Source organism: Herbaspirillum sp. RV1423, assembly GCF_000577615.1.
Lineage (GTDB): Bacteria > Pseudomonadota > Gammaproteobacteria > Burkholderiales > Burkholderiaceae_D > Herbaspirillum.
Window position 1 is genome coordinate 1 of sequence record NZ_CBXX010000028.1, and the last position, 57,671, is coordinate 57,671.

The following is a 57,671-nucleotide window of genomic DNA, read 5'->3' on the forward strand; positions in this document are numbered from 1 at the left end:
GACAGTAACAGGAATGAAGGGTGCCTGCGTCTCGCCGGTGCGGAAAGCCGGCTGCGCGCCTGACGTCGTTCAGTCCTTCATTGCAAATTCCACATCACCGTCGTCCTGACGCAAGTCAGGACCCAGCGCCGTGTGGCCGTTTTCACGACGCTGGGTCCCGGCGTTCGCCGGGACGACTGCAACAGGAATGAATGGCACCTGTGTCTCGCCGGTGCGGAAAGCCGGCTGCGCGCCTGACGTCGTTCAGTCCTTCATTGCAAATTCCACATCGCCGTCGTTCTGACGCAAGTCAGGATCCAGCGTCGCATCGTCGTTTTGACGACGCTGGGTCCCGGCGTTCGCCGGGACGACTGCAACAGGAATGAATGGCACCTGTGTCTCGCCGGTGCGGAAAGCCGGCTGCGCGCCTGACGTCGTTCAGTCCTTCATTGCAAATTCCACATCACCGTCGTCCTGACGCAAGTCAGGACCCAGCGTCGCATCGTCGTTTTGACGACGCTGGGTCCCGGCGTTCGCCGGGACGACTGCAACAGGAATGAATGGTGCCTGTGTCTCGCCGGTGCGGAAAGCCGGCTGCGCGCCGGATACCGTTGAGTCCTTCATTGCACATTCCACATCACCGTCGTCCTGACGCAAGTCAGGACCCAGCGTCGCATCGTCGTTTTGACGACGCTGGGTCCCGGCGTTCGCCGGGACGACTGCAACAGGAATGAATGGTGCCTGTGTCTCGCCGGTGCGGAAAGCCGGCTGCGCGCCGGATACCGTTGAGTCCTTCATTGCACATTCCACATCACCGTCGTCCTGACGCAAGTCAGGACCCAGCGTCGTATGGTCGTTTTATCGTACGGTCGTTTTCACGACGCCGGGACGACTGCAACAGGAATGAACGGCGTCAGAGATCGAGCACCAGCAATCCCGAGCGGGCGCGCGAGACGCAGGTGCAGATCTGGTCGTTGGCGGCCTTTTCCTTTTTCGACAGGCAGTTGTCCCGGTGATCCGGTTCGCCTTCCAGGAGCGGTACCACGCAGGTGCCGCAGATGCCTTCGCGGCACGAGGTGTCGATGCAGATGCCGGCCTGGCTCAGCACGTCGACGATGGAGACGCCGGGCGGCACCTGCATGACCTTGCCGGAGCTGGCCAGCCGGATGTCGAAGGCAGCATCGCCATCGCCCCCCGGCGCGGAAGACGCCGTTTCCACCGCCTTGAAGTGTTCCAGGTGGATGGCTTCTTCCGGCCTGCTGCGCGCGGCGCAGGCTACCACCGCATCCATGAAGGGCGCGGGACCGCAGGTATAGACATGGGCCTGCGGATCGGCCGCGTCCAGGCAGGCTTGCAGATAATGCGCCATGTCGGCGCCGCGCACGCCGTAGTGGAAGCGCACCTTGCCGGCAAACGGCGGCGCATCCAGCAGATCGGCGAACGCGGCGTATTCGCGCGCGCGGGCGAAGTAATGCAACGTGAAATTCCCGCCTTGCGCAAGCAGCCGGTAGGCCATGCTGAGCAGGGGCGTCACGCCGATGCCGGCGCCGAACAGCACATGTTCCCGGGCGCCGGCGTCGAGCGCGAACAGATTGCGCGGTACGCCGACTTCCAGCACGCTGCCTATGCGCACCGCATCGTGCAACGCCGCCGAACCGCCGCGCGACGCGGTTTCTTTTTTCACCGCGATGGTATACGCATGCACATCGTCGAGCGGACCGCACAGCGAATACTGGCGCATGACGCCGGTCGGTCCGGTGACGTCGATATGCGCGCCCGGTTCGTATTGCGGCAGCGCCGCGCCGTCCGGGCTGACCAGGCGAAACGAGCGGATGTCGCCGGTTTCGTCGGTGATGTTGTCTACGATGAGTTTCATGATGCGCCCAGGCCTTGCCGATTTACAAAAGAAACCCGAGTGCGTTCAGCGGATCGGCCGAGTTGATCAGGCGCACCACTTTCTGTTCCAGCTTGGCGCCGTCCGCGCCGAAGCGGATGCGATGCGTCATGTTGGCCACGAACAAGGTGTGGGACTGGCGCTTGTAGCCGACCAGGATCTGCGCCGAATTGACTTCGACCAGCTCGGCGCTCAGATGCACCGGCACGAAGCGCGACACCGTGCGCACCGTGGCCGAAGCGTCGGCGGCGGACATGGCGAAACCCGACGTCAGGCGTTCGATGCGCAGCTTGCGCATGCGCGCATCGTCGTAGACGTAGTTCAGTTGCGCGGCGAAATCGGTGGCTTCCGAGTCGATCGGCACGACATAGTGGCCGTCGTCGCTCCACAGCGAGGACCAGGCCGCGTAGTCTTTCCTGTCGAGCAGTTCGGCCTCTTTCCAGATGAAGGCGATCGCCTTGGCCAGCGGTTCGGTAAAGCCTTGCAGGCTGTCGGTATAGTTCATTCTTTCTCCATCATCTTTTTCCACATGGCATACGCTTCGCGCATGCCGCTTTCGTCGGTCGAGTGCGACACCTTGTCGCCGTTGTCGTCGACCCATTCGCGGTTGAGGCCGCGGTTGACCAGGATCGGCGCGTCGCGTCCGGCGTAGGAACCGATCTGCACGCGCTCCCACGCTTCCGCGTCGTCCGGGCTGCCGAAGCCGAACGGCCCCTGGAAATGTTCATGGATGCGCATCCGTTCGCGGTTGGCGATCTCGGGGCCGCCGTCCATGCCGAGCGCGATATGGCGGATCTGCGTTTCCGTCACCGACACCGGATGCAGCACGCGGAAGAACGACATCGACATCGCCACGTTGGGGAACAGGTTCAGGTTGAAGCCGGCGCCATGCAGCGAGCGCACGATGCGGCGCACTTTTTCGGGCGGCATGTCCTTCGACAGTTCGTCGATGACGTGGCTGAAGCGCTCCTGCAATTGCTCGCTGCCGTCGTCGATGTCGAGATCGACGTGTTCCGGCACCATCACCATGACGCTATGGCCGTTGCCCAGCGCGCGGGTGATCGACTGGTCGTCGGTCATGAAGGACAGCATTTCCGAGGTTTCGGCATCGACCGATTGCAGGAATGTCTTGTGCACCACCGGGAAGTGGTAGCCGTCGGTGGTGTTTTCGAGCTGGATTTTCCAGTTGCCCTTGAAGCTGAACTTGTGTTCGCCCTGGGTCTTGATCGGATAGCCGGCGCCTTGTTTCATGAACAGGTCGATCCAGTGCCGGGCATGGCCGAGGAAGTCTTCCAGCGGTTCGATGTCCTGGTTGAAGCTGGCGAAGATCATGCCGGCGTAGATGCCCACGCGCAGGCCTTGCAGCGGCAGGTCGGCTTTCTCGACGACGTCTTCGTAGCCTTCCGGATACGGCAGGCCGCGCAACTTGCCGTCCAGACCGTAGGACCAGCTATGGTAAGGGCAGGTGAAGCCGGTGGCGTTGCCCTTGTGCTTTTCGCACACGGTGGCGCCGCGATGGCGGCAGCGGTTTTCCAGCACATTGACTTTGCCGCTGCGGTCGCGCACCACGATCACCGGTTGGCGGCCGATTTGCGCGGTCTTGAAATCGCCGGGATTGCGCAATTCGCTTTCGTGGGCGACCCAGACCCAGGTTTTGTAAAAGATCTTTTCCATCTCGGCTTCAAAAATCTGCGGGTCGGTGTAGAGCGAGGGATCGACGACTGCGCCTTGCGCCAGATCGGCGTAGGAAGAGTCCGGTTTTCTCGGATGGAAGCGTAGCGGTGCATTCATTGCATTCTCCAAAGGGTGTTGCGTTGATTCGTAGCGGGTGTTCAGATGGCGGCCTGCTTGAGCGCCTGTTCCAGATGCAGGCCGAGAGCGCATATTTTTTCGTCCTCGCCCTTGCGACCGACCAACTGGACGCCGGCGCGCAGCGTGGCGCCTGCCAGCGGCACCGGGATGCTCAGCGCCGGATGGCCGCTCAGGTTGAACGGCCGCACCAGCGAACTCAGGGCCAGCACCGAGCCGCCGTTGCGCACCGATTCCAGCGTCGGGGGCAATTGCGGCAGGCTCGGCAGCAGCAGTGCGTCGGCATCCCGCAGCGCGGCGTCGACGTTGGCGGTGAACATGGCGCGCACCTTTTCCGCATCGGCGACGGCGGCGTCGGTGGTGGCGCCGGCCAGCGTCAGGCGTTTTTCTATATCGGCGCCCAGCTTGCCGCGGCCGGTCAGGTGGCCGAAGGCGGCGAAGGTCTCCGCGTTGATCAGCACCATGCCGGCGTCGAAGGCTTCCTGCATGCCGTCCAGCGTGACGGATTCGCCTTGCCAGCCGGCGGCGTCGAAGGCCTTGCGCATCGCCGCGACGATGGCGGCGTCGCTGTTCGTCGCGACCAGTCTGATGCGAGCGCCGGGTTGCGCGGCGCTCGCGCCTGCCCGGTCGAAGCCAGGCGCGATGGCGGCCATGGCGTCGATGATCAGATCCATGCTGCGCGCGAACGGCCCGACGCAATCCAGCGTACTGCGTTGCGGATAGGCGCCGACGCGGCTGACGCGGCCGAAGGTCGGTTTGAAGCCGATCACGCCGCAACAGGCCGCCGGCAAGCGGATCGATCCGCCGGTATCGCTGCCGATGGCGACATCGACCAGGCCGGCGCCGACCGCGACGGCGCAGCCGCTCGACGAGCCGCCGGGAATGCGCGCAGGGTCCTGCGGATTGACCGGCGTGCCGGTCCAGTCGTTGATGCCGGTCATGCCGTAAGCCAGTTCATGCATGTTGGCCTTGGCGGTGAGCTGCCAGCCGGCATTGAGCAGGCGGCGCACGACGTCGGCGTGCGCCGCGGCAGGCGCGGCGTCGGCCAGCGCCGCACTGCCGCCGCGCGTGGGCATGCCTTGAATGTCGATGCAATCCTTGATGGCCACGGTATGGCCGCTGCCGCCGAGGTTGAAGCGGGCGAGCAGCGCGTTGTGGCTGCCAGGTACGGTGGTGGACATGCTTATGCGTCTCCCTTGTGGTTGGTGTCGCCTGCGTTGAATGCGCCGGCCAGGTTCGCCGTCGCCGGATTCCACGGCATGCTGAACAGTCGTTGCGTGCGGAAATGGGACATCTGCCACGACGGGCCCTGCTTGCGGAAATCGATGGTCAGGCGCGCGCCGATCAGTTCCGAGCGGTCGTCCTCATAGGTGGATGCCTGCAGCATGACCCATTGGCCATGTGCGGCGTCGCCGTTCACGGTCACCGCATCGGCAGTCAGGAAATGCGCATTCATCTTGAAATGGGTCGAGCGCGGAGCGAGATAGTTGCCGAGGAAGGCGACGATCGCCGCGCGGCCGTCCTGCCGGCCGAAGGTCTCGGTGTAGAGCGCACCGATGCCTTCCCAGACGGCGTCGGCGGCAAACAGATCGCCGAGTTGCGGAAAGTCGCGGTCGCGGCAAGGCTGGTCGCACAGTTTCATGTAGCGCGCCAGGACATTGCGCACCGCGCGTTCGTCCTCGACCGCAGTCAGGCGCGCATCCAGCGCAGCCAGCTTCTGCTGCAATTGTTCAGGTGTCATGGCTGCATCCAGATAAATAAATGAAACGTTGCTTGATCAGGCTGGCCGGCGGGCTGGCGCTGGATGCACACGGGTTTGGGTGATCGTCGGAATGAATTTTAGAATCGACATGAAAATAGATCAAATTGATGTAAAATATTTTAAACATAAGCCTCACTAATTTTGGTGTTGCCTGTCTGATTTGGGCTGTTTTTGGGGCGCTTTTGGGGTGTTTTTTGGACTGTTTCGGACCGGAGGGGTAATGGCGACGTTCAACAACATGGATCTCAACCTGCTGCGGGTTTTCCAGGCGATCGCCGACGAGCGCAGCCTGACGCAGGCCGGCAATCGCCTGCATCTGTCGCAGCCGGCGGTCAGCTATGCGCTGGGCCGCCTGCGCCTGATCTTCGAGGACCCGCTGTTCATTCGCACCAAGGAAGGCATGCAGCCGACGCCGACCGCTGTCGAGTTGTCCAAGCCCATCGGTCGTGCGCTGCAAGCAGTGCAGGATGCGCTGCGCTATGCCGAACGGTTCGACGCCGCCGCCAGCACGCGGGTGTTTCGCGCATCGATGACCGACGTCGCGGAAATGGTCTTCCTGCCGCCGGTCTGCCAGAAGCTGCATGAGCTGGCGCCTTCCACGCGGCTGCATGTGGAACAGGTGGCGTCGGCGCATATCGAAGAAGCGCTGCGCACCGGCAGGCTCGATTTCGCCATTGGCAGTCTGCCGGCGCTCAAGCCGCTGACCCGATACGAGCTGCTGTTTCGCGAATCCTATGTGTGCATGACGCGCCAGCGCGACGGCTTGCCGCAGACCGGGAAGCTCACGCTCGAGGAGTTTCTGGGCATGTCGCATGTATTGGTGCAATCGGCTGAAAGCAGCCATCAGCAAGTCGAAGATTCTTTCCGCGCCCTGGGTATTCATAGAAAAATCGCTCTCGATATTCCGCACTTCTCGGTGCTGCCGCGCATCCTCGCCCGCTCCGATCTCGCGGCCACATTGCCGCTGCGCATTGCCAGGCTGTTCCAGAGCGAAGGCCACGGCGAATTCATGGTGTACCAGTTGCCGGTGGACATTCCCGCGGTGGACGTCACGCTGCACTGGCATGAAGACTTCGACAGCGATGCCGGCAGCAGTTGGCTGAGGCAATTGATCGTCGATCTGTTGCAGGAGTACGGACGCTCTTCCTGAGCGTCAACAGGTCCTGGGCAGCGTCGCCCGGCTTGCGCCGGACGACGCTTGCGGTACTACAGCATCAGCATGGCGTCAGAAACGATGGCGCATGCCGACGCGCAAGGCGGTCTGGTTGCCGGTGGCCGACTGGATGCCGCCGCCGAAAACCGGATACGCGTTGTAACCCTTGTCGCGGTCATACACCGCGCCGACGTAGAGATCGGTACGCTTCGAGATCTTGTAGTCGGCCATGGCGATCAGCGCCTGCGCATTGCCAACGCCCTGGTTGCGGCTCTGGAACTGATATGCCGCGCTCAGATCCCACAACGCCGTCAGCGCATACACGGTGCCTAGTTCATAAGTGCTGGCCTTGGCGCTGGTCTGGGTGTTCTTGACCTGCGTGATGACGCCGAACGGTTTCCAGGCGCCCAACTGATAAGTGGCGCCGATGCCATACATGCGGGTGGAGTCGGTGCCGGCGGCGTTCTTGATGTCGGTGTAGGCCAGGCCGGTGCTGAACGGGCCATTGTCGTAACCGGTGTAGGCGCTGATGGTGCGGCCGGCGGTGTTGTTGCCTGCCACTTCGCCGAAGCCGTACATGGCGCCGATGGTGAAGCCGCCCATGTTGGCGCTGCTGTACTTCAGGGAGTTGTTGGTGCGGTCGCCGGCATAGATGTGGTTGTTCAGCGCGCCGCCGTGCGCCGCGTCGGCATGCAGGCCCCAGCCCATCGAACCTGCCGGAGACAGTGCGCCCATCGCGTACTGGCCACCGAGATTGGCCATGAAATCATACTGGCGGCCGAGGCTGACGCTGCCCAGCTTTTTGTCGCTCAGGCCGACAAAGGATTGGCGGCCGTAGATCGCGCCGCCCTGGCCGAGACTGCCGTCGTCGGCATTGAAGCCGGTCTCCAGGGTGAAGAAGGCCGACAGACCGCCGCCCAGATCTTCGGTGCCCTTGAAGCCCAGGCGGCTGCCCTGGGCGATGCCGCTGTCCATGCGCAGCAGCGATGCCTTGCCGCCGCCGGTCTTGGGCGCGCTGGAATAATACGTCAGGCCGAGATCGATCAGGCCGTAGACGGTGACCGTATCGGCATGTGCCATACCCGCGCCGGCCGCGAGCATCGCGGCGGCTAGCAGTTTCTTTTTCATCTGAATTAACTCCCTGTAGTGTGTTGTGGATGAGGCGTACACCCGCGCTGTGCACATGGCGTGTGGACACAACGCGCCGCCTGTCCTTGAATCGCGACGACGTGATGCACGTTATGCAGGGCAGATGTTAAGGAGTGCGCTTGCGATTGATCAAATGAATGCGATCGATCAAAAACATAAGCAAGGCTGATTTTAAGATCGGAGGAAAGTGCATTAGATTGAAAAGCTTTTCTTTGCACCCGGCTTGTCGAAATCGGTGCAGGCTTCCATCAAGAAAACCTTCCAAAAAGTCTTGCGGCACCATGCAAGTGCGTGACGGCGCGACATGTCACCAATACTGCGCGCCGCACATTTTTTCGCGTCTGTCGTTTTTTATCAACGCAGTGAACGGGATAAAAGCCTTCAGCGCACCAGCGGCAACGCAAAGCAGAAACTGGTGCCGCGCGGTTCGCCGGGTTGCGCCCAGATATCGCCGCGATGGCGCGCGATGATGTTCTTGCACAAGGCCAGGCCGATGCCGTTGCCGCTCACCTTGGAAGAAAAGAAACCGTCGAACAGACGTTCGCGGTGTCCCGCATCCAGGCCGCCGCCCTGGTCGGCGACGCGGATCACGGCGGTGTCGCCCACGCGTTCGCTGCTGACGCGCACGCGGCGCATCTCCTGCGGGAAACGGTTCATCTCCTCGATGGCGTTGAACGCCAGATTCAGGATGACCTGTCCGATCAGGACCTTCTCGCAACTCACCATCAGCTTCTCCGCGCACGGCGCGATCTCGACGGCGACCTGCGTTTCGGCCGCCTTGAGTTCGATGAAGTAGCGCGCCTCATTGATCGTCTCGTTGATGTCGATCAGGGTTTCGGTCTGCTCCAGCTTCACCACATATTCACGCACGCTCTTGATGATGGCGGCGGCGTGGTCGACCTGGCGCGCGGCGTTTTCCAGGCCCCAGAGAATGTTTTCGCGCGAGATGTCGTCGCCGTTCAGGCGCAGCATCGCGCCCTCCAGAAAGTTGCGGATCGCCGCCAGCGGCTGGCTCAGCTCATGCGCGATGGCGGTCGCCATTTCACCCATGGCGTTGTGGCGGGCCAGGTATTCCAGCGCCGCCTGGTTGCGGCGCCGCGCCTCTTCCGCCTCGACCTGGTCGGTGACGTCGCGGAAATGCAGGAGGTGGCCTTTCAGGTCGTTTTCGATTTCGATGTAGCGGCAGGAGGCCTGATGCCAGCGCCGCTGGCCGTTCCTGAGAACGATCTGGTAACGGATCGGAAATGAAATGGCGTCGGGCAGCGCCAGCGTCAGCAGTTCCAGCAATTCGTCGCGTGAAGCCGGTTCGCACAGATCGGTGAAGCTGCGCGGGGTTTGCTGGCCGGGCCGCACGCCCAGCAATTTGCGTCCGGCGTCGCTGATGTATTCGATGCCGCCGTCGTTGCGCAGGACGGCGATGCCCTCATCGGAGTCCTGCATGAATTCCTTGAGCCGGCTTTCGAGGCGCTTCATTTCACGCTTGATCTGTTCCTCGCGTGCAATATCGCGGAACTGCACCATGATCACATCCTGATGCGACAGCTTCACCAGCGTCGCCGTCGCCTCCGACAGAATCTCTTCGCCGTTCTTGGCGCGATAGCACCATTCGATCACGTTGGTTCCGTGCAGCACGGCGCCATGCAGCCACTGGCGGCCGATCTCGCGCCGGTATTCGTGCGAGCGCCGGCTCATGTCGGGCGCCTTCAGCGGCAGCAGCTCCTCCAGCGTGAAGCCCAGCACGTCGCAGGCCGAAGGATTGGCCCAGAGTATGGATTTGGACTCGGCGTCGTGCAGGATGATGCACATGGTGAGCGCCTCCATCATGCGTTTGAAGTCGTCCAGCTCGAACGACGCGGCGGACGGACTGAGCGGCGATTCCTGGGATGATTGCGATTCGGAAGGCATGGGAAGTGGGCGAGATGAGCGGGGCTGTCTGATTATAGTCGGTGATCCGCGCCGGCATCGACGGAAAATCCAGGCTCGGCTCCACGCATGTCCGGATATTGTTTTTTCGCCTAGGGGATTTCTTTACGCGACCGCCTGATATCACCTAAAAATTCCCCGATCGTCCCGATTGAACCGGGCAAGCGCTGTCCCTACACTCGATTCTGGAATGCATCTCACGGATAGCGATGAGATGAAAAGCAACGCACTCTGGAGAATCGGATGTCCCCGTCAGCAACACCCATCACAGCGACAACAGCGGCAGCCAAGGAAGATGACATGGCGCAAGTATTCAGCGAGATCCGCGAGCGCCGCGACGAATTCGGCCGCCTGCGCCACGTACCCAAGGAATTCATTACCAGACTCAAGAAGCTCGGCGTGTTCCGGGCGGCGACGCCGGCATGCTTCGGCGGTTCCGGCCTGGCGCCGACGGCATTCCTGCAATTGGTCGAAAAAATTTCAGAAGCCGACGGCTCGGTCGGCTGGATCGCCAGCTTCGGCTCGGCCTCGGTCTACCTGGCGGCGCTGCCGAAATCGACGCAAGCCAAGTTGTATGCCGATTCTCCCGACCTGGTATTCGCCGGCGGCCTGTTCCCGATCCAGCCGGCCACGCAGGTCGAAGGCGGCTGGACCGTCAGCGGCACCTGGAAATTCGCCAGCGGCTGCAAGGGCGCCGACATGCTCGGCGTCGGCATCGGCGCGGCGGTGCCGGGACAAGCCGGCTCCAAGCCGCGCACCGCGGTACTGCCGCCCAGCCAAGTCGAGATCGTCGACAACTGGGACGTGATGGGACTGGCGGGAACCGGCAGCCACGACTTGCGCGTCACGCAGCAATTCGTGGCCGACGAGTGGACTTTCATCCGCGGCGGCGTGCCGACCATCGACGAACCCCTGTATCGCTATCCCACCATCGCCTACGCGGCGCAAGTGCTGGGCGTGGTGAACCTGGGCATCGCCCGCGCCGCCATCGACGAGATCGCCAACATGGCCGGCGGCCGCGTCGCCATCACCGGCGCGCCGAAGCTGGCGGACCGCTCCTACGTCAGGATCGAGGTCGCCAAGGCCGAGGCGCTGCTGCGCTCGGCGCGGGCTTTCCTGTACGACGCCACGGACGAGGTCTGGCAATCGATCCTGGCCGGCAATCCGGTCACGCCGGAACAAGTCAGCCTGTTGCGCCTGACCGCAGTCGAAGTGGCGCGCGCCGGCAACCAGATCGTGCAGAGCATGTTCGGCCTGGCCGGCACCACCGCCATTTATTCCAGCCATCCGCTGCAGCGCTACCTGCGCGATGCAGCGGTCGTGAAGCAGCACGCCTTCCTCGGCGAAGGCATCTACGACGGCGCCGGCGCAGTTGCGCTGGGCGTGCCGCCGATGCCGGGCTTCCTGTAACCGTACTCAATCCTTTCGGAGAAACCTATGACACAAATCGTCGATAAAGAGCCCTTGCGCGTGCTCTTCTGCGTGGGCGTGACGCAAAACTTCTTTGACCTCCCGGCCAGCCAGACCGGCGCGGTGTGGAAAGCCTACGGCGAGATGATGACGGCCCTGAGCCAGATGCCGGGCGTGACGATCCTGGGAACCATGGATGACGACCGCACCATGGTGGGCAAGTCCGATTCGTGGCCGTGGACTTTCTACATCATGGCCGACGTCGCGGATCTGGATACGGTGATCGCCGGTTGCAACTTGTTCCGCACCACCATGATCGGCGAAGAACGCCTGTGGAAATACGGTCGCATCGAAGCGCGCATCGGCCGCGCGCTGATCATCCAGGGCGGCTGATCGCATGATCGCAACCGCTTGCTCTATCCGGGAACATCCATGAACCAAAAAATTGCACTGGTCAGCGGCGCCGCCCGCGGACTGGGAGAAAAAATAGCACGCAAGCTGCATGCCGCCGGCTATCTGGTGGCGCTCGGCGATGTCGATCTGGAACACGCCACGGCGGTGGCCGCCAGTCTCGACGCCAGCGGCGCCACCGCGACGGCGCTGAGCCTGGACGTGCGTCGCAAACAGGACTTCATCGCCGCCTGCGATGCGCTGGAACTGCGCTGGGGCGGCGCCAGCGTGCTGGTCAACAATGCCGGCCAGTCGCGCATTGCGGCGCTGATGGATATCTCGCCGGACGAGTTCGACGAGGTCATGGCGATCAATCTCAAGGGCACGTTTCTTGCGTGCCAGGTATTCGGAAAACGCTTTGCCGAACGCGGCTACGGACGCATCGTCAACATCGCCTCGCTCGCCGGCCAGACCGGCGGCACCGCCACCGGCGCGCATTATGCGGCAGCCAAGGGCGGCGTGCTGACGCTGACCAAGGTATTCGCGCGCGAGTTGGCAAACCAGGGGGTGACGGTCAACGCCATCTCGCCGGGACCGCTGGATCTGCCCATTGTGCACGAGTCGGTGCCGGCGGAAAAGATCGAGGCGATCACGCAGACCATCCCGACGCGTTCATTGGGCAATGCGGATTTCATCGCCGATGCGGTGTTGCTGCTCGCGTCGCCCGATGCCGGTTCCGCCACCGGCGCGTGCCTGGATATCAACGGCGGTCTGTTCATGCGCTGACGTCGCCCTGCATTTGCATCCGTCTCTGCACCTGCATCGGCAACGTTCGCAATCGTCTCTTCGTCATTCACTTTTGGAGAATAAAACTATGTTCCACAAATGCTCGATTGCCGCTTCGCTGGCGATGACCGCCATCGTCGCGGTGTCTTCCCTGGCGACTTCTTCCGCCTATGCACAGATCAAGATCGGCGTGGTGACATCGTCGACCGGCCCGACTTCGCTGGTCGGCATTCCGCAAAAGAATACCGTGCCGCTGTTGCCGGCCAAGATCGGCGATCTGACCGTGGAATATATCTCCCTCGACGACGGCAGCGATCCGACCCGCTCGGTCACCGAAGTGAAGAAGCTGATCTCCGAATACAACGTCGACGCCATCATCGGACCGAGCGGTTCGCCCAACTCGGTCGCCGTGATTCCGTTCATGGCGGAAGCCGGCGTGCCGATGCTGGCGCCGGTAGGCACCGCGGCGGTGGTGCTGCCGATGACGGAACAAAAGAAATGGGTCTTCAAGACCACCCAGAACGACGACCTGATCGCCAAGGCCCTGGTCGAGCAGATGGTCAAGCTCAAGACCAAAACGATAGGCTTCATCGCCATCAACGATCCTTACGGTGAAAACTGGAACCGCGTCTTTACCGAACTCGCGGCAAAGAACAATATCAAGATCGTCGCCAACGAACGCTATCAGCGCACCGATACTTCGGTCACCGCGCAGACGCTCAAGATCATCGCCGCCAATCCCGACGCCGTGCTGGTCGCAGCGCCGGGCGGCGCGACCGTATTGCCGCAGACGACGCTGGCGGACCAGGGCTACAAGGGACAGATGTACCAGACGCACGGCGCCGCCTTGCCCGCCTTCCTGCAACTGGGCAAGAAGAAGGTCGACGGCACCATCCTGGCGGCGAGCCTGATGCTGGTCCTGCCGGAGATCCCCGACAGCAATCCGTCCAAGAAAGTGGCGTTGGAATATATCGGCGCCTACACCAGGATGTACGGCAGCGCGCCGGCGACTTTCGGCGCCAATGTGTATGACGCCGGCCTGCTGTTGCAGCGCGCGGTTCCGATCGCCGCCAAGAAGGCCAAGCCGGGCAGCAAGGAGTTCCGCGCCGCGTTGCGCGATGCGCTGGAAGGGACCAAGGAACTGGTCGCGACCCAGGGCGTGTACAACATGACGCCGGCCGATCACAGCGGTTTCGACGAACGCGGCCGCGAATTGATCCAGGTCAAGAACGGCAACTGGACGCTGTTGAAATAAACGCGGCGGCAACCGCCGCAGGAAGTACGGCCGGCGCGCATCGCGATGCCGGCCGCAGATCATAGGAACCCGTTTCCTCCCGGCCGGTCGGTCGGGAAGCGAGCGGGATCGAGAAGGACGCAGGAATGAATCTTCAAATCGTGGCGCTTCTGGGACAGGACGGCATCACCAACGGCGCCATCTACGCGCTGCTGGCCTTGTCCATTGTGCTGGTGTTTACCGTCACCCGTATTTTGCTGATTCCGCAAGGAGAGTTCGTCGCCTTCGGCGCGCTGACCATGAACATGATCCAGAACGGCCAGCGCCTGTCGGTGGTCTGGCTGCTAGCGGGCCTGTGCATCGCCGCGGCCTTCATGGATCTGGTCGACATGGTGCGCCAGAAGCGCAGCCGGCCGTCGTTGTGGCTGCCGGTCAAGCTGGCCTACGCTGCGGCAATGGTCTGGCTGGCGTTCACGCTGCCGCTGGCGACGCTGCCGATGCTGCTGCAGGTCGTGCTGACGCTGGCGTTGCTGGTGCCGACCGGGCCGCTGATGTACCGGCTGGTGTTCCAGCCGATCGCCAGCGCCGCGCCGCTGGTGCTGCTGATCGTATCGATCGCCTTGCATGTGGCGCTGGTCGGCGTCGGCCTGCTGGTGTTCGGCCCCGACGGCGCGCGCACCGCGCCGTTCACCGACAGCAACCTGACGCTGGGATCGTTCAACATCAACAGCCAGGCGCTGTGGGTCATCTGCGTCTCGATCGCGCTGATCGTCGCCCTGTTCCTGATGTTCGAGCGCACGCTGTACGGCAAGGCGCTGCGCGCCGCCGCGATGAACCGCATGGGCGCCAGGCTGATGGGCATCTCGCCGGTGTTCGCCGGCAAGGCCATGTTCTTCCTGGCGGCGCTCATCGGCGTGATGTCCGGCATCCTGATTGCGCCGATCACCACCATCTATTACGACTCGGGATTCCTGATCAGCCTCAAGGGCTTCGTCGGTTCCATCATCGGCGGCCTGGTGAGTTATCCGGTCGCGGCCATCGGCGCCGTGTTCGTCGGCCTGATCGAATCGTTTTCCACATTCTGGGCCAGTTCCTATAAAGAGATCATTGTGTTTGTGCTGATTATTCCGGTATTGCTGTGGCGTTCCCTGACCAGCCGCCATGTGGAGGAAGAGGAATGAAGCGGGGCATTTCTTCCAGGACGGCGGTGCTGGCCTTCGTGGTGTTGCTGGCCGTCGCGCCGTTCGTGCTGAGTCCGTTTTACGTCACCATGCTCAATAACATCGGCCTCAGTTCGCTGGTGGTGCTGGGGCTGGTCCTGCTGACCGGCGTGGCGGGCCTGACCAGTTTCGGGCAGGCCGCCTTCGTCGGCCTGGGGGCATATATTTCGGCCGCGCTGACCACCGGCGTGGTGGCCTTGCCGGCGGCGCTGTCGTGGCTGCACGCGCCGTGGGCGGCGCTGATCGTGGCGCTGGCCTGCACCGCGCTGCTGGCGCTGGTGCTGGGCAGCCTGACCCTGAAGCTGTCCGGCCACTATTTGCCGCTGGGCACGATCGCCTGGGGCATCAGCCTGTATTTCATCTTCGGCACCTTGCAAAGCATGGGCGGCCAGGCCGGCATGTCCGGCATTCCTCCGATCACGCTGTTCGGCCTGGCGCTGACCAGCGACCGCATGATGTACGGCCTGATCTGGGCGGCGGTGATTGCCGGCGCCTATGCCTTGCTCAATCTGCTCGACTCGCGCGAAGGCCGCGCCATCCGTGCCCTGAAGGGCGGCATCGTGATGGCAGAGGCGATGGGCATCGACACGGCGCGCTCGCGCATCGTGATATTCGTGCTGGCGGCGTTGCTGGCCAGTCTGTCCGGCTGGCTCTACGTACACATGCAGCGTTTCGTGAATCCTTCGCCGTTCGGATTGCAGTTCGGCATCGACTACCTGTTCATGGCGGTGCTCGGCGGCGCCAGCCACGTCTGGGGCGCGGTGCTGGGCGCCGGCGTGATCGTGGTGCTCAAGGAATGGCTGCAAGGCGTGTTGCCGGCGCTGCTCGGGCGCACCGGCAATTTCGAGAGCATCGTGTTCGGTTTGCTGATGGTGGTCATGCTGCAACGCTCGCGAGACGGCATCTGGCCGTTCCTGGCGAAATGGGTGCCGGTGCAGGACACGCTGCGCAACAGGCGCCGGCGGCTTGATCCCGGCGCCACACCGTTGCCGCGCCGCGCCATGCCCAATCCGGACGAAGTGGTGCTGGACGTGCGCGACGTGACGCGCCGTTTCGGCGGGCTGGTCGCCAACAACCAGATGAATCTCAAGGTCCTCAGCGGCGAAGTGCTGGCGCTGATCGGACCGAACGGCGCGGGCAAGTCCACGCTGTTCAACCAGATCTCCGGCGTCGACACGCCGACCTCGGGAACCGTGCTGTTTCGCGGATACGAGGTGACCGGCAAGGGATCGCGCCATATCGCCGGCCTCGGCATGAGCCGCAGTTTCCAGCATGTGCGCCTGCTGCCGCGCATGACGGTTCTGGAGAACGTGGCGATCGGCGCGCACATGCGCGGCAAGCGCGGCGTGCTGTCTTCCGTGCTGCGCCTGGACCGCGAGGAAGAGGCCCGGCTGCTGGCCGAGGCAGCGCGCCAGATCGAGCGCGTCGGCCTGAAGGAACAGATGTACGAAGCCGCCGGATCGTTGTCGCTGGGACAGCAGCGGATCCTGGAAATCGCCCGCGCCCTGGCGGCGGATCCTTGCCTGCTGCTGCTCGACGAACCGGCCGCCGGCCTGCGGCTTGGCGAGAAGCAGGCGCTCGGCGAACTGCTGCGCAAATTGCGCGCCGAAGGCATGGCGATCCTGCTGGTGGAACATGACATGGATTTCGTGATGGAACTGGTGGACCGCATCGTGGTGATGGATTTCGGACAGAAGATCGCAGAGGGTTTGCCGGAAGAGATCCAGAGCAATTCCGCGGTGCTGGAAGCTTATCTGGGAGTCGGCGATGGCGAATAAGGTCCTGGAAGTACGCGATCTGAACGTCGCCTACGGCAAGGTGCGGGCGTTGACCGGCATCGATCTCGGCGTCGAGGAGGGCAAGATCGTCACCGTCATCGGCCCCAACGGCGCCGGCAAGACCACCTTGCTGTCGGCCATCATGGGCGTCCTGCCGTCGCAGGGCGCGATGCTGTTCGACGGCGTCATCCGCCATTCGCCGGAGGTCGAGCAGATGGTCGCCGCCGGCATGACGCTGGTGCCGGAAAAGCGCGAGCTGTTCAGCGAAATGAACATCGAGGACAACCTCCTGCTCGGCGCCTTTCATCGCTATCGCACCGGCTTGCGCGACCAGCGCGAGACGCTGGAGGAAGTGTATGCCCTGTTTCCGCGCTTGCGCGAACGGCGCACGCAATTGTCCGGCACCCTGTCCGGCGGCGAGCGCCAGATGCTCGCGGTCGGCCGCGCGTTGATGGCCAAGCCCAAGCTGCTGATGCTGGACGAACCCAGCCTCGGGCTGGCGCCGCTGATCGTGCGCGAGATTTTCCGCATCATCGCCGAACTGCGCCGGCGCGGCGTGTCCATCTTGCTGGTGGAGCAGAACGCGCGCGCCGCCCTGCAGGTGGCCGACTACGGTTACGTGCTGGAAAACGGCGAGGTCAAGATGCACGGCCCGGCCAGCCAGTTGGCGCACGATCCGCGCGTGATCGAGGCTTACCTGGGACTGAGCGGAAAACACCAGGACCGGCTGGCGGGCTAAGCGCAAGCACGGCGCCGCGACAGAAACAAACCATACCGATTCCAACCGGTGCCGGCGCGCCGGCAGGGAGAGGTTTTGCCAGAAAATATTGCAGCAGAGGATATTTATATGACTACCCCAGACGCCATGCGCATCTGCATTGCCGGCGCCGGCGCCATCGGCGGCACGCTGGCGGTCCGTCTGAGCGCGGCAGGCAACCATGTCAGCGTGCTCGCGCGCGGCAACACCTTGCGGACTATACGCGACGCCGGCCTGACCTTGCACGACCAGCACGGCGTCACGCATGCGATGCCGGCGGCCAGCGACCGGCCCGAGTTCGGTCCGCAGGACGTGATTTTCGTCTGCGCCAAGAGCCAGGATATGGCGGCGTTGCTGGCGCAACTGTCGCCGCTGATCGGCGAACGCACCGTGGTCGTTCCCACCAGCAACGGCGTGCCGTGGTGGTATTTCTATCGCGAAGGCGGCCGCTTCGACGGCGAACCGGTGTGCGCGGTCGATCCGCACGGCCGCATGGCCGCCTCGGTGGCCGGCGAGCGGCTGATCGGCAGCGTCCTGTTCATCACCTCCGAAGTCGCGGCGCCCGGCGTGATCAGGTCGAGCAATCCGCATCTGATGGTGCTGGGCGAGCCGTCGGGAGAAATGAGCGAGCGCCTGCTGCGCGTGCGTGCGGCGGTCGAAGCGGCCGGCATCGAGGCGCGCGCCACCGATCGCATCCGCGACAAGCTGTGGACCAAGATCATCGCCAACATCAGTTCCAATCCCTTGTCGGTGATCACCCAGGCCACGCTGCAACAGCTATACGGCCTGCCGGAGTTGCGCGACGTGGTGACGCAGATCATGCGCGAGGCCTTGCTGGTGGCTTCGTCCTATGGCGCGCGCGTGGATATCGATCCGCTGACATTCGTGCAATTGGGCGAAGCGATGGGACCGTTCCGCACCTCGATGTTGCAGGACTTCGATCGCGGCCGTCCGCTCGAACTGGCCGCCATCGGCGACGCCGTGCTGGAACTGGCGCAACGTTTCGACGTGCCGATGCCGATCACGCGCGCGGTCATTTCGCTGGCGCGTTTTCGCGGCGAGGCGGCACGGGAGGACAAGGCTGCTGCGGCAGCGGTATGAGCAGTTCAATTTCTATGAGGACATGAATCATGAGCACTATGGATTTCAGTTACGGAACGACCAAGCCGTCTCATTGCAGCGACGCCGAATGGACGCTGCGCGTTCGCCTGGCGCATTGCTATCGCCTGGTCGATTATCTCGGCTGGACGGAGATGATCTTCAATCATATTTCGGTGCGCGTGCCGGGGCCGGAGAATCACTATCTGGTCAATCCCTTCGCACTGAATTACAACGAAGTGACGCCGGTCAATCTGCTGAAGGTCGGCCTCGACGGCCAGCTCGTCGAGCCCTCCGACTACAAGGCAAATCCGGCCGGCTTCGCGCTGCACAGCGCGATCCACGGCGCGCGCGAGGATCTGCATTGCGTCATCCATACGCACACCACGCCGATCTCGGCGGTGACGATGAAGCAATCCGGCTTCGAGCACAACGACTTCTACGGCGCGCAACTGTTCGGCCGCATCGGCTATCACGACTTCGAAGGCATCACGCTGTTTGCGGAAGAAAAGCAGCGCATGCTGGCCAGCCTCGGCAGCAAGCATATTCTGGTGCTGCGCAATCACGGCGTGGCGGTGTGCGAACAGGATATCCAGCGCGCCTTCTTCCTGCTGTGGACGGTGCAGCGCGCCGCCGAGATCCAGTCCGCCGGACGCGCCATGGGCGGCGAGGACATCCAGTTGAGCGACGCCGTGCGACAGAAATGCGCAGACCTGACCGCGCAACTGATTCGCAACGACGGCTTCGCGGTGCTGTTCTTTGAAGCCATCGTCAGGAAGATGCTGAAGGCGCAACAACTGATCTAGGAGCGATCTCCCGCCGGTCCCGGCGGCACGGGCGCAGCGGATCGTACCGTATCGCTGCGCCGCCGTTCCTCTCCTCATATCGGCGTCAGGCCATCGTCCGCCGAACATCCATCCCGTTTATCGATGCCATGCACGTCATGAATTTGATTTATCGGATTCGCACGCCTACCATTGCCCGATAAGCTGTCCGCGCGCCGTCGCGCCGACGTCATGTCCCGTGCGCAGTCGTTGCGTCGGGATCGCCTTCATTCCTGTCCGGAGCACCCATGCCTAATATAGAGATGTTTGTCGTCGAAGGCCTCAGCGACCAGCAAAAGGAAAAGCTGATCGATGCATTGACCGCCGCCACCGTCGAGGCCATCGATGCGCCCATCGATTCGATCCGCGTGTGGTTGTCGGAAATACCGGCCACGGATTTCGGCGTCGCAGGAAAATCGCTTGCCGCGATCGACGCGGAAAAGCAGCGCGCATAGAACGCTCCGCTCTTCGTCGTACAGCAGCACCGAACTTTTTCATCATCGCCAAGCCAGGTCGCATCGCATCATTGAACGATCCGAGCGATCCGAACGATTCCATCCAGGAGAGCACTATGTCCATCATTCAGGTCTTCTTCATTGCCGGACGCACCGACGCGCAGAAAGAGCGCCTGATTCGCGGATTGACCGATGCCGTCGTCGAGACCACAGGCATCGATCGCAATGACGTGCGCGTCATTCTCAAGGACATTCCCAACACCGAGTACGGCATCGCCGGCAAGACAGCAAAATCACTGGGGCGCGGCGTAGGCCGTCAGCCGGCAAGAAGTTGAGGCGCCGCAGCGGCCGGAGCGCCGCCGCTCTCCAAAGTGGGGACGCGGTGCTGCACTGAATCCGGTCACTGCACTCATTCAAACCTCTCCGAAAGCACCGTCGAATCAGCCTGCGAACCCGATGCGGTTGGCGGAAAATTCTCGTGCTGAATTTCGTAAAAAACGGCCGCATTCTTCCCATTTTGAAGACGGCGGTTTTGTCGCGTCCGTCGACAATGCAAGCGGTCGCGTGGCATGGTTTGTGCACTGGATGAAGAGGAAATCGTATCGCTGTTCAATTCTCTCTCATCATTTTTCAGGAGTGCATCAACATGAAACTGTTCCATCAATTTGTCTCTGGTCTGCGGGCAAGCGCGTGCGCCGCTGCGGCGGCTGCGATCGTGATGCCGGCGTCTTCTTTCGCCGCCGACCTCAAGGTCGGTTTCATTACATCGCTGTCGGGTTCATCGTCTTCTCTCGGCATTCCTTACGGCAAGGGCTTCCAGGCGGCCGTCGCCTATATGCCCGAAGTCGCCGGCAAAAAAGTGGATGTGGTGCAGTTGGACGACGCTTCCGATCCGAGCACGGCGGCACGCAACGCGCGCAAATTGATCGTCGAGGAAAAAGTCGATGTGCTGATCGGTACGCCCGGAACGCCGTCGGCGCTGGCCATTGCCGGCGTCGCGCGCGAACTGAAGACGCCTTTCATCTGCATCGCCAACGCCAAGCTGGAAGGCGAAGAGGGCGCGTGGATGGTCACCGTGCCGCAACCCACGCCGCTGATGATCCAGGGCGTGATCGAGCAGATGAAAAGCGCCGGCGTGAAGTCGGTTGCCTATATCGGATTTGCCGACGCCTGGGGCGACATCGTCTATGACGCGCTGATGAAAGCCGCGCCCGCGGCCGGCATCCAGGTGGTCACGAACGAACGCTTTGCGCGCACCGACACCTCGGTGACCGGACAAGTCCTGAAGATCGTCGCGGCCAAGCCGGACGCCGTTCTGACCGGCACATCCGGAACCCCGGGCGCATTGCCTTACCTGGCGCTGGCGGCGCGCGGCTATCACGGCAAGATCTATGGAACGCACGCCATCATCAATCCAGATTTCATCCGCGTCGGCGGCGCCGCGGTGGAAGGCCTGATCGCGCCGACCGGCCCGGTGGTGGTGGTCGATCAGTTGGCGGCATCGAATCCGACCCGCAAGATCGGCCTGGATTTCCGCGCCATCTATGAGAAGACATTCAAGACGGTGCCGACCGATGCCTTCGGTCCCTATTCTTTCGATGCATGGCTGCTGTTTGCCGACGCCGCCAAGCGCGTGTCGCCGAAGATCCAGCCGGGCACGCCGGAATACCGCACCGCCTTGCGCGACGCCATCGTCAACAGCAAGGAAGTGGTCGGCACGCAAGGCGTCTACAACTACAAGCCGGGCCAGCCTTTCGGCTCCGACCAGCGCGCGGTGGTGATGGTCAGGCTGGAAAAAGGCCAGTGGAAATATCTCGGCAAGTAATGCCGCAAGCGATTGAATGCAAGCGCGACGCCGCGCACGCGGCGTCCAACTGAAAAGAAGGTGGGTACATGGGGTGGGATGTCATTTTGATCCTGCTGTCGGACGGTATCGCCAACGGCGCAATTTATTTGCTGGCCGGTCTGGGCATGGTATTGATATTTTCCGTCACGCGGGTGGTGTTTGTGCCGTTCGGCGATGTCGCGGTGTTCGCCGCGCTCAGCCTGGCGGCATTCGAAAGCGGCGTGCTGCCGGGCACGATCTGGCTGGTGCTGACGCTGGCGGCAATCGCGGTGCTGTGCGAAATCGGCGTGTTGCTGCGTCAGCGCGAACCGCGCAAGATCCCGCGCGCCGTGCTGTACTGGGGCATATTGCCGGCGGCGCCTTGCGCGCTGGCGGCAATCGTTTCGGCCAGCCATGCGCCGCAATTGCTGCAGATCGTCGCGGCGATCCTGCTGGTGGTGCCGGTGGCGCCGCTGTCGGCGCGCATATTGCTGCAGCCGATTGCCGACGCGTCGTCGCTGGTGCTGCTGATGGCGGCGCTGGTGATGCATTTCTTCCTGTCAGGACTGGGACTGATGTACATGGGGCCGGAAGGTTTCCGCACGAAGTTGCTGCTGGACGGCGCGCTCAATCTGACGCCGGATTTCAGCATATCGATGCAGACGCTGCTGATGGTCGCGGCGGCGCTGGTGCTGAGCGTGCTGTTCTTCCTGTTCTTTGAACGCACCGTCAGCGGCAAGGCGCTGCGCGCGACCGCGGTCAATCGCACCGGTGCGCGTCTGGTCGGCATTCGTCCGGCGCGCACATCGATGCTGGCCTATGTCTGCGCATCGCTGCTGGCGGGATTGATCGGCGTGCTGATCGCGCCGATCACCACGCTGTACTACGACTCCGGTTTTACGCTGGGCCTGAAGGCCTTTGTGGCCGCCATCATCGGCGGCCTGGTCAGCTACCCGTTGACAGCCGCGGGCGCGATCGCGGTCGGCATCGTCGAGAGTTTCGGTTCGTTCTGGAGCGGCGCGCTGAAAGACGTGATCGTGTTCAGCCTGCTGATCCCGGTCCTGCTGCTGCGCTCGTATTACGCCACCCATTCGGATGAAGATGAAGAGGAGATCGATCAATGACGGCGCGCATTCTACGTATTCTCGCCGCCGTCGCCATTGTGCTGCTGGCATTGGCGCCGGCCGGGCTGAGCAACTTCGGCGTCGGCCTGATGAACGACATCGGCATCGGCGCGCTGGTGGCGCTGGGGCTGGTGATGCTGACCGGCATCGGCGGCGTGACCTCGTTCGGGCAGGCCGCGTTTGTCGGTATCGCTGCGTATTCCACCGCCTGGCTGACCAGCGTCTGGCATGTCTCGCCCTGGCTGGGACTGCTATTCGCCCTGGTACTGACCGCGGCGGCGGCATTGAGCATCGGCATGCTGACCTTGCGGCTGGGCAGCCATTTCCTGCCGATCAGCACCATCGCCTGGGGGCTGTCGGTGCCGCTGCTGCTGAGCAATATGGACGCGCTCGGCCGCCACACCGGCATCACCAATATCGTACCGGTGAACATCGGCGGCTGGTCGCTGCAAAGCGCCGGCGCGATGTATTACCTGATCTGGCTGTGCGTCGGGCTGGCCTGCCTGTTTTGCCGCAACCTGCTGCAATCCCGGCAGGGACGGGCGTTGCGCAGCCTGCGCGGCGGCGGCGCTCTGCTCGCCAGCGTCGGCGCGGACGCCTATCGCCTGCGCCTCAAGCTGTTCGTGTTTGCCGCCTTGCTGTCGGCGCTCGCCGGCTGGCTGTACGCGCACAACAACCGCTACGTCAGTCCTTCGCCATTCGACGTGCGCGCCAGCATCGAGTTCTTGCTCATGGCGGTGATGGGCGGCCTCGGACAATTGCCGGGCGCGCTGATCGGCGCGGCCATCGTGATCCTGCTGAAAAACAGTTTGCAGGATGTGCTGCCGCTGTTGTCGGCGCGCGGCGGCCAACTGGAAGTGATCGTCTTCAGCCTGCTGTTTCTGCTGCTGCTGCATCGCGCGCGCGCCGGCTTTTGCGGTTTCGTCCTGCGCAAGCTGGGGCCGCGCCTGAAACCGGCCATGCCGCCGCACACCGAAGTGGCGCAGCCGCTGGCGCCGCGGCAGCAGCCGCAGGCCGGCAGCAAGATACTGTCGGTGCAGGGCGCGGTGAAGCGTTTCGGCGGACTGGTCGCGGTCAATCAGGTCAGCTTCGACGTCCGCGCAGGCGAGATCGTCGGCCTGATCGGACCCAACGGCGCGGGCAAATCGACCATGTTCAATCTCGTCACCGGCGCAGCTTCGCTGAGCGACGGCAGCGTGCATTTCCTCGGTGCGGATGTGACGCATCTGTCGCAGCGCGCCGTGGCGCGGCTCGGCATGGCGCGCACTTTCCAGCACGTCAAGCTGCGGCCGCAGATGACGCTGTTGGACAATGTCGCGCTTGGCGCGCATCTGCGCACGGGAGCGGGGCTGGTCGCCGCGGGCCTGTGTCTGGATCGCGACGAAGAGGCGCGCATATTCCATGAAGCGCGCGCGCAACTGGCGCGCATCGGCCTGGCCGAGCGCGAACATGAACTGGCTGGTTCGCTGCCGCTGGGCACGCAGCGCATGCTGGAAATCGCCCGCGCGCTGGTGGCCGACCCGGTGCTGCTGGTGCTGGACGAACCTGCCGCCGGCCTGCGCCACGCCGAAAAGCAGGCCCTCGGAGAATTGCTGCGCCAATTGCGGCGGCAAGGCGTCACGATTTTGATCGTTGAACATGACATGGACTTTGTGATGAAGCTGGTAGACCGGCTGGTGGTGATGAACTTCGGCAGCAAACTGATGGAAGGCGATCCTGCCGCCGTGCGGCGCGATCCGCAGGTGCAGGCCGCCTATCTGGGAGGCGCGGTATGAACGGCGCCGATGCAATCAAGCCCATCTTTGAAATCGACAAGCTGTTCGTCAACTATGGCCACGTGGAAGCGGTGCGCGGCATTTCGATCAGCCTGATGCCGGGCCAGATCATTTCCGTGATCGGCCCCAACGGCGCCGGCAAGACCTCGTTGCTGGCGGCGGCCATGGGTCTGCTGCCGTCGGCGGGCGATTTGCGGCTGGACGGCGAGTCGCTGGCCGGCGTGGGCGTGGAAGAGCGCGTCGAACGCGGCCTGTGCCTGGTGCCGGAAAAGCGCGAACTGTTCGGCGACATGTCGGTGCTCGACAACCTGACGCTGGGCGCATACAGCCGGCGCTATCCCGCCGCGCAATTCAGGCGCAAGCTCGAACAGGTGTACGCGCGCTTTCCGCGCCTGGCGGAGCGCCGCAGCCAGCGTTCCAACACCTTGTCCGGCGGCGAGCGTCAGATGCTGGCGCTGGGCCGCGCATTGATGGCCGAACCGCGCGTGCTGCTGCTGGATGAACCCAGCCTCGGCCTGGCGCCGCTGATCGTCGCCGAAATCCTGGCGATCGTGCGCGGTTTGCGCGACGACGGCGTATCCATCGTGCTGGTGGAACAGAACGCGCTGGCGGCCTTGCAGAGTTCGGACTACGGCTTCGTGCTGGAAACCGGCGAAGTCGCGCTGTCTGGAAATTCAGCCGAACTGGCCAGGGATGCGCGCGTCCATGCGACCTATCTGGGCGGCAGCACCGAGGATTGAGGCGTATCGCACGATCGGCGGCGCCATATGGAGGTCGCTGCAAAGATCATTTGGCGGGTCTGGACGGGAAAATGTTTGGACCTTTTACAGGGGCACGCTTGCGTGCCCCTTTTTTTGATCGTCGCGCAACGCCAATCGGTTTTGCCTGCTCACCATGCTCCCTGCATGCCATCCATCTCATGAAGGCAGGACGACAGTTTCTTTTCGATGGCCCGGCATCCTTCCCATATCACGCGGTATTTGAGGATGTCTTTGTTGATCCATTCCTGCGCCAGCAGACGTTCGCCGATGTGAAGTTCGGGGAGCAGATACAGAAAGTTGGCGCGCCAGATTTCCTGCGGCGTTTGCATCGGCATCATGAGAGCGGAATGGACAGTTCAATCAAGGTGCCGCAATTGTCTTCGCCCTTCTGGATCGACAGCGTGCCGCCGGCCTGCATCGCCCGGATACGCATGTCGATCAGACCCACGCCGGGAGTGAAACGCTCGGCAATGCCCTTGCCGTCATCCAGGATGGAGATATACAGCATGTGCTGACGCGATTGGGCGTTCATGGAGATGAGCAGATTTGTCGCGCGCGAATGCTTGATCGCATTCAGGAGCGCTTCCCGAATGATCCGGTAGATGGTGATCGAGCGGGTGCGATCGATGGATTGTTCGATCTTGCGCGTGAGGTTGTGTTGCAGTTTCGGATGCAAGGGGGAAATCTCGTCGTAGTGAGAAATCAGGTCTTCCAGCGCCGTAATCAGGCCGATCGACTCGACGATCTCGACATGGACCTTCTTGATGATGGCGCGGCTCACGGAATAGGCGCGATCGATCTCCAGCATGGACCTGTTCAAAATGGTCGCGATATTATTCTGGCCTTGCGCCAGCGTGAGGCATTCTTCCATTTTTCGTTTGGCGAATATCAGGCATGGGTTCAGTTCGTCGTGGAGACTGGCGCATAGACGACTATCCTCGCCGTCCATGCGATTGGCAAGTTCGGTGAATGCCGAACTGACATCCAACTGTGAATTGACGACTCCGGCAAGCTTTTCTTTTTCTGCGATATATAAAAGGTAAAGGACCGCGATGACAACATAGGCGGGAAATAATTTGCTCAGGTCATGCGTGCTTCCATCAAAAATGAAAGGCAAATGACATAGCAGCAGCAAGGCGGACAACCAGAATATCTTGTTCGCATAGTTGATGTACGGCGGCGCGCCTGCAACCGCGCCGATCCCTGCCGGCATAAGCAATACGGGCAATGCTGCGAGTATGGACAGCAGGGTGGGCGATTGCATACCGGATTATTTTCCGCTCAGGATATTCAACGCAGCCGCGCCGTCCATTCCCGGCGTGATACCGAGTTCGGCGGCAGCGTGGCTGACGGCGGTAACCCTGGCGGCTTTCATTTCATCGTAGTTGTTGACGCCGGTCACAATCGCGCACGCCTCGCGGGTCTTGTTGCAAGTTTCGACGTTGATATATCCGCATGCCAGAAATCCTTTTTCTTCCGTCATGATAAGAAGGGGCTTCTTGAGTTGGAAATGTAAATTCTTGTCTTGCATGTTCAAGTCCTTTGCTTGTAGATTGAGAGAAAAAAATGTTGCAATTGCTGCGGGTACTGCTACTGAAATAAATTTCATTTGGCCGTTTCTGCGTTGAGTAAATTTCGCGATGTATTCTCGATCACTTCACTGATTTTCTCGTTGTCTGACGTAGTGGTGAATGCCTTGATGAAGGTCGCTTCTGCGTCCTTATTGGCGCCATCGAGTTGCGAAATATCGATGTTGATGCAGATGAATCCAATCAAATTCTTGTCCTGATAAAGTGGGATCGTGGTGGACTTCACTTTTCGGCCATCCTTTGTCGTCAACGCGTAAGAGATGTAATTCGGCCCCTCTTCCTCGGTCGCGGCATAGCTCTTGATCAATTCGTAGCCGAAATTCGTGGTCGAATCGCCGACGCGGCGCCCCGTAATGGGATTCTGGATGGCCACAATGCTTTTCATCGGATTCCTGGTGTCATGCAAGACGATTTCTACATTGGTACCAGCCAAGGTCTGTCCGATGCCGTCAACAATACTTTTGTAAGAACGCAATGGATCATCTTGCGTCTTGATTCTGTATCCAGCGTAGTTCGGTTTCTTGAGCAAAGCCGCGTAGCGACTTTTCTGGTCGTCGTTCAACTGCAGTGCGATGCTATTGCCTTGTCCGATATAGATCAGTTCGCCGGCAGCGCGACTATCGGGAAAACGGGAGAAATAATCGACCGCTTGCATGAATCTTGCAACATCGAGATACAAGCCGCCGTCCGGTTTTACTCGCACCGGGTAATAGGCGCCATAGCTGGCAAGTGCCTTCCCTTTCAATAGGGTTCCTTTTTCCCGGGATTTTTCCCCTACAAGGAATATTGCACAAACAACAGCCAGGAGAATGAGCAGCGCCGGCAACAAGATCCAGGCTATTTGCTTGATGATGTTTTTCTCTTTCATGCTTCAATCACTCCAGAACGAATAGCCAGCCTGGTGATCTCCGCCGGCCTCCTCACCTTCAATTTCTCTTTGATGTCGGTGCTGATGTTATGCACGCTGCGCGGACTCAACCCGATCTCTGCCGCGATCTCTTCAGAGTTCCATCCCTCGGCCAATTTTGAGAACACAAGGAACTCCCGCTCATCGAGCGTAAAGCGCGGATTGGGATCGCTGCCGATCGCGATGTTGGCCAGCCGTTCCGCCAGTTTCGGCAAAAAATACTGCTCTCCCGCGGATGCGCTCAGGACGGCGTCGATGAGTTGCTGATTGCTGCAATTCTTCACCAATACGGCCATTGCGCCGATGCGATAGCCTTGCAGCAGGAAGGTCTCCGGGGGAAGCTGGCTGACGAAAATGATTTTTGCGTCAGGGAAGGCGGACTTGATGTCGATCGCCGCATCGATGCCGGTATTGGCATATCCGAAACGGATGTCCAGCAGCACCACGTCCGGCCGCAGCGTCTTGTATTTCGTCACCGCATCGTCGGCGGTGGCGGCCGTTCCGACGACGGCGAAGCGCTTCTGCTGATCGGACTCCAAGATGCTGACGGAGCCTTCGGTAATCAATGGATGATCATCTGCAATCAGGACGGTAATCACTCTGCGATCCTTTCAATTGGGGTGGAGCGATTTTGCATCGATTTTTCCCACAATTGCAGGCTTGCATTCGTGATGCAGAAAATTATGGCTTCAATCAATAAATATTCAATTTGATGGTAAACAAAATACAAGTGCAGCAAGAAATAATGTTTGCGAAACAGAATATCTATCAATTTCCATATGAATTATTTTTAATTACTTCAACTTTAAGAAAATCCTCATATCTTTCCGAGGTTTGATTTTTTATAGTCTCCCGCTTGATCAATGATTGAGCAGGCGCAGGGACATGAACAAGAGCGAATCGCGGAGCATTCTCCATCCATCCGGTTTCAAGCCGCTCGCGCTCGCCATTGCCTTGCTGTTCGGCGGCATCACCGTTGCCTACGCGCAGATCCAGGCCGACCCCAACGCCGCCGGCAACAAGCGTCCCGTCATCGACAACACCGCCAATGGCTTGCCGCTGATCCAGATCGCCACGCCCAACGCGGCCGGCGTCTCGCACAACCAGTACCGGCAATTCAACGTCGACAGGAACGGCGCCATCCTCAACAATGCTGCCGGCAACGCCAACACCCGGCTCGGCGGCTGGGTCGGCGGCAATCCCAACCTGCCCAACGGCGGCGCCCGCATTATCCTCAACGAAGTCACCAGCACCAATCCGAGCGTCCTGCGCGGCTATCTGGAGGTCGCAGGGCAGCGCGCCGATGTCGTCGTGTCGAACAGAAACGGCATCCTGGTGGACGGCGCGGGCTTTATCAATACCGCACGCGGCGTGATCACGACCGGCGCACCGGTATTCGGCAGCAACGGGTCACTGGACGGCCTGCGCGTCACGCAAGGCGCGATCGAAGTCGGCCGCGGCGGCTTCAATGACCAGGCCACCGCCCAGGTCGACCTGATCGCCCGCAGCCTCAAGGTCAACGGCGAGCTGTATGCCAATCGACTCAACGTCATCGCCGGCGCCAACCAGGTCGACTACGCCGACCTCGGCGTGCAGGTCGTCCAGGGCGCGGGCGATGTTCCCACGGTCGCGATCGACATCGCGGCCCTGGGCGGCATGTTCGCCAATGGTATTCGCCTGATCGGCACCGAAGGCGGCGTGGGCGTGAAGAGCTACGGCAAGATGGCGAGCGCCGCGGGCGATTTCAGCATCGACGCCGCCGGCAAGATCATCCTGGGCGCCGACACCAGCGCCGCCGGCGCGCTGCACATCGCCAGCGGCGACAGCATCGTCAATCAAGCCAGGGTTTCCTCGGACGGCAACATGGACCTGCAAGCCGCCAACGCCATCGACAACCACGGCCGCCAACTGCTCTCCGGCGGCAACCTGTCCATGCGCAGCGCCACGCTCGACAACAGCGGCGGCGCCGTCCGGTCCAACCGCAACGCCAGCCTGTCCCTGCGCAGCAACTACACCAACGCCCAAGGCGACACCATCACCACGCTGGGCGACCTTGCCATCGACACCACAGGAGACTTCGTCAACCGCAACGACCTGAGTTCCGGCGGCAACCTCGGCGTCCATGCCGCCAACATCAACAATGCCGCGGACGGCTTGTTCAGCGCCGGGCAGACCGCGCTGCTCAACGCCGATCAAGCCATCGTCAACACCGGCCGGGTCTACGGCCAGGATGTCGCCGTCGCGGCGCAATCCATCGCCAACGACCATGAAGGAACCTACGGCGACGGCACCCCCGCCGGCGTCATGGCCGCCCGCAACACCCTCAACGTCGGCGCCAGGACCATCGTCAACCGCGAACGCGCCCTCCTCAAAAGCGACGGCGACATGGCCATCGGCGGCGCGCTGGACGCGAACAACAACGCCACCGGCACAGCGACCGGCATCGTCAACAGTTCCGCCACCATCGACAGCGGCGGCAAGCTTGCCATCGCCAGTGCAACGTTGACGAACACCAATGCGCACTTCGCCACCGAAATCAGGCAAGACGACAGCAAGACGCGCAACTGGACCGAGTATCTGGTGGACGGCCGCCCAACGATGTACAGCAGCGCCGAAGCCTTTGTCGATCCGAACGACGCCGATCAGAAACTCATCATCAGGAGCACCGGAGAGGGCGTCGAGGACTACACCATCCGCGCCATCAACGAAACCACCAGCAGGACTGTCGTCACGCAAACCGCCCCTGCTCAGATACTTGCGCGCGGCGACATGCGCTTCACCGGCGGCACTGTCACCAACGATAAAAGCGCCATCGTCGCCGGCGGCAACCTGAGCGGCCAGATCGACGGCGCCAGCAACGGCGGCACCAATCCGCAGGGCGAGACGATTGTGCGTCAAAAAATCACATCTACGCACCACACGGTCGAATCATGCGGGGCGACCGGCAGCAAGCACTGCAACCACAACGACACCAGCACCCTCAACCGGACGCTGCCGACCACCCACTTCGATCTCGGCATCTGGAAAGCGCTCGCACACACACCGCCCGACAGCGTCGCCAATCCCTCCAGCGCGCCCGACATGGCGAAGGTCCCCGACAACCTGCTCTATCGTCCGGTTACCGCGCCCGGCCTGACCTACGTGATCGAAACCGATCCGGCTTTCATCAACCTGCGCAGCTTCCTCTCCAGCGACTACTTGCTAGGCCGGATGGGCATGAACCCGCAGACCGCGCAAAAGCGCCTGGGCGACGGCTACTACGAACAACAGTTGATCAACGACCAGATCCTGCAACTGACCGGCCGCAAGACCCTGGGTGCCTACGCCAGCGACGAAGACCAATTCAAAGCCCTGATGGACGCCGGCGTCGCCTATGCCCGGCAATTCCAACTGCTCCCCGGCATGACCCTGTCCGCTGCCCAAATGGCCGCCTTGACGACAGACATCGTCTGGCTGGTCGAACAGAGCATGACCCTGCCCGACGGCACCACGCAAAAGGTGCTGGCCCCTGTCGTCTACCTCAGCCAACTGCATGCCGACGACCTGCAACCGACCGGCGCCGTGATCTCCGCCGAGAACATCGATCTCATGATCAACGGCACCCTCGACAACGCCGGCACCCTCAAAGCCAACGGCAACCTGCTCGTCAACGCCGCGCAAGACATCAACAACACCCTCGGCACCCTCACCAGCAACAGCCAAAACGGCAACATCCTGTTGCAGGCCGGCCGCGACCTCAACAACCAGTCCGGCGCCATCAGCGGCAACCGCGTCGGCATGCTCGCCGGGCGCGACCTCAATGCGGCCACGCTTGCCAATACCACCACCGGTGCTGCCGGCACCCAGATCGGCCTCGACCGCAGCGGCAGCATCAACGCCGGCGCCCTGACCGCGCAAGCGCTGCGCGACATCAACCTCAACGCCGCCAACATCACGACCACCGGCGACGCCAGCGTGGTGGCCAATCGCAACATCAACTTCGGCGCGATCCATACACAAGATGAACTGAACGCCACTTACGACGATAAGAACCACCTCTATCAACGGCAAGAACGAGCCAACGGCACCGTCATCAACGTTGGCGGCAATGCCACGTTCATCGCCAACAACGACCTCAACGGCCAGGCCGTCTACGTCAACACAGCCAAGAACCTGACGGCCATCGCAGGCGGCAGCGTCAACATCGGCGCAGCCACGCAAAGCAGCAGCTACGACCAGGAAATCCATACCGCCTCGTCCGGCCCGCTATCCTCCAGAAGCACGCACAGCAAGGACAAAAAAACCAGCACCCAGGCCATCGGCTCCACCCTCTCCGGCGACAGCGTGACGGTGCAGGCAGGCAAAGGCATCGACGTGATCGGCAGCAACGTCGTCTCCACCACCGGCACCAATCTTGCCGCCGTCGAGAACATCAATATCGTCGCCAGCCGGAACACGGCGAACCAGACCTACAGCAAAGAAGACAAGAAATCCGGCGTCCTCAGCAGCGGCGGCATCGGCGTGACCGTCGGCAGCAGGACGCTGGAGAACGAACAAACCGGCAAGCAGGTCAGCAACAACGCCAGCACCGTCGGCGCCACCCAAGGCAACGTCCACATCGTCGCCGGCAAGACCTACACGCAAACCGGCAGCAACGTCATGACGCCGGGCGGCGACATCAACGTCGTTGCACAACGGGTCGACATCAACGCCGCCCACGACACCAGCGACAGCACGCAAGACACGCGCTTCCAGCAAAGCGGCCTGACCCTGCAAATCACCAACCCGGTGATCTCGGCGATCCAAAGCATCCAGCAACTGAAACAAGCCGCCGGGAAGACCCGGGACAAGCGCATGCAAGGACTGGCTGCCGGCGCGGCGGCATTGACCGTCGCCAATACCGCCGCGCAGGTCGCCGGCAGCGCCGCCCCCGCAGGCGGCATCGACCTGGCCGTCTCGATCGGCGCCTCCAGCAGCAAAAGCCACAGCGAACAACACAGCAGCACCGCCGTTGGCTCGACGGCAACGGCAGGCGGCAATATCAGCATCAACGCCACCGGCGCAGGCAAGGACAGCAACCTCACCATCAAAGGCAGCGACGTCACCGCCAACAACAACCTGACCCTCAACGCCGACAACCGGATCGACTTGCTCGCCGAGCAAAGCACCAACGAACAGCACAGCAACAACAGCAGCAGTTCGGCCAGCCTCGGCTTCTCGGTCGGCACCTCCGGCCTGATGGTCAACGCCAGCGCCTCCGGCAGTCGCGGCAAGGGCGACGGCAGCGACGTGACCCAGGCCAACAGCCACGCCAAGGCCGGCAACCAGCTCGCCATGAGTTCCGGCGGCGACACCAATATCAAAGGCGCCACCGCCAGCGGCAAGCAAGTCACCGCCAACATCGGCGGCAATCTCAATGTGGAAAGCCTGCAAGACACCAGCCAGTACGACAGCAAGCAGCAAAGTCTGGGCGGTAGCATCAGCGTCGGCATGGGCAAGATGAGCGGCAGCATCAACGCCGCCCGCAGCAAGGTCAACGGCAACTACCAGAGCGTCACCGAGCAAAGCGGCATCCTGGCCGGAGATGACGGTTTCAAAGTAGCGGTCAACGGCAACACCGACCTCAAAGGCGGGCAAATCGCCGGCACCGACAAGGCCGTACAAGACGGCAAGAACAGTTTGGCCACACAAACGCTCACCAGCAGCGACATCCAAAACAAGAGCGATTACAAGGCTGAGAGTCAGAGCATCAGCGCCGGCGGCGGCTACGATGGCGCCAAGAGCGCCATGAACGGCACCGGCGTCGGATTCGGCAAGGCCAGCGGTAGCGCATCAAGCACAACCAAGTCAGGCGTGTCCGGCATCGCGGGCGACACCACCGTCAGAAGCGACAAGGACAGCAGCGGCAAGCTCGCCAAGAACTGGGACGGTCAGCAACTGCAACAGGATGTGGAAGCACAGGCCAGGATCACGGAGGCCTTCGGCAAACAGGCGGCATTGGGCATTGGCACCTATGCCACGAGCAAGCTGAACGACCTCAACAGACAGATCGACAAGGAAACCGATCCAGCGAAGAAAGCGGAACTGCAAGGCGAAGCGAAGAATTGGGCCGAGGGCGGCGCCTACAGAACGGCCCTGCATGCTGCAGCAGGCGCATTGAGCGGTGGACTGGCCGGCGCAGCGGGCGCGACGACCTCGGCATTGGCCATGCCTGCCATTGCCGAGCAGATCGGCAAGATGGATATGCCGAATGCGGTTAAACAGGGCTTGAGCCAAGTGGCGGCTGCGGCGTTGGGTGCTGCTCTGGGCGGTTCGCAAGGATTGGCGTCGGCGGTAAATGTGGAAGCCAATAATCGGCAGTTGCATCAAACCGAATATGATCTTGCCAAGAAAAATGCCAAAGTGGTGGCGCAAAAACTGAAGATTGGCGAGCCAGAAGCAGAGGCTCGCATCATCGCAGAATTACAGCGCAACTCGGACAAGCAAACGGCAGATGCTTCGGCTGGAAAACATGACTATGAAATTCGCAGTCTGGTCGGTTGCCAATTGCTGAACTGTAATGGCTACAAAAATGACTCGCAATATGCGAATCACGATTACAACAAGCAATATATTGCATCGAATCAGGGAGTGTATGACGCAGGACAAACACAACTTAATAGGGGATTAACCGATCAGGAATTTCGTAATCAGAATATCGTTTCGGAACGAATTGGAAAAACAGTGCTCGCTGGAACGGCCTGTGTATTGGCCGGGCCAACGGCGTGTAAAGCTGCAACTACCGGCTTGGCTACTACCTTGGGAGTCAACTATTTGTTAGATAAGCCGGTAACAACGGCTGAAAGTTTAGGTGGAATTTACGGCGGTATTTTGAGTGGGATATATGGGCAGACATTGGCACAGTGGGCAAGTGGAACAAGTTCGTTTATGCAAAGCGCAACTTTACTCGTCACAAAACAAGGCAGTATTTATGGCGGTAAGCAAGTTGGTGTTTCAGTAGGAAACAATACGTCCTTTGGCGGTTCAGTGGACCCGCTATTTGACCCTGCAACGAATCCTGTCTGGGGTAGAACCAATACTTACAATTACTTCTTTGGAGATAAAAAATGAGTGCTGCGATTGGAATCATAGCTATTACGATCATTTCCTTTCCGATCACATACGTTCTTTTCGGAAAAAATGTAATTGACTCGTTCAGGAGTAAATTTTTTTATTGGCTGAAGTCTACTGTTTTCTTGAGTATTTTTTTATTGATATGGTCGGTATACGCGGAGCCAGAAGTGGTCCTATGGTTTCACGCTCTTATCAGCCTGGGTGCCGCTAGTCTGTTTAACCTGTGTAGGGCACATGTCGCTCTCATGATTCCTTGATGCTCGTAATTTGGATTGACGACGGAAGTCAATAGTCGGTAGCTTCACGAAGACAACAAGGCTAAAGAGAAGACACTTGCTAAACAACTGGCTGACAAGAGTAACGGGAAATATAAGCAAGCGCAGATTGAAGATGCTTTGCATGCGGCGAACAATGGCACGTTGGGAGAAACCATTCAAACGGGAATGACAGTCCCGTTAAATGCAAATACGCTTGCCGATCCCGTTCAAAAAATAGAAATATTGCGAGGTCATTTCAAGAATCCTCTTATAGCATTCCCCCCTGTCGATCCGTAGGATAACGCTTTCTGGTTAACGTCCGTTGGTCGGGTGATGGCCGGATTCCGTTAAGCGATTACTTCTGATTGACAATAAAAACAGGGGAAACATGATCAACAAACACCGCGCTGCACGGGCGGCCATCGCCCCGCTTTTATTAAGCGCGGCCATTCACAATGCCTGCGCGCAGGTGGATGACGACACTCAGCGTCGCGCCCGACGGGAATCCCAACTCCAGCAGCAACGCGAACAACTGCAACAGCAAGCCGAAGAGCGTGAGCGTTTGCAACGCGCTCCCGACGGCCGCTTGCCGGATGCAAGCAGCGACATCTACAAAGACACCGACCTGCCTGTGGAAGCGCGGTGTTTCGTGATCGACCAAGTGCAGCTCGATTTGCCGGATGACCTGTCGCCGGCGCAACGCCGGTTGGGCGCAAGCGATTTGTCGCAAGACCCTTTCCACTTTCTGCAAGAGGCGATGGCGGCGTATCGCGGTCGCTGCATCGGCCGCGAAGGCGTCAATCTTATTCAGCGACGCTTGTCGGCATTGATTCTGGCCGAATCGTATTCAACGACGCGCCTGGGTGTCGCCGAACAGGATTTGTCCTCCGGTAAACTGATATTCACTTTGATTCCCGGCATCATTCGTTCGATCAGTTTCAGCGCGCCGGACATTGACGGTAGCTGGAAGACGGCGTTTCCTGCGCGCCCGGGCGACCTGTTGAATGTGCGCGATCTGGAGCAGGGGCGGGAGCAGCTAAAGCGCATCACGAGCCGGGACGTCGATATGCAGCTCATCCCGAGCGCACATCCCGGCGAAAGCGATATCGTCATCGATGTCAAACGCGGCAAGCCGTGGAGGCTTGCCGTGAGCCTGGACGACAGCGGCGCCAAAGGCACCGGGAAGTTGCAGGCAGGTGTCAATCTGGCGGTCGATAATCCATTGGGCCTGAACGATCTGTTCCATATCGGCTTCAACACCGATGCCGACCGCAAGGGACGACAGCGCGGCACGACCGGCAACAATCTGAGCTATTCGGTTCCCTACGGCTATTGGACCTTCGGCATTGCCGCCGGCAGTTACGACTATCACCAGCAGATTGCAGGGATCTATCAGACTTTCATATCCAGCGGCAAGGGACGGAATCTGGAATTCAAGATAAATAAACTGTTCCAGCGCGACCAGCATCAAAAGAACAGCGTGCAATTCAGAGTCGGCAAGCGCTGGAACCACGCTTACCTCGACGATACCGAAATCGAGGTGCAACGGCGCAACGCTACCTATGCGGAACTGGCCTGGGTGCATAAGCATTACTTCAGCGCGGCGCAACTGGATCTGTCGATTGCCAACCGCTGGGGCGTGAGCTGGTTCAACGGCGATGCCGATCTTCCCGGTCGTCAGCCGGACAGCCCGACTACGCGTTATACCTTGCAAACCGTCGATGCGACGCTGGTTGCGCCGTTCGGGATCGGCGCGCAGCCGCTGACTTATATCGGCACCTTCCGCGGGCAAACCACGCGGTCGGCGCTGTACGCGTCGGAGCAATTCAGTATCGGCAATCGCTATACGGTGCGCGGCTTCGACGGTGAGTTGAGTCTGTCGGCGGAGCGCGGATTCTTTATGCGCAATGAAATCGAACTGCCCTTGGGCGACCGCCCGCAATCGCTGTATGCGGGCCTGGATGTGGGGAAGGTGTATGGTCCGGCGGTGCAATACCTGCTGGGCGACAAACTGGCCGGCGCAGCACTGGGCGTGCGTGGCGCGGTGCAGGGGCTTCATTACGATTTGTTCCTCGGCTGGGCGCTGTACAAGCCGCGGAATTTCCGCACCGCTGCTCCGGCGGCGGGGTTTAGTCTGGCGTATCAGTATTAGCAATCTTCAACGTTTGAAAAAGCACCCCGGCTTCTCGTGTGCGCATCGGATATTCAGGTTGGTGAGGCTCTGGCGAAATTCGATCGGGGCGCTACCGGTGTGGCGGGCATAGTTGTCACCGGCTGGAGGCAAGCGTCACGTCGGCAACTCCCGATCGTCCGTGGGCTTATTTCAACGCCAGGCTGTCGAGCGGCTCCGACGGCAGGGCGGCGCCGTTGCGGCCGATGCGTTTGATGCCGTACATGGCGTCGTCCGCTCTTTTTATCAAGTCATGCAGCGTGGTTCCATCCACCGGATAGACGGCGCTTCCCACGCTGGCCGAGATGCGGATGTTTTTTTGCCCCAGGATGAACGGCTCGCTAATGGCGGCAATGAGTTTGTCGGCGACAAGGACAGCGTTTCCGGGATCGGTAATTTGCACCAGGACGATGAATTCGTCGCCGCCCAATCTTGCCACGGTATCTTCGTCCCTGATGACATGACGAAACCGGTTGGCAACCTCGATCAGCAACATGTCGCCGATGTCATGGCCATAGGCGTCGTTCACGAGTTTGAAGCCGTCCAGGTCGATGAACAGGATCGCGAATTGCGATTCCGCCCTGGAGGCTTTTTCTATCGCCTGTTGCAGCCGGTCTTCGAACAGTCCCCGATTGGGCAAGCCGGTCAGTTTGTCGTGCAGCGCAAGCTCTTGCAGCACCTGGTTGGCTTCTTCCAGCAGGCGAATGGTCTCTTGGGCGATGCCGAGACGATGCCTCCAATAGAAAAAGGAGGCAAGCAGCACTACTCCGGAAATCAGTGGAACCATGACCGTTGTGCACGACGTGATTGAGTTAATGTCCATCCCACACATAAATATCTGATTCCGTGTCCGTGCGAATGCAAATATATCCTTGTCCGTAGATGTTCCGGATTTCAAAGGGAACCGGTTTCACCTTGTCGAGCTTCTTTCTGACGCGATAAATGATGGTGTCGATCCGATGCGGATCGTAGATGTCCGAGGAGATATTCAGGATTCGCAACAGGCGGTCCGTACTGATGGGAAAGTACGGACTCAGCAAAAGCGCCGTCAGCAGCGCGCTCTCCCGGTCCGAGAAGGTCACCTTGATATTCGTGGGGCCGGCCAGTGTTCCTGATTTCCGGTCGAACTTCCAGATGGTCTTTTTTTCTCCTACGGGGAGGGCGCTGATTTCGAGCCGACGAGACAGCGCCTCGATCGTGGCCGACAAGATGGGAAGACTGAGAGGTTTGGACAGGACATGATCGGCGCCGTCTTTAAGCGCCTGCACGTGATCGTCGGGAAGGAATTTCTCCGTGACGGCAACGATGCCCATCAGTGGAAATCGCTGTCGGAGCTGGAATACTTCCGAGTGCATCGCGCCGTCCCGAAAGCGCATGTCGAGCATCAGAATAGTAATCTTTTTTTTTTGAAGTTCTTCGTTCATTTCTGAAATCGATGAGGCGGAGCGAACTGCAATTCCTCGTTCAGTTAGGTAGTTGACCAAAGTTTTCCGCCAATCTTCGTGCTTCTCTGCTATTAAAAGACTCACCAAACTCTTTGCCCCCGCAGCCAATTACAAAGAGCATCGACCTGACGATAGATCAATGACTATTCAAAACCCATCCTGTGCCTCCAATAACATCAAAAGTTACATGGAACTCATTTGTTATTGAATTTTTAATCACATTTATACAGACTTTTTTTTCGGAAAGGTTCACAAAAAGTCGCAGAAATAGAGGCGGAATCGAAGCCCGGTGTGATGGCGGATCGTATCCTGCCTGCCGGGGACGAGCGTACGCTGCGGCAGGCGGCTTATGCCTTGCACAGGGGGACGGGGATTCGCGGAAAGGAGCGCTTTGATGCACGGCAGATGCCGGAATGAGGGCCGCCGGCTGAACGACGGATGTCAGGAAAGCCGGCGGCCGTGGATGCCGGACAATACCAAAGAGGGCAGGCCGGTTTCCTTTTGGTTCGCCGGCGCTGTCATGCCGCTACATCAGGATGATGTCGTACTGTTCCTGCTGATAATCCGTCTGCACCTGCAGCGAAATCGGCTTTTGGATGAAGTCGCCGAGCATCGCCAGATGCTGGGATTCTTCCTCGAGGAACATGTCGACCACCATTTGCGCCGCCAGGATGCGGAATTCGCGCGGGTTGAATTGTTTGGCTTCGCGCAGCACTTCGCGCAGGATTTCGTAGCAGACCGTACGCGAGGTCTTGACCTGGCCTTTGCCTTTGCAGGCCGGGCAGGTTTCGCACAGGATGTGCGCCAGCGATTCGCGCGTGCGTTTGCGCGTCATTTCCACCAGGCCCAGCGTCGAGAAGCCGGAGACCGAGATCTTGGTGCGGTCGCGCTGCAAGGCCTTGTTCAGTTCCGCCAGCACGGCGCCGCGGTGTTCCAGGTTCTCCATGTCGATGAAGTCGAGGATGATGATGCCGCCCAGATTGCGCAGGCGTAGCTGGCGCGCGATGGCGTGTGCTGCTTCGAGATTGGTCTTGAAGATGGTGTCGTCGAAGTTGCGGCCGTTGACGAAGCTGCCGGTGTTGACGTCGATCGTGGTCATCGCCTCGGTCTGGTCGACGATCAGGTAGCCACCCGACTTGAGGTCGACGCGGCGTCCCAGCGCGCGTTCGATTTCTTCCTCGACGCCGTACAGGTCGAACAGCGGCCGTTCGCCGCGGTAGTGCATCAGCTTGGGCAGCACCGACGGCGTGTACAGTGCGCCGAACTCCTGCAGCATCTGGAAGTTTTCGCGCGAGTCGACCTGGATGCTGGAGGTGTGGTCGCCGACGAAGTCGCGCAGCACGCGCTGGGCCAGGCTCAGGTCCTGGTACATCAGCGTCGGCGCGGGCTTGGTCTTGGTCTGGGCGATGATGCTGGCCCAGGTCTTGCGCAGGTATTCGACGTCCATCTGGAGGTCGGCGTCGGTGGCGTCCTCGGCCATGGTGCGGATGATGAAGCCGCCTTTTTCTTCCGGCGGCAGCAGGTTTTGCACCTTGCTGCGCAGTTGTTCGCGTTCGGCCTCGTTTTCGATGCGCTGGGAGATGCCGATGTGTTTGTCTTGCGGCAGGTAGACCAGCATGCGGCCGGCGATCGATATCTGCGTCGACAGCCGTGCGCCCTTGGTGCCGATGGGATCCTTGATCACTTGCACCGTGACGGTCTGGCCGTCGAACAGCAGTTTTTCAATCGGGATCTGCGGCGCATTCTGGCTATGCTGGCCGTCGTGCGGCTTGGCTTCCCAGATGTCGGCCACGTGCAGGAAGGCGGCGCGTTCGAGGCCGATGTCGATGAAGGCGGATTGCATGCCGGGCAGCACGCGCACCACCTTGCCGAGGTAGATGTTGCCGGCCAGGCCGCGCGACAGCGTGCGCTCGATATGCAGCTCTTGCACCGCGCCTTGCAGGATCAGCGCAACGCGCGTCTCCTGCGGCGTGATGTTGATCAGGATGTCTTCGTTCATGGTCTGGTGACCCTAAAAATATGAATGCTGGGATGAGCGGGGCGGCCGGGCCGGCGGCGACTTACAGCGTCGCCGCCGGCAGGATGCGCATGCCGGCTTGTTGCAACAGTTGCGCCGTCTCGAACAGCGGCAGGCCCATGATGCCGGAATGGCTGCCGGCAATGTGCCTGATGAAGATCGACGCCAGTCCCTGGATGCCGTAGCCGCCGGCCTTGTCATAGGGCTCCTGCGTCGAGCAATAGGCGCGGATCATGTCGTCGGTCAGCGTCTCGAAGGCGACGTCGGAGTATTGCGTGATTTGCCACATCTGTTCCTGGAACGCCACGGCAACGCTGGTCAGCACCTGGTGCGTGCGGCCGGACAGGCGCGTGATCATGTCGACGGCTTCCCTGACGTCGGCCGGTTTGCCGAGGATCAGGTCGTCCACCACGACTGTTGTGTCGGCCGCAAGGATGGGGCGCATCGGCAACTGCCGGTACAGCATGGTCTGGCGTGCGCTGATCAGCTTGTCGCGCGTGACGCGGGCGACGTAAGTCGCGGGTTTTTCGTCGGGCAGGACTTGTTCGTCGACTTCCCTGTCATTGAGCAGCAACTCGAAATCGATGCCGATCTGGCGCAGCAGTTCGCGCCGGCGCGGGCTTTTGGAGGCAAGGTAGATTTTTTTGTCAGCAAGTTTCATGAACACTTCTCAGTATCGATCAGGGTATCGGCAATACCCTGCCGATACGCTTGCTAATAGAACAATGATCTTACACGCGGTGGTACGGATGATTCTGCGTGATCGACCACGCACGATACAACTGTTCGGCCAGCAGCACGCGCACCATGCCGTGCGGCAGCGTCAGGCTGGAAATGCGCACCAGCATGTCGGCATTGGCCTTGATGCCGGGATCGAGGCCGTCGGCGCCGCCGATGACGAAGGCGACGTCGCGCCCGTCCTGTTGCCACTGCGTCAGGTACTGCGACAACTGCATGGTGGTGATGTCCTTGCCGCGTTCGTCCAGCGCGACGATGCGCGCGCCTTTCGGCAGGGCCGCTTCGATCTTGCTGCGTTCCTGCGACATCACGGTTTCTGCGGTCCTGCTGCCGGAGCGTTCTATCGGTTTGATTTCTCTCAAAAGAATCCGGCACTCGGCCGGCATTCTCTTGGTGTATTCGTTAAATCCCGATTCTATCCAGCCCGGCATTTTGTGGCCGACGGCGGTGATGATGAGCTGCATGGCTCACGCTACCGGGGTCAGGCCTTGGCTTTTGGACGTGCCGGACGCTTGGCGGCGGCCGCTTTCTTCGACGCAATGGCGCTTTTTGGCATGGCGACCTTGACGGTCGTGCCGACCGCTTTTTTAGCTGGCGCCTTGCGCTTGACGGCAGCGCCGGTACCAGCAGCAGCCTTGTTCTTGGCGGCGCTGAGCGTGGTCGATGCACGTGGCGTGCGTGTGGTTTTCGGCGCGGGCTTGGCGTCGGTGGTGACCGACGTGGCGCGCGGCTTGCGTGCCGGCTTCTTCGGTGCTTCGTCGTCGATCGCCTGGCTGGCTTCAACCGCCTCGGCTTGCGCGCGGGTGCGGCGGATCTTGGTCGGCGTTTCGTCTTCGGCTGCTTTCTTGGCGGCAGCGGTGGAGGCGACGCGCTTGGCGGCGCCCATCTTCACTTCCTTGTCGCCCCAGATTTCTTCCAGGCGGTAGTAGGCGCGGATCGCCGGCTGCATGATGTGGACGATCATGTCGCCGAGGTCGACCAGCACCCATTCGCCGGTGTCTTCGCCTTCGATGCTGAGGACATGGCCGCCCTTGGCTTTGATCTTGTCGCGCACCGACGACGCCAGCGCCTTGGTTTGCCGGTTGGACGTGCCCGAGGCGATCGCCACGCGGTCGAACAGGCTGGTCAGGTGCGTGGTGTCGAAAATCTTGATGTCCTGGGCTTTGACGTCTTCCAGCGCGTCGACGACGGCGGTTTGCAGTTTTTTGATATCCATTAGTTTTGATAGAGATGATGTTGTTCGATATAGTCTAGCACCCTCGCCGGGATCAGCGACTCCGGTCTTTCGCCGCGTTGCAGCAAGGAGCGGATCTCGGTCGACGAGATGTCGACGTCGAGACTGGATGCCAGATAGGCTTTGCCGTGCGAGGTGGTGCGTATTTCCTTTTCAGTGCCTGCACGGCGCGTGAATTCCTGCATGACCACGTCCGGCACCTGGCTGGCGTCGATGCCGAAGCCGGGACGCGACGCCGCGCACAGGTGAGCGTAGTCGAATAGTTGTTGCCAGCCTTGCCAGGTATCCAGATGCTGGAGCTGGTCGGCGCCCATCAGGAACACGATCGACACCGCCGGTCCCAGCTCGGCCCGCAAGGCCTTCAGGGTGTCGATGGTGTAGGTCGCGGTGGCGCGGCGGATTTCCTGCTGGTCGATGACCACGGGAACGTGTTCGTGGTCGAACGCCAGCCTGACCATGTCCACCCGCTGCGCCGGCGTGGCTTGCAGGCCATGCTTTTGCCAGGGATTGCCGGTGGGAATGACGCGCAACTCGTCGGGCCGCAGCAACTCGACGAAATGCTGGCCCAGCGCGACGTGGCCATTATGCACCGGATCGAAGCTGCCGCCGAGAATGGCGATGCAGCGCCTGGCCTGCACGGGCAGAGCGGCCGCCACTAGATCCATTCCTTGTGCGGCAGGAAATCGGTATACAGCTTCGATTCAGGGCTGCCGTCTTCGGGCTGCCAGTCATAGCGCCATGCGGCGAGCGGCGGCATCGACATCAGGATCGACTCGGTGCGTCCGCCCGATTGCAGGCCGAACAGCGTGCCGCGGTCGAAGACCAGGTTGAATTCCACATAGCGCCCGCGCCGGTAGGCCTGGAAGTCGCGCTCGCGCTGGCCGTACGGCAAGTCCTTGCGCTGTTGCAGGATCGGCAGGTAGGCGTCGAGGAAGCGGTCGCCGACGCTGCGGATCAATGCAAAGCTGTCCTCGAACGGCAGCGTATTGAAATCGTCGAAGAAAATGCCGCCGACGCCGCGTGCTTCCTTGCGGTGCTTCAGGTAAAAATAGTCGTCGCACCACTTCTTGAAGCGCGCATGCAGGCCGTCGCCGAACGGCGCCAGCGCGTCGCGGCAAGTGCGGTGGAAATGCACGGCATCGTCGGCAAAGCCGTAGTACGGCGTCAGGTCCATGCCGCCGCCGAACCACCACACCGGCTCTTGGCCCTCGGCTTTGGTGGTGAAGAAGCGCACGTTCATGTGCACCGTCGGCGCATAGGGGTTGCGCGGATGCAGCACCAGCGACACGCCCATGGCTTCCCATTCGCGGCCGGCGATTTCCGGGCGGTTGGCGGCGGCCGAAGGCGGCAGGCTCTTGCCCATGACGTGCGAAAAACCGACGCCGCCGCGCTCCAGCACATTGCCTTCTTCGACGATGCGCGAGGTTCCGCCGCCGCCTTCGGGACGTTCCCAGGAATCGGTCAGGAAGGATTTGCCGTCGACATTTTCCAGCGCCGCGACGATGCGTTGCTGGAGGTCTTGCAGATAGGCTTTAACGGTAGAGGAGGAATGTGCGGTTGATGTCACGGCGCGTCGATCGGTAGGGGCGTGGATGTCGTTCTGCGTTCTGTTTTGATGTCACGCTGGAAAATTACCCCCGCGATTGTACCCTGACGGCGTCGTCAGCGGGTAGCCCGCAGCCGTTTTGGCGGCTGCGGGGCGGCCTTTGGAGGCGATTCAGGCGGGTTCAGGCCGGTTCAGCCTTGCGGTGTGGGTGGATTGGCAACGGTATTGGCGACGCTGACCTGGTACGTTGCAGGCGCCGGCCAGCCGGCTTCGGCGCAGGTTTGCGCGATGGCCTGGTTGGTGTCGTTGTAGACCTGGCCGAAATTCGGCGTCGATGCATACAGGCGCACCGCCAGCAAGGTGCCGCTGGCGTTGAATTCCAGGATCACCACGGCGACCGGCGGGTCGACCAGCACATTCGGGATCTGCGAGACCTTGGCGGTCAGGCGCGCAATCGCCTCGGCAGGACTGACGCCATAGGCGATCTGGCAGCGCAAGTCGACGCGGCGCGTCGGGTGGATGTTGTAGTTGGTGATGATGTCGGAGAACAGCTTGTTGTTGCCGATGATCACGCGCAGATTGTTGTCGGTGAGTATGGTCGTGGTCACCAGGCCTATATCGGTCACCGTGCCGGTCTGGCTTGCCGCCGTGATGTAGTCGCCGACCTTGAACGGACGCAGCACCACCAGGAAGATTCCCGCCGCGAAGTTCGACAGCAGGCCCGACCAGGCCACGCCCAGCGCCACGCCGACCGCGCCGATCATGGCGGCGAACGAGGTGGTCGGCACCCCGCAGACTTCGAGGATGCCCATCACCAGCAGCACGCGCAGGAGTACATGGATGGCGGAAATGGCGTAATTCACCAGCGTAGGCTCCAACTGGCGCAGGGTCAGCACGCGCCGCACCACTTTGGCGAAGGTGCCGATCAGCATGCCGCCGACGAACCAGATGACCAGCGCGGCCAGCACTTTCAGTCCGAACGGCACGAGATAGAGATTGATCAGGGTATCCAGGTTGAGCAGATGTTGTTGCATGCGTTGTCCTTCCTTGCATTCGAGACTTTGACCGGCGTTAGTTGCTTGCCGGTTCTTTTTGTTGCAGATTTATTGCGATTTTATGCAAAACAGGCGGATAGAAAGCAAAAAACCTCGCAAAACCTGGGTCTTGCGAGGTTTTTGCCGAGTCCGTCTCGTGTGATCGTGCGGATCAGCGTTTGAGCGCGCGCCAGCCGATATCGCGACGCAGTTGGGCGCCTTCGAAATGGATCAGGTCGGCGGCTGCGTAAGCCTGTTTTTGCGCGACCTTGACGCTGTCGCCCAGGCCCACCACGCACAGCACGCGGCCGCCCGACGTGGTCAGCTTGTCGCCGTTCAATGTCGTGCCGGCGTGGAAGGTGATGCAGTCGGCGGTTTCCGCAGGGATGTCGGTGATCAGGTCGCCCTTGCGCGGCGCATCGGGGTAACCGGCAGCCGCCATCACCACGCCCAGCGCGGTGCGACGGTCCCATTCCAGCTCGATGGTGTCGAGCGTGCCCTGGACCGCATGTTCCATCACGGTCAGCAGATCGGTCTTCAGGCGCGCCATGATCGGCTGCGTCTCCGGGTCGCCCATGCGGCAGTTGAATTCCAGCGTCTTCGGATTGCCCTTGTCGTCGATCATCAGGCCGGCGTAGAGGAAACCGGAAAACGGAATGCCGTCCTTGGCCATGCCCTGCACGGTGGGCACGATGATTTCGCGCATCACGCGCGCGTGCAGCGCCGGCGTCACGATCGGGGCGGGCGAGTAGGCACCCATGCCGCCGGTGTTCGGGCCCTGGTCGTTGTCTTGCAGGCGCTTGTGGTCCTGGCTGGTGGCCAGCGGCAGGATGTTCTTGCCGTCGACCATGACGATGAAGCTGGCTTCTTCGCCGGCCAGGAATTCTTCGATGACCACGCGCGCGCCGGCGTCGCCGAGCTTGTTGTCCGAGAGCATCATGTCCACGGCGCCGTGCGCTTCTTCCAGTGTCATTGCCACGACCACGCCTTTGCCGGCTGCCAGGCCGTCGGCCTTGATCACGATCGGCGCGCCTTTTTGCGCGACATAATCGTGCGCGGCCTTGACGTCGGAGAAGGTCTGGTATTCGGCGGTCGGGATCGCATGGCGCTTCATGAAGGCTTTGGAAAAATCTTTCGAGCTTTCCAGTTGCGCTGCTTCCCTGGTCGGTCCGAAGATCTTCAGGCCGCGGGAGCGGAACAGGTTGACGATGCCGGCCGCCAGCGGGACTTCGGGACCGACCACGGTCAGCGCGACGTGTTCTTTCTGGACGAAATCGGCGAGCTCGTTGAGATCGGTGATCGCGACGTTCTCCAGGCGCGCGTCAAGCGCGGTGCCGCCGTTGCCCGGCGCGACGTAGACGGTCTGGATGCGGGGCGATTGGGCGATTTTCCAGGCCAGTGCGTGTTCACGACCGCCGGAGCCAACAACGAGAATTTTCATGGGAGTGGACTGATAAGTAAGTTGGCCGACTTATGCCGCGATCATTGTTCGATCACGGCATTGCTGTAGATTTCCTGCACGTCGTCGAGGTTTTCCAGGGCGTCGAGCAGTTTTTGCATCTTGACGGCGTCGTCGCCGGTGAAGACGGTTTCGGTGGCTGGCTTCATGATGATTTCAGCCATTTCGGCCTTGAAGCCGGCTTTTTCCATCGCTGCCTTGACGTTGGCGAAATCGTTGGGCGGCGTCAGCACTTCGATGCCGCCTTCGTCGTCGGTGATGACGTCGTCGGCGCCGGCTTCGAGCGCGGCTTCCATGACGGCGTCTTCATCCGTGCCCGGCGCGTACAACAACTGGCCGCAATGCTTGAACATGAACGACACCGAACCTTCGGTGCCCATGTTGCCGCCGAATTTGGAAAACGCGTGGCGCACTTCGGCCACGGTGCGGATGCGGTTGTCGGTCATGCAATCGACGATGATGGCCGCGCCGTTGATGCCGTAGCCTTCGTAGCGGACCTCTTCGTAGTTGACGCCGTCCAGGGTGCCGGTGCCGCGCTGGATGGCGCGGGTGACGTTGTCCTTGGGCATGTTGGCGTCGGCGGCCTTGTCGATCGCCAGGCGCAGGCGCGGGTTGGCGTCCGGATCGCCGCCGCCCATGCGGGCCGCGACGGTGATTTCCTTGATCAGGCGCGTCCAGATCTTGCCGCGCTTTTCGTCCTGACGGCCTTTACGATGCTGAATATTGGCCCATTTGCTGTGTCCAGCCATGATGAATCTTTCCTGCCTTGATGGAACGCGCTTCGCCCGGATGGTTGCGAAAGTCACTGAAATTCGCAAATTGACGAAGGGGGTTCTAGTTATAATCGACCGAGAATTTTACCATATCGTCCGACCCCCAAGCCCACCAGCGGGCCTTCCTTTTATCGATTTCCTATTATGATCAATCCACTTTCCATCGCCAAGAATCAGACTCAGGAACTGGTCCTGCTGCCCAATCTGGTCAACCGCCACGGTTGCATCACCGGCGCCACCGGCACCGGCAAGACCGTCACTTTGCAAGTGGTGGCGCAGGCGCTGTCCGATATCGGCGTGCCGGTGTTCATGGCCGACGTCAAAGGCGACCTGTCGGGTTTGTCCAAGGCAGGCGCGCTGTCGGCCAAGGGCAAGGAGCGCCTGGCCACGCTGGGCCTGGACGAGCCGTCCTGGGAAGCGCTGCCGGTGACGTTCTGGGACGTCTTCGGCGAAAAAGGCCATCCGGTGCGCGCGACGATTTCCGACATGGGGCCGCTGATGATCGCGCGCATGCTGAACCTGAACGACACCCAGGAAGGCGTGCTGCAACTGGTGTTCAAGATTGCCGACGACAACGGCCTGTTGCTGCTCGACACCAAGGACCTGCGCGCCATGCTGCAGCACGTCGGCGACAATGCGGCGACCTTCAAGACCGAATACGGCAACATTTCCGCCGCCAGCATCGGCGCCATCCAGCGCGGCCTGATCGGCATCGAGGAGCAGGGCGGCGACAAGTTCTTCGGCGAGCCGATGCTCAATATCGAAGACTGGATGCAGACCGACGCCAAAGGCAAGGGCGTGATCAACATCCTTGCCGCCGACAAGCTGCTCAATGCGCCGCGTCTGTATTCCACCTTCCTGCTGTGGATGCTGTCGGAACTGTTCGAGCACCTGCCCGAAGTCGGCGACCTCGACAAGCCCAAACTGGTGTTCTTTTTCGACGAGGCGCATCTGCTGTTCGACGAAGCGCCCAAGCCGCTGCTGCAAAAGATCGAGCAGGTGGTGCGCCTGATCCGTTCCAAGGGCGTCGGCGTATTCTTCGTCACGCAAAATCCGCTGGATATTCCCGATACCGTGCTCGGCCAGCTCGGCAACCGTGTACAGCACGCCTTGCGCGCCTACACGCCGCGCGATCAGAAGGCGGTGCAGGCCGCCGCCGAAACCTTCCGCGCCAATCCGCAGTTGGATACCGCGACGGCGATCACCGAACTCGGGGTGGGCGAAGCGCTGGTGTCTTTCCTCGACGAGAAGGGCCGTCCGAACGTGGTCGAGCGCGCCTACATCCTGATGCCGGGCTCGCAGATCGGGCCGATCACCGACGACGAGCGCAAGGCCTTCATCGCGGCGTCGGTGGTGGCCGGCGTTTACGAAAAAGTCGTCGACCGCGAATCCGCTTATGAAAAACTCAAGGGCCGCGCCGCCCGGCAACCGGACGGCGCGCCTGCCACCGTGCCGGCCGGCCCCGCGTCTTCCGGCGGCGGCCTGGGGGATCTGCTCAAGGACGCCGCCGGCGGTATTTTTGGCAACAGCGCAGGCGGCAATAGCCGTCGCGAATCGCCGGTCGAAGCCATGGTCAAATCCGCAGCGCGCAGCATCGGCTCGCAAGTCGGCCGTGAAATCATCCGCGGCGTGCTGGGATCCCTGCTCAAGAAACGCTGATCGATGGCGGCATCCGGGGATCGCTCCTCAGACCGGCCGTCTGAAGTGCCGGGCCGCTTTCGTCCGCGCCTGACGCTGCATACGCTCACGCGCGGCGACGGCGTGCTCGGCTTGCGTCCGGGCGGCCTGTTCGGTCCGCGCGGCGGCAACGTCACGGTCGCGCAAGTCGACTGGACCTATCAGGCCGGAGCAGGCCTGCGGTGGGAAACCGCCGCGCAAACCAGCCTCATGGACCAAAGTGCCGCCGCCACGCAACTCCTGTTCGATCCGCAAGGACGGCAAGTCGTCATGCGCCGCGACCTGCACGCCGAAGCCGATGCGCTTGAAGCCATCCAGGCCGTCGGTCTGCTGCCGTTGCCGCCGGATGCGCTGCAATGGCGCGCGGCGGAGATGGCGACGCTGCATGAGCCGCTGTGGTCGCTGCTGCTGGAAAACGGTTTCGGCGATTTCTGGGCCGACCGGGTGCCGGAACTGCAACAGCAGGGCTGGCAGATCGTCGTGCGTCCCGGTTTCGCGCACGAAAGCGTGCCGGTCGAAGCCTGGCGCCTGATCGTCAGTCCCGAATCCGGGGCGGTGCTGGGCAAGGAAGTGGCGAGCGCCTTGCAGCAGGGGCGCAACATGGTCATCGGCGATATCGGCGGACCCGGGCGCGCGGCCTGGTGGCTGCTGACCATGGGCATCGAGATCGACGGGCAATTCTTCGACCTGGCGCCGATGCTGGCCGACCTGTTGCGACGCGATGCGCGCTGGGCGGACCTGGCCAAGATCGCCGCGATCGACGACCTTGCCCTCATCTCGCTGCGCGCGCCCGGCGGCAAGCGCGTCGATGCCCCGGCCGCGCCGCTCAAGATCATCGTTGCCGCCATGCTCGACTTGCTGGCCGATCCGCGCCGCAAGGACGGCGTGCTGCGCCTGTCGTCATGGGACGCCGGCCGTCTCGAAGACATGTGCCTGCGCCTCGGCGCAAGCGAGGCGATGTGCGGCGGCGCTCTGCATCTCGATGCCGATGCCGGCTTGCGCGCGCTGGCGCAGCGTCTGCGCAATGCCGGCGAACCGCCGCCGGTGGCGCCGCCTGCGGGACTGGGCGTGACCTTGCGTCCGTATCAGTTGCATGGCGTGGCCTGGCTGCAATATCTGCGCGAACATAATCTCGCCGGCATCCTGGCCGATGACATGGGGCTGGGCAAGACTGCGCAGATGCTGGCGCATATCCTCATCGAAAAACAGGCCGGCCGGCTCGACTGCCCGGCGCTGGTGGTGTTGCCGACTTCGCTGGTGTTCAACTGGCAGGCCGAGGCGAAACGCATGGCGCCCGGCTTGCGCGTGCTGGCCCTGCAAGGACCGGAGCGTGAAGACGACTTCGCCGCGATGGCCGGCCATGACATCGTTCTCACCACCTATCCGTTGGTGTGGCGCGACCTCGACGCGCTGATGCGCCAGCAGTTCCACCTGCTGATCCTCGATGAAGCGCAGACCGTCAAGAATGCCTTGGCGCGCAGCGCCGGCGCGGTGCGTCGCCTGCGCGCGCGGCATCGCGTGTGCATGACCGGCACGCCGATGGAAAATCATCTCGGCGAATTGTGGACGCAGTTCCATTTCCTGATGCCGGGTTTCCTGGGCGATGCGACCACCTTCGCGCGCCTGTGGCGCAAGCCCATCGAAGAAAACGGCGACGCCCTGCGCGCGCAGTTGCTGGCGGCGCGGGTGCGTCCTTTCATCCTGCGCCGCCGCAAGGAAAACGTCGCCGCCGAGTTGCCCGCGCGGACCGTCGCGGTCAAATTGCTGCGGCTGCAGGGCGTGCAGCGCGATCTGTATGAAAGCGTGCGCGTGGCGGCCGACAAGCAGGTGCGCCGGGCGCTGGATCGGCGCGGCTTCACCGGCTCGCAGATCACCATCATGGATGCCTTGCTCAAGCTGCGCCAGGTTTGCTGCGACCCGCTGCTTCTGAAGGGCGACAAGGCATCCAAGACCATCGAGCGCGCCAAGATGGAAATGTTGCGCGACATGTTGCCCTCGCTGGCGGCGGAAGGCCGCCGCATCTTGGTGTTTTCGCAGTTCACCGAAATGCTCGATCTGATCGAAACCGAACTCGACGCCCTGCAATTGCCGTGGCTGTCGCTGACCGGCAAGACGCCGTCGGCGCGGCGCGGGGACGTGGTGGCGCAATTCCAGCGCAAGGACGTTCCCATCCTGCTGGTCAGTCTCAAGGCCGGCGGCATCGGCCTCAACCTGACCGCGGCCGACACCGTGATCCTGATCGACCCGTGGTGGAATCCCGCCGTGGAAGAGCAGGCCATCGCGCGCGCCCATCGGATCGGGCAGGAGCAGGCGGTGCTGGTCTACAAGCTGATCGTCGAAGGCAGCATCGAAGAGCGCATTCTCGAACTCCAGGAGCGTAAGTCGGTGCTGGCCGAAGGCGTGCTGGGCAGCGACCGGGCGATTGCGCCCAAATTCGGCGCCGCCGAGTTGAACGCGTTGATTGCGCCGTTGAGCGCGGCATAGCTTCGGCACGCTATGCCGGGAGCGTTTACAATCATGCGATGTCTTCCGCCACACTCTCCCCCAATCTTTCCAAACGCCAGGCCTACCTCGGCGGTTTGCTGATCGCTGTCGTCGGCGCCGTTTTCTTTTCCGCCAAGGCCATCGTTGCCAAGCTGATGTATCGCTATCACGTCGATGCCGTCATGGTGATCAGCTTGCGCATGATGTTTTCGTTCCCGATGTTCGCCGTCGTGGCGGTCTGGCAGGCGCGCAACTCGCCGCCGCTGGCCTCGCGCGATTATGCGAAGATCGTCTTTCTCGGCCTGATCGGCTACTACCTGTCGAGCTTCCTCGACTTCCTCGGCCTGCAATACATCTCGGCCGGGTTGGAGCGGCTGATCCTGTTCCTGACGCCGTCGTTCGTGCTGCTGATTTCCTTCACGTTCTTCAAGCGCAAGGTCAGCCTGGTGGAATGGGGCGCGCTGCTGGTGTCCTATCTGGGCACCGCGCTGGTGCTGCAGCACGACATCAACGCCGGCGGCGGCAACGTTGTGCTCGGCAGCACGCTGGTGCTGGGCGCGGCGATGTCCTATGCCTTGTACCTGATCTTCTCCGGCGAGCTGGTGCGCCGCGTCGGCGCGATGCGGCTGGTGGCGTACGCCATGTGCGTATCGTCGGTCGCCTGCATCCTGCAGTTCTTCATCCTGCGCCCGGCCTCCGCTCTGGTGCAGCCGATCGAGGTGTATCAGTTGTCGCTGATCAATGCGGTGTTCTGCACGGTGTTGCCGGTGTTCCTGACCATGATCGCGGTGGCCCGCATCGGCGCGCCCAGTGCCGCGCAGGCCGGACTGGTGGGGCCGGTGTCGACGCTGTTTCTCGGCGCCATATTGCTGGACGAACCGATCACGGCGATCCAGTTGATCGGCACGGCGCTGGTGCTGTCGGGAATTTATTTGCTGTCGCGTAAAAAAACTTAGCCTTTCAATCGCCATCCAGGAGACCGAAATGACAAAAGCAATCAGAATGTTCAAGACCGGCGGACCGGAAGTCATGGAATATGTCGATGTCGAAGTCGGCGATCCCGGCCCCGGCGAAGTCCGTATCCGCCACGCCGCCTGCGGCCTGAATTTCATCGACGTCTATTTCCGCTCCGGCCTGTATCCGCAGCCGCTGCCGAACGGCCTCGGCCAGGAAGCCGCCGGCACCATCGAAGCCGTCGGCGCCGGCGTGACCGACTTCAAGGCCGGCGATCGCGTCGCCTATGCCGGCCGTCCCAACGGCGCTTATGCGGAAGCGCGCGTGATGCCGGCCGACATTCTGGTCAAGCTGCCCGATTCGATCAGCTTCGACACGGCAGCCGCCATGATGCTGCAAGGCATGACGGTGCAATACCTGCTGCGCCAGACCTATCCGCTCAAGGGCGGCGAGACCATCCTGTTGCACGCCGCCGCCGGCGGTATCGGCCTGATCGCCTGCCAATGGGCCAAGGCGCTGGGCGTGACCGTGATCGGCACCGTCAGCACGGAAGAGAAAGCCGCGCTGGCCAAGGCTGCGGGCTGCACTCACGTGATCAATTACAAGACCGAGAATTTTGTCGAACGCGTCAAGGAACTCACCGGCGGCAAAGGCGTGCCGGTGGTGTACGACTCGATCGGCAAGGATACCTTCATCGGTTCGCTCGACTGCCTGTCGCCGCGCGGCATGATGGTCAGCTTCGGCAACGCGTCGGGCCCGGTGACGCCGTTCGGCGTGAATGAACTGGCTTCGCGCGGCTCGCTGTTCCTGACGCGGCCGTCGCTGGGCAACTACGTCGCCACGCGCGAGGCGCTCAATGCCACGGCCGGCGACCTGTTCGCCATGGTCGAGAGCAAGAAGGTCAACATCGACATCAACCAGCGCTACGCCCTGAAGGATGTCGCCCAGGCGCACCGCGATCTGGAAGACCGCAAGACCACCGGCTCCACCATCTTGATTCCTTGAACAAGCGAGCGACCGTGAATAACTCCGACTCCGGTGAAAATCCGATGAATCATCCCGACGAGCAGCCTGCCGGCGTTGACGGCACGCCCAAGTTCGGCCGGCTGCTGCTGGTCCTGATCCTGGCCGTACTGATCATCGTCGCCATTACCTTCGGCAGCGAAGCGTTCTATTCCTGAACCGCGACAGTCCTTCACGGCCCGTTTCGGCCGACCGGCCGGGATCGGGCGGCGGGCACAGTTACAAAAGATATCAATTTCCTCACTTCAGAGCGTATTGTTGATTGTCATCAAGGCAACATGGCGACATTTAATCAAGATGGGACATTCTGAGTAGGGGGGAGTTATGTCAAACGCATTGTGGAAACGCATTTGCTTGCCCGCGTTCCCGGCTTGTCTGCTGATTGCCGTCTTCAGTGCGGCAAGCGCTGAAACCGGCGTGACCGAATAGAGCATCTTGCTCGGCCAGTCTCAGCTACGTCGACATCACCGCCATCGTGCACGATGAAAAACTGATCAACTAGGGTTGGCCGGTGCCGCTGGCGCAACTGTTGCGGACGCCTTCGGCTTGTCCAGCTTCAGCTCGACGTGGCGCGACACGCCGCTGGGGCCGGGGAAATCCGAAAACGCGCTGCGCACCATGTAAGGCATGGCCATCGGCAACGTCGCTTCGCGGCCTTCGCTGTCGACCGTGACTTCATACAGCTTCTGGTCGTTGTCGGCGCGCGTGATGGTCAGGTACAGGCGACGCTGCAATACCGGGAAAGTCGTGGTCTGCATCGGCGGCGACCAGAACGGATCGTAGAACGGTCCCGGTCCCCACGGCCCCCACGAACGATGCCAGCCCGGACCGTACCAGAACGGATCGTAAGCCGGCTCGGTCACCACCACGGTGCCGGCCTGCATGCCGTAGCTGAATGCGACCTTCAGTCTCGCGGTTTTGGCGCTCACGGCGTCGGCAAAGCCCAGGCGCAGCAATTCTGCGCGGATCAGTTGCTCGTAGTTGCGATATTCGAGGCTGCCTTCCTGGTCTCTGGTCGGCGTAAAGACGAAGGACTTGTCCTTCAGGTCGGCAGGCCAGGCGTGGAAAGCGGTAACGTCGCTGCTGATGGTGCTGGCGCATCCCGCAAGAAGGATGGTGCATGCGGCGAAGATGATGCCGAGCAAGCGTTTCATGATGTCTCCAGATGATCCGGCAGATCGATAAAAATAAATAATAGGCTTCAGGCTTCGGTGAAATGCATCCGGCTATTACTCTCGCCGTTTTCTGCCTATCCCGGGGCCAGCAGCCGTTCTCGAAGGGTTCCAAATTAAATGGCAACAGGCCCTACGGTTGATTGGTAAAATCGTGTTTTGTTCCTATTGCTTCCTTTTTCCGGGATATCCTCCATGCGCACCGATACGCCTCCGACGATTTACCGCAAAGACTACGCCGCGCCGACCTATTTTGTCGACACTGTCGAAATGGGCTTCGATCTTGCGCCCGAACTGACTCGCGTTGCCACGCGCATCGTCATGCAACGCAATCCGGCCGCCGCCGGCCGCGACATCGAATTGTACGGCGAAGAGCTTGAACTGGTGCAACTGCGCCTGAACGGCAACATACTGACCTCGCGTGACTATCGTGTGCAAGGCGGCATCCTGCGCATTCCCGGCGCGCCGGCCAAGGTCACGCTGGAAATTGAGACGACCACGCGCCCGCAGCGCAATACCTCGCTGATGGGTTTGTACGTTTCCAACGGCAATTTCTTCACCCAGTGCGAAGCCGAAGGTTTCCGCAAGATCACCTATTTCCCCGATCGTCCCGACGTGATGGGCAAGTACACCGTGATGCTGCGCGCCGACAAGAAGCAATATCCGGTGCTGCTGTCCAACGGCAACCTCGTCGAAGAGGGCGACCTCGGAGACGGCCGTCACTACGCCAAATGGGAAGACCCGTTCAAGAAACCGTCCTATTTGTTCGCGCTGGTGGCCGGCAAGCTGGTCTGCCAGGAAGAGAAGTTCAGGCTCAAGTCGGGCCGCGAAGTCCTGCTGCAAGTGTGGGTGGAAGCAGGCAACCTCGACAAGACCCAGCACGCCATGGATTCGCTCAAGAACAGCATCCGCTGGGACGAAGAACGCTTCGGCCTGGAGCTGGACCTGGACCGCTTCATGATCGTCGCCGTCGGCGATTTCAACATGGGCGCGATGGAAAACAAAGGGCTCAACATCTTCAACACCAAGTTCGTGCTGGCCAACCCGCGCATCGCGACCGATGTCGATTACGCCAATATCGAAGCCGTGGTCGGCCATGAATATTTCCACAACTGGACCGGCAACCGCGTCACCTGCCGCGACTGGTTCCAGTTGTCGCTCAAGGAAGGCCTCACCGTCTTCCGCGACCAGGAGTTTTCCGCCGACATGATCGGCAGCGACAGCGGCCGCACGGTCAAGCGCATCGACGACGTGCGCGTGCTGCGCCAGGCGCAGTTTCCTGAAGACGCCGGTCCGATGGCGCATCCGGTGCGCCCAGACTCCTTCGTCGAGATCAATAATTTTTACACCGTCACCGTCTATGAAAAAGGCGCGGAAGTGGTGCGCATGTACCAGACCTTGCTCGGCCGCGAGGGCTTCCGCAAGGGCATGGACCTGTACTTCAAGCGCCATGACGGCCAGGCCGTGACCTGCGACGATTTCCGCGCGGCCATGGCCGACGCCAACCGGCGCGACCTCAAGCAATTCGAGCGTTGGTACAGCCAGGCCGGCACGCCGCACGTCGCAGCGTCGATGCGTTACGATGCGAAGAACAAGACGGTGGAACTGACGCTGGAACAATCCTGTCCGCCGACGCCGGGCCAGAAGAAAAAGCTGCCGTTCCATATCCCCGTCGCCGTCGGCCTGCTCGACCGCAAGGGCAGGGACCTCGCGCTGATGCTGGCCGGCGAGAAGTCAGGGAAGCCGACTACGCGCGTGCTGGAACTGACGCAGGCAAAGCAGACCTTCACCTTCGTCAACGTCGCCGAGAAACCGGTGCCGTCGATCTTGCGCGGCTTCTCCGCGCCGGTGGTGCTGGAATATGAATACAGCGACGCCGAGCTGGCCTTCCTGATGGCGCACGACAGCGATCCGTTCAACCGTTGGGAAGCCGGCCAGCGCCTCGCCACGCGCCGCCTGCTCAACCTGACCATCGCGGTGCAGGCCGCGCGCCAGTCGGGACATGTGGTCTCGGTCGATGCCGTGCTCGGCAACCTGCAACACGACAATGCGCTGACCGACGCCTTGCGCGCGACGCTCAACGACGCCTCGCTCGACCCGGCCTTCCGCGAATTGGTGCTGACCCTGCCGTCGGAAACCATGATCGCCGAGCAAATGGAAGTCATCGACCCGCAAGCCATCCACGCCGCGCGCCAGTTCCTGCGCCGCACGCTGGCCAAAGAGCTGCGCGCCGACTTGCTGAGCGTCTACAAGGCCAATCTGGCCGGCGGCGCCTACAGCCCCGATGCCGCGGCTTCCGGCAAGCGCGCGTTGAAGAACGTCGTGCTGTCCTACCTGGCTGAACTCGACGACGAGCAATCCCACGCGCTGGCGCAAAAGCAATGCGACGGCGCCAACAACATGACCGACCGCCTGGCTGCGCTCGCCGCGCTGACCAACAGCCGCGCCGCAGGCAAGGGCAAGGCGCTGCAAGCTTTCTACAGCGAGTTCGAGCAGGAGGCGCTGGTCATCGACAAGTGGTTTACGCTGCAAGCCACCGCGCGCACCGCCGACGTCGAGACCGTACGCGCGCTGGCGCAACATCCGGCCTTCACCCTGAAGAACCCGAATCGGGCGCGCAGCCTGATTTTCAGCTTCTGCAACGGCAACCCGTCGGCCTTCCACGCGCTTGACGGCAGCGGCTACGCCTTCTGGGCCGAGCAAGTCATCGCGCTCAACGGCAGCAACCCGCAAGTTGCCGCCCGCCTGGCGCGCAGCCTGGACCGCTGGCGCAAGTACGCGCCGGCCCTGCAGGAAAGAATGCGCAACGCCTTGCAACAGGTCGCCGACACGCCCAAGCTGTCGCGCGACGTCGCAGAGGTGATCACCAAGGCGCTGGCGAACTGATCCGTCGCGCCATAATGGATTGCAAAGAATCGCGAATCGTTTTTTTAGAAAGAGCATCATGACCAAACGCATCAGTCTCACCCAACACCTGATCGAGCAGCAGCGCCT

General features: G+C 61.6%; 51 protein-coding genes (1 of these 51 running past the window's edge). 25 read left to right on the forward strand and 26 right to left on the reverse strand.

The genetic code is table 11. The features are described from left to right. Positions 1-417: 417 nt before the first annotated feature. The 6 genes from RV1423_RS20100 to RV1423_RS20125 all read right to left on the reverse strand — a co-directional run bounded on the left by RV1423_RS20100 (position 418) and on the right by RV1423_RS20125 (position 5,423). Complete coding sequence (locus tag RV1423_RS20100) at positions 418-777, reverse strand: hypothetical protein (protein WP_034300557.1); 360 nt, start codon at positions 775-777, stop codon at positions 418-420. Positions 778-892: 115 nt separating this feature from the next. Beyond that, on the reverse strand, positions 893-1,855 hold the full coding sequence (locus RV1423_RS20105) for a PDR/VanB family oxidoreductase (protein WP_034300558.1): 963 nt from the start codon (positions 1,853-1,855) through the stop codon (positions 893-895). 22 nt (positions 1,856-1,877) lie between these two features. Beyond that, positions 1,878-2,378 (reverse strand): aromatic-ring-hydroxylating dioxygenase subunit beta, encoded by a 501-nt coding sequence (locus RV1423_RS20110; RefSeq protein WP_034300560.1) that lies wholly within the window; start codon positions 2,376-2,378, stop codon positions 1,878-1,880. Further along, entirely contained in the window at positions 2,375-3,664 is a 1,290-nt protein-coding gene (locus RV1423_RS20115; protein WP_034300561.1) for a Rieske 2Fe-2S domain-containing protein, read from the reverse strand. Before RV1423_RS20115 ends, RV1423_RS20110 begins: the two co-directional genes overlap by 4 nt. A 41-nt stretch (positions 3,665-3,705) precedes the next feature. Further along, a complete protein-coding gene (locus tag RV1423_RS20120; protein WP_051516812.1) occupies positions 3,706-4,863 on the reverse strand; it encodes an amidase in 1,158 nt (385 codons plus the stop codon). A gap of 2 nt (positions 4,864-4,865) precedes the next feature. After that, a complete protein-coding gene (locus tag RV1423_RS20125) occupies positions 4,866-5,423 on the reverse strand; it encodes a nuclear transport factor 2 family protein (RefSeq protein WP_034300563.1) in 558 nt (185 codons plus the stop codon). A gap of 241 nt (positions 5,424-5,664) precedes the next feature. Here RV1423_RS20125 and RV1423_RS20130 point away from each other — a divergent pair, with 241 nt between their 5' ends. Beyond that, positions 5,665-6,594, forward strand: a complete 930-nt coding sequence (locus RV1423_RS20130) for a LysR family transcriptional regulator (protein WP_034300565.1) — start codon at positions 5,665-5,667, stop codon at positions 6,592-6,594. A gap of 75 nt (positions 6,595-6,669) precedes the next feature. Here RV1423_RS20130 and RV1423_RS20135 read toward each other — a convergent pair whose 3' ends face one another. Both RV1423_RS20135 and RV1423_RS20140 read right to left on the reverse strand, forming a co-directional pair. Further along, the gene (locus tag RV1423_RS20135; RefSeq protein ID WP_034300567.1) at positions 6,670-7,725 is read right to left on the reverse strand and encodes a porin; all 1,056 of its coding nucleotides are present in this window, start codon (positions 7,723-7,725) and stop codon (positions 6,670-6,672) included. Between the two features lie 402 nt (positions 7,726-8,127). Beyond that, a complete protein-coding gene (locus tag RV1423_RS20140; RefSeq protein ID WP_051516813.1) occupies positions 8,128-9,651 on the reverse strand; it encodes a PAS domain-containing sensor histidine kinase in 1,524 nt (507 codons plus the stop codon). Positions 9,652-9,969: 318 nt separating this feature from the next. Between RV1423_RS20140 and RV1423_RS20145 the strand changes: the two genes are divergently transcribed. From RV1423_RS20145 to RV1423_RS20195, 11 genes are all read left to right on the forward strand, one after another. Continuing rightward, a complete protein-coding gene (locus RV1423_RS20145; RefSeq protein ID WP_231502433.1) occupies positions 9,970-11,079 on the forward strand; it encodes an acyl-CoA dehydrogenase family protein in 1,110 nt (369 codons plus the stop codon). 27 nt (positions 11,080-11,106) lie between these two features. Continuing rightward, entirely contained in the window at positions 11,107-11,472 is a 366-nt protein-coding gene (locus tag RV1423_RS20150; protein WP_034300572.1) for a hypothetical protein, read from the forward strand. Positions 11,473-11,511: 39 nt separating this feature from the next. Continuing rightward, a complete protein-coding gene (locus RV1423_RS20155; RefSeq protein WP_034300574.1) occupies positions 11,512-12,255 on the forward strand; it encodes an SDR family NAD(P)-dependent oxidoreductase in 744 nt (247 codons plus the stop codon). Between the two features lie 88 nt (positions 12,256-12,343). After that, positions 12,344-13,510, forward strand: coding sequence for an ABC transporter substrate-binding protein (locus RV1423_RS20160; RefSeq protein ID WP_034300576.1), 1,167 nt, complete (start codon positions 12,344-12,346; stop codon positions 13,508-13,510). Positions 13,511-13,635: 125 nt separating this feature from the next. After that, on the forward strand, positions 13,636-14,670 hold the full coding sequence (locus RV1423_RS20165; protein ID WP_034300578.1) for a branched-chain amino acid ABC transporter permease: 1,035 nt from the start codon (positions 13,636-13,638) through the stop codon (positions 14,668-14,670). Next, complete coding sequence (locus RV1423_RS20170) at positions 14,667-16,487, forward strand: ATP-binding cassette domain-containing protein (protein WP_034300581.1); 1,821 nt, start codon at positions 14,667-14,669, stop codon at positions 16,485-16,487. Before RV1423_RS20165 ends, RV1423_RS20170 begins: the two co-directional genes overlap by 4 nt. Next, the gene (locus RV1423_RS20175; RefSeq protein WP_034300583.1) at positions 16,477-17,226 is read left to right on the forward strand and encodes an ABC transporter ATP-binding protein; all 750 of its coding nucleotides are present in this window, start codon (positions 16,477-16,479) and stop codon (positions 17,224-17,226) included. Before RV1423_RS20170 ends, RV1423_RS20175 begins: the two co-directional genes overlap by 11 nt. A gap of 108 nt (positions 17,227-17,334) precedes the next feature. After that, positions 17,335-18,345, forward strand: coding sequence for a ketopantoate reductase family protein (locus RV1423_RS20180; protein WP_034300585.1), 1,011 nt, complete (start codon positions 17,335-17,337; stop codon positions 18,343-18,345). A 29-nt stretch (positions 18,346-18,374) separates the two neighbouring features. Then, complete coding sequence (locus RV1423_RS20185; RefSeq protein ID WP_034300588.1) at positions 18,375-19,148, forward strand: class II aldolase/adducin family protein; 774 nt, start codon at positions 18,375-18,377, stop codon at positions 19,146-19,148. 266 nt (positions 19,149-19,414) lie between these two features. Beyond that, complete coding sequence (locus RV1423_RS20190) at positions 19,415-19,621, forward strand: tautomerase family protein (RefSeq protein WP_034300590.1); 207 nt, start codon at positions 19,415-19,417, stop codon at positions 19,619-19,621. Between the two features lie 116 nt (positions 19,622-19,737). Next, on the forward strand, positions 19,738-19,956 hold the full coding sequence (locus tag RV1423_RS20195) for a 2-hydroxymuconate tautomerase family protein (protein WP_034300593.1): 219 nt from the start codon (positions 19,738-19,740) through the stop codon (positions 19,954-19,956). A gap of 74 nt (positions 19,957-20,030) precedes the next feature. Here the strand turns inward: RV1423_RS20195 and RV1423_RS29965 are convergent, their stop codons facing one another. Further along, positions 20,031-20,282 (reverse strand): hypothetical protein, encoded by a 252-nt coding sequence (locus RV1423_RS29965; protein WP_155835183.1) that lies wholly within the window; start codon positions 20,280-20,282, stop codon positions 20,031-20,033. Between RV1423_RS29965 and RV1423_RS20200 the strand changes: the two genes are divergently transcribed. The 4 genes from RV1423_RS20200 (at position 20,268) to RV1423_RS20215 (ending at position 25,085) form a co-directional block, all read left to right on the forward strand. Next, complete coding sequence (locus tag RV1423_RS20200) at positions 20,268-21,446, forward strand: ABC transporter substrate-binding protein (protein WP_034300596.1); 1,179 nt, start codon at positions 20,268-20,270, stop codon at positions 21,444-21,446. The genes RV1423_RS29965 and RV1423_RS20200 overlap by 15 nt on opposite strands. Before the next feature lie 68 nt (positions 21,447-21,514). Further along, a complete protein-coding gene (locus RV1423_RS20205; protein WP_034300598.1) occupies positions 21,515-22,570 on the forward strand; it encodes a branched-chain amino acid ABC transporter permease in 1,056 nt (351 codons plus the stop codon). Then, the gene (locus RV1423_RS20210) at positions 22,567-24,345 is read left to right on the forward strand and encodes an ATP-binding cassette domain-containing protein (protein ID WP_051516814.1); all 1,779 of its coding nucleotides are present in this window, start codon (positions 22,567-22,569) and stop codon (positions 24,343-24,345) included. The genes RV1423_RS20205 and RV1423_RS20210 overlap by 4 nt, the downstream gene beginning before the upstream one ends. Beyond that, the gene (locus RV1423_RS20215) at positions 24,342-25,085 is read left to right on the forward strand and encodes an ABC transporter ATP-binding protein (RefSeq protein WP_034300601.1); all 744 of its coding nucleotides are present in this window, start codon (positions 24,342-24,344) and stop codon (positions 25,083-25,085) included. Before RV1423_RS20210 ends, RV1423_RS20215 begins: the two co-directional genes overlap by 4 nt. 149 nt (positions 25,086-25,234) lie before the next feature. Here the strand turns inward: RV1423_RS20215 and RV1423_RS20220 are convergent, their stop codons facing one another. From RV1423_RS20220 to RV1423_RS20240, 5 genes are read right to left on the reverse strand one after another with little or no spacing between them, the layout of a single operon-like run. Next, a complete protein-coding gene (locus RV1423_RS20220) occupies positions 25,235-25,444 on the reverse strand; it encodes a hypothetical protein (RefSeq protein WP_034300603.1) in 210 nt (69 codons plus the stop codon). Continuing rightward, positions 25,441-26,370: a sensor histidine kinase gene (locus RV1423_RS20225; RefSeq protein WP_034300605.1), complete on the reverse strand. Its 930-nt coding sequence runs from the start codon at positions 26,368-26,370 to the stop codon at positions 25,441-25,443. Before RV1423_RS20225 ends, RV1423_RS20220 begins: the two co-directional genes overlap by 4 nt. 6 nt (positions 26,371-26,376) lie before the next feature. After that, positions 26,377-26,715: a YunC family protein gene (locus tag RV1423_RS20230; RefSeq protein WP_034300607.1), complete on the reverse strand. Its 339-nt coding sequence runs from the start codon at positions 26,713-26,715 to the stop codon at positions 26,377-26,379. After that, on the reverse strand, positions 26,712-27,563 hold the full coding sequence (locus RV1423_RS20235) for a PAS domain-containing protein (RefSeq protein WP_155835184.1): 852 nt from the start codon (positions 27,561-27,563) through the stop codon (positions 26,712-26,714). Before RV1423_RS20235 ends, RV1423_RS20230 begins: the two co-directional genes overlap by 4 nt. Next, the gene (locus RV1423_RS20240) at positions 27,560-28,201 is read right to left on the reverse strand and encodes a response regulator transcription factor (RefSeq protein ID WP_034300611.1); all 642 of its coding nucleotides are present in this window, start codon (positions 28,199-28,201) and stop codon (positions 27,560-27,562) included. The genes RV1423_RS20235 and RV1423_RS20240 overlap by 4 nt, the downstream gene beginning before the upstream one ends. A 286-nt stretch (positions 28,202-28,487) precedes the next feature. Between RV1423_RS20240 and RV1423_RS20245 the strand changes: the two genes are divergently transcribed. Both RV1423_RS20245 and RV1423_RS20255 read left to right on the forward strand, forming a co-directional pair. After that, complete coding sequence (locus RV1423_RS20245; protein ID WP_034300613.1) at positions 28,488-34,691, forward strand: hemagglutinin repeat-containing protein; 6,204 nt, start codon at positions 28,488-28,490, stop codon at positions 34,689-34,691. A 648-nt stretch (positions 34,692-35,339) separates the two neighbouring features. Further along, complete coding sequence (locus RV1423_RS20255) at positions 35,340-37,103, forward strand: ShlB/FhaC/HecB family hemolysin secretion/activation protein (RefSeq protein ID WP_034300617.1); 1,764 nt, start codon at positions 35,340-35,342, stop codon at positions 37,101-37,103. A gap of 166 nt (positions 37,104-37,269) precedes the next feature. On the opposite strand, the gene RV1423_RS20260 is transcribed toward RV1423_RS20255, so the two are convergent. The 11 genes from RV1423_RS20260 to RV1423_RS20310 form a co-directional block, all read right to left on the reverse strand. Next, complete coding sequence (locus tag RV1423_RS20260; protein WP_197034972.1) at positions 37,270-37,908, reverse strand: GGDEF domain-containing protein; 639 nt, start codon at positions 37,906-37,908, stop codon at positions 37,270-37,272. A gap of 25 nt (positions 37,909-37,933) precedes the next feature. Continuing rightward, on the reverse strand, positions 37,934-38,650 hold the full coding sequence (locus tag RV1423_RS20265) for a response regulator transcription factor (protein WP_231502435.1): 717 nt from the start codon (positions 38,648-38,650) through the stop codon (positions 37,934-37,936). A gap of 442 nt (positions 38,651-39,092) precedes the next feature. Further along, the gene (gene rng / locus RV1423_RS20270) at positions 39,093-40,565 is read right to left on the reverse strand and encodes a ribonuclease G (protein WP_034300621.1); all 1,473 of its coding nucleotides are present in this window, start codon (positions 40,563-40,565) and stop codon (positions 39,093-39,095) included. A 61-nt stretch (positions 40,566-40,626) separates the two neighbouring features. Continuing rightward, the gene (locus tag RV1423_RS20275; RefSeq protein WP_034300623.1) at positions 40,627-41,244 is read right to left on the reverse strand and encodes a nucleoside triphosphate pyrophosphatase; all 618 of its coding nucleotides are present in this window, start codon (positions 41,242-41,244) and stop codon (positions 40,627-40,629) included. Positions 41,245-41,314: 70 nt separating this feature from the next. Then, positions 41,315-41,785, reverse strand: coding sequence for a 23S rRNA (pseudouridine(1915)-N(3))-methyltransferase RlmH (gene rlmH / locus RV1423_RS20280; protein WP_034300625.1), 471 nt, complete (start codon positions 41,783-41,785; stop codon positions 41,315-41,317). Between the two features lie 17 nt (positions 41,786-41,802). Then, positions 41,803-42,537: a ribosome silencing factor gene (gene rsfS / locus RV1423_RS20285; RefSeq protein WP_034300627.1), complete on the reverse strand. Its 735-nt coding sequence runs from the start codon at positions 42,535-42,537 to the stop codon at positions 41,803-41,805. Further along, positions 42,537-43,220, reverse strand: a complete 684-nt coding sequence (locus tag RV1423_RS20290) for a nicotinate-nucleotide adenylyltransferase (RefSeq protein ID WP_034300629.1) — start codon at positions 43,218-43,220, stop codon at positions 42,537-42,539. Before RV1423_RS20290 ends, rsfS begins: the two co-directional genes overlap by 1 nt. Next, positions 43,211-44,122 (reverse strand): oxygen-dependent coproporphyrinogen oxidase, encoded by a 912-nt coding sequence (hemF, locus tag RV1423_RS20295; RefSeq protein ID WP_034300631.1) that lies wholly within the window; start codon positions 44,120-44,122, stop codon positions 43,211-43,213. Before hemF ends, RV1423_RS20290 begins: the two co-directional genes overlap by 10 nt. Positions 44,123-44,292: 170 nt before the next feature. Next, entirely contained in the window at positions 44,293-45,135 is an 843-nt protein-coding gene (locus tag RV1423_RS20300; protein WP_034300634.1) for a mechanosensitive ion channel family protein, read from the reverse strand. Positions 45,136-45,307: 172 nt separating this feature from the next. After that, complete coding sequence (gene purD, locus RV1423_RS20305; RefSeq protein WP_034300636.1) at positions 45,308-46,576, reverse strand: phosphoribosylamine--glycine ligase; 1,269 nt, start codon at positions 46,574-46,576, stop codon at positions 45,308-45,310. Between the two features lie 41 nt (positions 46,577-46,617). After that, positions 46,618-47,343 (reverse strand): YebC/PmpR family DNA-binding transcriptional regulator, encoded by a 726-nt coding sequence (locus tag RV1423_RS20310; protein WP_034300639.1) that lies wholly within the window; start codon positions 47,341-47,343, stop codon positions 46,618-46,620. A gap of 168 nt (positions 47,344-47,511) precedes the next feature. Here RV1423_RS20310 and RV1423_RS20315 point away from each other — a divergent pair, with 168 nt between their 5' ends. Genes RV1423_RS20315 through RV1423_RS20335 form a run of 5 tightly spaced genes read left to right on the forward strand, consistent with a single transcriptional unit; the run spans position 47,512 to position 53,663 of the window. Then, positions 47,512-49,026, forward strand: coding sequence for a helicase HerA-like C-terminal domain-containing protein (locus RV1423_RS20315; protein ID WP_034300641.1), 1,515 nt, complete (start codon positions 47,512-47,514; stop codon positions 49,024-49,026). A 3-nt stretch (positions 49,027-49,029) separates the two neighbouring features. Beyond that, positions 49,030-51,528, forward strand: a complete 2,499-nt coding sequence (locus RV1423_RS20320) for a DEAD/DEAH box helicase (protein ID WP_034300643.1) — start codon at positions 49,030-49,032, stop codon at positions 51,526-51,528. 38 nt (positions 51,529-51,566) lie between these two features. Continuing rightward, positions 51,567-52,484 carry a DMT family transporter gene (locus RV1423_RS20325; protein WP_034300645.1) on the forward strand — a complete coding sequence of 306 codons (918 nt, stop codon included), beginning with the start codon at positions 51,567-51,569 and terminating at the stop codon, positions 52,482-52,484. 28 nt (positions 52,485-52,512) lie between these two features. Next, the gene (locus tag RV1423_RS20330; RefSeq protein WP_034300647.1) at positions 52,513-53,487 is read left to right on the forward strand and encodes a quinone oxidoreductase; all 975 of its coding nucleotides are present in this window, start codon (positions 52,513-52,515) and stop codon (positions 53,485-53,487) included. A gap of 14 nt (positions 53,488-53,501) precedes the next feature. Next, positions 53,502-53,663: a hypothetical protein gene (locus RV1423_RS20335; RefSeq protein ID WP_155835186.1), complete on the forward strand. Its 162-nt coding sequence runs from the start codon at positions 53,502-53,504 to the stop codon at positions 53,661-53,663. Positions 53,664-53,999: 336 nt separating this feature from the next. Here the strand turns inward: RV1423_RS20335 and RV1423_RS20340 are convergent, their stop codons facing one another. Continuing rightward, a complete protein-coding gene (locus tag RV1423_RS20340; RefSeq protein WP_034300650.1) occupies positions 54,000-54,659 on the reverse strand; it encodes a DUF4136 domain-containing protein in 660 nt (219 codons plus the stop codon). 213 nt (positions 54,660-54,872) lie between these two features. Between RV1423_RS20340 and pepN the strand changes: the two genes are divergently transcribed. Both pepN and RV1423_RS20350 read left to right on the forward strand, forming a co-directional pair. Next, positions 54,873-57,563, forward strand: a complete 2,691-nt coding sequence (pepN, locus tag RV1423_RS20345; protein ID WP_034300651.1) for an aminopeptidase N — start codon at positions 54,873-54,875, stop codon at positions 57,561-57,563. Positions 57,564-57,621: 58 nt separating this feature from the next. Then, a protein-coding gene (locus tag RV1423_RS20350; RefSeq protein WP_034300652.1) for a class 1 fructose-bisphosphatase crosses the window boundary here: on the forward strand, positions 57,622-57,671 show its start. Its footprint extends 955 nt past the window's final position; 50 of the gene's 1,005 nt are visible here — the first part of the coding sequence; its start codon is at positions 57,622-57,624; the stop codon falls past the right edge of the window.

Coding starts and splice junctions, on each gene's coding strand:
- RV1423_RS20100 (WP_034300557.1), bottom strand. CDS start 777: ATGAAGGACTCAACGGTATCCGGCGCGCAGCCGGCTTTCCGCACCGGC.
- RV1423_RS20105 (WP_034300558.1), bottom strand. CDS start 1,855: ATGAAACTCATCGTAGACAACATCACCGACGAAACCGGCGACATCCGC.
- RV1423_RS20110 (WP_034300560.1), bottom strand. CDS start 2,378: ATGAACTATACCGACAGCCTGCAAGGCTTTACCGAACCGCTGGCCAAG.
- RV1423_RS20115 (WP_034300561.1), bottom strand. CDS start 3,664: ATGAATGCACCGCTACGCTTCCATCCGAGAAAACCGGACTCTTCCTAC.
- RV1423_RS20120 (WP_051516812.1), bottom strand. CDS start 4,863: ATGTCCACCACCGTACCTGGCAGCCACAACGCGCTGCTCGCCCGCTTC.
- RV1423_RS20125 (WP_034300563.1), bottom strand. CDS start 5,423: ATGACACCTGAACAATTGCAGCAGAAGCTGGCTGCGCTGGATGCGCGC.
- RV1423_RS20130 (WP_034300565.1), top strand. CDS start 5,665: ATGGCGACGTTCAACAACATGGATCTCAACCTGCTGCGGGTTTTCCAG.
- RV1423_RS20135 (WP_034300567.1), bottom strand. CDS start 7,725: ATGAAAAAGAAACTGCTAGCCGCCGCGATGCTCGCGGCCGGCGCGGGT.
- RV1423_RS20140 (WP_051516813.1), bottom strand. CDS start 9,651: ATGCCTTCCGAATCGCAATCATCCCAGGAATCGCCGCTCAGTCCGTCC.
- RV1423_RS20145 (WP_231502433.1), top strand. CDS start 9,970: ATGGCGCAAGTATTCAGCGAGATCCGCGAGCGCCGCGACGAATTCGGC.
- RV1423_RS20150 (WP_034300572.1), top strand. CDS start 11,107: ATGACACAAATCGTCGATAAAGAGCCCTTGCGCGTGCTCTTCTGCGTG.
- RV1423_RS20155 (WP_034300574.1), top strand. CDS start 11,512: ATGAACCAAAAAATTGCACTGGTCAGCGGCGCCGCCCGCGGACTGGGA.
- RV1423_RS20160 (WP_034300576.1), top strand. CDS start 12,344: ATGTTCCACAAATGCTCGATTGCCGCTTCGCTGGCGATGACCGCCATC.
- RV1423_RS20165 (WP_034300578.1), top strand. CDS start 13,636: ATGAATCTTCAAATCGTGGCGCTTCTGGGACAGGACGGCATCACCAAC.
- RV1423_RS20170 (WP_034300581.1), top strand. CDS start 14,667: ATGAAGCGGGGCATTTCTTCCAGGACGGCGGTGCTGGCCTTCGTGGTG.
- RV1423_RS20175 (WP_034300583.1), top strand. CDS start 16,477: ATGGCGAATAAGGTCCTGGAAGTACGCGATCTGAACGTCGCCTACGGC.
- RV1423_RS20180 (WP_034300585.1), top strand. CDS start 17,335: ATGACTACCCCAGACGCCATGCGCATCTGCATTGCCGGCGCCGGCGCC.
- RV1423_RS20185 (WP_034300588.1), top strand. CDS start 18,375: ATGAGCACTATGGATTTCAGTTACGGAACGACCAAGCCGTCTCATTGC.
- RV1423_RS20190 (WP_034300590.1), top strand. CDS start 19,415: ATGCCTAATATAGAGATGTTTGTCGTCGAAGGCCTCAGCGACCAGCAA.
- RV1423_RS20195 (WP_034300593.1), top strand. CDS start 19,738: ATGTCCATCATTCAGGTCTTCTTCATTGCCGGACGCACCGACGCGCAG.
- RV1423_RS20200 (WP_034300596.1), top strand. CDS start 20,268: ATGAAACTGTTCCATCAATTTGTCTCTGGTCTGCGGGCAAGCGCGTGC.
- RV1423_RS29965 (WP_155835183.1), bottom strand. CDS start 20,282: ATGGAACAGTTTCATGTTGATGCACTCCTGAAAAATGATGAGAGAGAA.
- RV1423_RS20205 (WP_034300598.1), top strand. CDS start 21,515: ATGGGGTGGGATGTCATTTTGATCCTGCTGTCGGACGGTATCGCCAAC.
- RV1423_RS20210 (WP_051516814.1), top strand. CDS start 22,567: ATGACGGCGCGCATTCTACGTATTCTCGCCGCCGTCGCCATTGTGCTG.
- RV1423_RS20215 (WP_034300601.1), top strand. CDS start 24,342: ATGAACGGCGCCGATGCAATCAAGCCCATCTTTGAAATCGACAAGCTG.
- RV1423_RS20220 (WP_034300603.1), bottom strand. CDS start 25,444: ATGATGCCGATGCAAACGCCGCAGGAAATCTGGCGCGCCAACTTTCTG.
- RV1423_RS20225 (WP_034300605.1), bottom strand. CDS start 26,370: ATGCAATCGCCCACCCTGCTGTCCATACTCGCAGCATTGCCCGTATTG.
- RV1423_RS20230 (WP_034300607.1), bottom strand. CDS start 26,715: ATGAAATTTATTTCAGTAGCAGTACCCGCAGCAATTGCAACATTTTTT.
- RV1423_RS20235 (WP_155835184.1), bottom strand. CDS start 27,563: ATGAAAGAGAAAAACATCATCAAGCAAATAGCCTGGATCTTGTTGCCG.
- RV1423_RS20245 (WP_034300613.1), top strand. CDS start 28,488: ATGAACAAGAGCGAATCGCGGAGCATTCTCCATCCATCCGGTTTCAAG.
- RV1423_RS20255 (WP_034300617.1), top strand. CDS start 35,340: ATGATCAACAAACACCGCGCTGCACGGGCGGCCATCGCCCCGCTTTTA.
- RV1423_RS20260 (WP_197034972.1), bottom strand. CDS start 37,908: ATGGTTCCACTGATTTCCGGAGTAGTGCTGCTTGCCTCCTTTTTCTAT.
- rng (WP_034300621.1), bottom strand. CDS start 40,565: ATGAACGAAGACATCCTGATCAACATCACGCCGCAGGAGACGCGCGTT.
- RV1423_RS20275 (WP_034300623.1), bottom strand. CDS start 41,244: ATGAAACTTGCTGACAAAAAAATCTACCTTGCCTCCAAAAGCCCGCGC.
- rlmH (WP_034300625.1), bottom strand. CDS start 41,785: ATGCAGCTCATCATCACCGCCGTCGGCCACAAAATGCCGGGCTGGATA.
- rsfS (WP_034300627.1), bottom strand. CDS start 42,537: ATGGATATCAAAAAACTGCAAACCGCCGTCGTCGACGCGCTGGAAGAC.
- RV1423_RS20290 (WP_034300629.1), bottom strand. CDS start 43,220: ATGGATCTAGTGGCGGCCGCTCTGCCCGTGCAGGCCAGGCGCTGCATC.
- RV1423_RS20300 (WP_034300634.1), bottom strand. CDS start 45,135: ATGCAACAACATCTGCTCAACCTGGATACCCTGATCAATCTCTATCTC.
- purD (WP_034300636.1), bottom strand. CDS start 46,576: ATGAAAATTCTCGTTGTTGGCTCCGGCGGTCGTGAACACGCACTGGCC.
- RV1423_RS20310 (WP_034300639.1), bottom strand. CDS start 47,343: ATGGCTGGACACAGCAAATGGGCCAATATTCAGCATCGTAAAGGCCGT.
- RV1423_RS20315 (WP_034300641.1), top strand. CDS start 47,512: ATGATCAATCCACTTTCCATCGCCAAGAATCAGACTCAGGAACTGGTC.
- RV1423_RS20320 (WP_034300643.1), top strand. CDS start 49,030: ATGGCGGCATCCGGGGATCGCTCCTCAGACCGGCCGTCTGAAGTGCCG.
- RV1423_RS20325 (WP_034300645.1), top strand. CDS start 51,567: ATGTCTTCCGCCACACTCTCCCCCAATCTTTCCAAACGCCAGGCCTAC.
- RV1423_RS20330 (WP_034300647.1), top strand. CDS start 52,513: ATGACAAAAGCAATCAGAATGTTCAAGACCGGCGGACCGGAAGTCATG.
- RV1423_RS20340 (WP_034300650.1), bottom strand. CDS start 54,659: ATGAAACGCTTGCTCGGCATCATCTTCGCCGCATGCACCATCCTTCTT.
- pepN (WP_034300651.1), top strand. CDS start 54,873: ATGCGCACCGATACGCCTCCGACGATTTACCGCAAAGACTACGCCGCG.